At 42.5% G+C, this 52054-nt stretch carries 49 protein-coding genes, 1 other RNA gene, 5 pseudogenes and 1 other annotated feature; of the genes and pseudogenes, 45 read left to right on the forward strand and 10 right to left on the reverse strand.

The features are described 5' to 3' along the window. Nucleotides 1-110: 110 nt before the first annotated feature. The 14 genes from cysS to mprF all read left to right on the forward strand — a co-directional run bounded on the left by cysS (nucleotide 111) and on the right by mprF (nucleotide 11286). Nucleotides 111-1517, forward strand: a complete 1407-nt coding sequence (gene cysS, locus JCM14108_RS06245; RefSeq protein WP_035179426.1) for a cysteine--tRNA ligase — start codon at nucleotides 111-113, stop codon at nucleotides 1515-1517. 8 nt (nucleotides 1518-1525) lie between these two features. Continuing rightward, nucleotides 1526-1936, forward strand: coding sequence for a Mini-ribonuclease 3 (locus JCM14108_RS06250; RefSeq protein ID WP_035179320.1), 411 nt, complete (start codon nucleotides 1526-1528; stop codon nucleotides 1934-1936). Beyond that, nucleotides 1926-2693 (forward strand): 23S rRNA (guanosine(2251)-2'-O)-methyltransferase RlmB, encoded by a 768-nt coding sequence (gene rlmB, locus JCM14108_RS06255; protein ID WP_035179322.1) that lies wholly within the window; start codon nucleotides 1926-1928, stop codon nucleotides 2691-2693. The genes JCM14108_RS06250 and rlmB overlap by 11 nt, the downstream gene beginning before the upstream one ends. A gap of 15 nt (nucleotides 2694-2708) precedes the next feature. Beyond that, nucleotides 2709-3242, forward strand: coding sequence for an NYN domain-containing protein (locus JCM14108_RS06260; RefSeq protein ID WP_035179326.1), 534 nt, complete (start codon nucleotides 2709-2711; stop codon nucleotides 3240-3242). Nucleotides 3243-3377: 135 nt separating this feature from the next. Beyond that, entirely contained in the window at nucleotides 3378-3944 is a 567-nt protein-coding gene (locus JCM14108_RS06265; RefSeq protein WP_235807067.1) for a sigma-70 family RNA polymerase sigma factor, read from the forward strand. Nucleotides 3945-3981: 37 nt separating this feature from the next. Then, nucleotides 3982-4131, forward strand: coding sequence for a 50S ribosomal protein L33 (gene rpmG / locus JCM14108_RS06270; protein WP_003561067.1), 150 nt, complete (start codon nucleotides 3982-3984; stop codon nucleotides 4129-4131). Nucleotides 4132-4156: 25 nt separating this feature from the next. After that, nucleotides 4157-4333, forward strand: coding sequence for a preprotein translocase subunit SecE (gene secE / locus JCM14108_RS06275; protein ID WP_035179331.1), 177 nt, complete (start codon nucleotides 4157-4159; stop codon nucleotides 4331-4333). A gap of 111 nt (nucleotides 4334-4444) precedes the next feature. Next, entirely contained in the window at nucleotides 4445-4996 is a 552-nt protein-coding gene (gene nusG, locus JCM14108_RS06280) for a transcription termination/antitermination protein NusG (RefSeq protein ID WP_035179333.1), read from the forward strand. Nucleotides 4997-5144: 148 nt separating this feature from the next. Continuing rightward, nucleotides 5145-5900 carry an alpha/beta hydrolase gene (locus JCM14108_RS06285; RefSeq protein ID WP_235807066.1) on the forward strand — a complete coding sequence of 252 codons (756 nt, stop codon included), beginning with the start codon at nucleotides 5145-5147 and terminating at the stop codon, nucleotides 5898-5900. A gap of 130 nt (nucleotides 5901-6030) precedes the next feature. Then, on the forward strand, nucleotides 6031-6456 hold the full coding sequence (rplK, locus tag JCM14108_RS06290; RefSeq protein ID WP_035179338.1) for a 50S ribosomal protein L11: 426 nt from the start codon (nucleotides 6031-6033) through the stop codon (nucleotides 6454-6456). Nucleotides 6457-6557: 101 nt separating this feature from the next. Continuing rightward, complete coding sequence (rplA, locus tag JCM14108_RS06295; protein ID WP_035179341.1) at nucleotides 6558-7256, forward strand: 50S ribosomal protein L1; 699 nt, start codon at nucleotides 6558-6560, stop codon at nucleotides 7254-7256. A 57-nt stretch (nucleotides 7257-7313) separates the two neighbouring features. Further along, nucleotides 7314-7429: a sequence feature (ribosomal protein L10 leader region), on the forward strand. A 28-nt stretch (nucleotides 7430-7457) separates the two neighbouring features. Further along, nucleotides 7458-7970: a 50S ribosomal protein L10 gene (gene rplJ, locus JCM14108_RS06300; RefSeq protein WP_051996061.1), complete on the forward strand. Its 513-nt coding sequence runs from the start codon at nucleotides 7458-7460 to the stop codon at nucleotides 7968-7970. A 40-nt stretch (nucleotides 7971-8010) separates the two neighbouring features. Next, nucleotides 8011-8379 carry a 50S ribosomal protein L7/L12 gene (gene rplL, locus JCM14108_RS06305; protein WP_035179346.1) on the forward strand — a complete coding sequence of 123 codons (369 nt, stop codon included), beginning with the start codon at nucleotides 8011-8013 and terminating at the stop codon, nucleotides 8377-8379. Nucleotides 8380-8751: 372 nt separating this feature from the next. Then, nucleotides 8752-11286 (forward strand): bifunctional lysylphosphatidylglycerol flippase/synthetase MprF, encoded by a 2535-nt coding sequence (gene mprF, locus JCM14108_RS06310; protein ID WP_420805515.1) that lies wholly within the window; start codon nucleotides 8752-8754, stop codon nucleotides 11284-11286. A gap of 224 nt (nucleotides 11287-11510) precedes the next feature. Here mprF and JCM14108_RS06315 read toward each other — a convergent pair whose 3' ends face one another. From JCM14108_RS06315 to JCM14108_RS15205, 3 genes are all read right to left on the reverse strand, one after another. After that, entirely contained in the window at nucleotides 11511-12032 is a 522-nt protein-coding gene (locus JCM14108_RS06315; RefSeq protein WP_051996062.1) for a hypothetical protein, read from the reverse strand. A 133-nt stretch (nucleotides 12033-12165) separates the two neighbouring features. After that, nucleotides 12166-12723 carry a LysR substrate-binding domain-containing protein gene (locus tag JCM14108_RS15200; protein WP_369385528.1) on the reverse strand — a complete coding sequence of 186 codons (558 nt, stop codon included), beginning with the start codon at nucleotides 12721-12723 and terminating at the stop codon, nucleotides 12166-12168. After that, the gene (locus JCM14108_RS15205; protein ID WP_237745735.1) at nucleotides 12720-13052 is read right to left on the reverse strand and encodes a LysR family transcriptional regulator; all 333 of its coding nucleotides are present in this window, start codon (nucleotides 13050-13052) and stop codon (nucleotides 12720-12722) included. Before JCM14108_RS15205 ends, JCM14108_RS15200 begins: the two co-directional genes overlap by 4 nt. Before the next feature lie 115 nt (nucleotides 13053-13167). Between JCM14108_RS15205 and JCM14108_RS06325 the strand changes: the two genes are divergently transcribed. The 5 genes and pseudogenes from JCM14108_RS06325 to JCM14108_RS06345 all read left to right on the forward strand — a co-directional run bounded on the left by JCM14108_RS06325 (nucleotide 13168) and on the right by JCM14108_RS06345 (nucleotide 19473). Further along, complete coding sequence (locus JCM14108_RS06325) at nucleotides 13168-14196, forward strand: YeiH family protein (RefSeq protein ID WP_035179351.1); 1029 nt, start codon at nucleotides 13168-13170, stop codon at nucleotides 14194-14196. Between the two features lie 326 nt (nucleotides 14197-14522). Then, nucleotides 14523-15688: pseudogene (locus JCM14108_RS06330) on the forward strand (galactokinase). Nucleotides 15689-15719: 31 nt separating this feature from the next. After that, the gene (gene galE, locus JCM14108_RS06335) at nucleotides 15720-16724 is read left to right on the forward strand and encodes a UDP-glucose 4-epimerase GalE (RefSeq protein WP_035179354.1); all 1005 of its coding nucleotides are present in this window, start codon (nucleotides 15720-15722) and stop codon (nucleotides 16722-16724) included. Nucleotides 16725-16726: 2 nt separating this feature from the next. Beyond that, nucleotides 16727-18192: pseudogene (locus JCM14108_RS06340) on the forward strand (UDP-glucose--hexose-1-phosphate uridylyltransferase). A gap of 285 nt (nucleotides 18193-18477) precedes the next feature. After that, on the forward strand, nucleotides 18478-19473 hold the full coding sequence (locus JCM14108_RS06345; RefSeq protein WP_035179357.1) for a D-2-hydroxyacid dehydrogenase: 996 nt from the start codon (nucleotides 18478-18480) through the stop codon (nucleotides 19471-19473). Nucleotides 19474-19583: 110 nt separating this feature from the next. Here the strand turns inward: JCM14108_RS06345 and nrdF are convergent, their stop codons facing one another. The 3 genes and pseudogenes from nrdF to nrdH form a co-directional block, all read right to left on the reverse strand. Beyond that, a complete protein-coding gene (gene nrdF, locus JCM14108_RS06350; RefSeq protein WP_035179359.1) occupies nucleotides 19584-20540 on the reverse strand; it encodes a class 1b ribonucleoside-diphosphate reductase subunit beta in 957 nt (318 codons plus the stop codon). A 38-nt stretch (nucleotides 20541-20578) separates the two neighbouring features. Further along, a pseudogene (gene nrdE, locus JCM14108_RS06355) lies at nucleotides 20579-22743 on the reverse strand (class 1b ribonucleoside-diphosphate reductase subunit alpha). Between the two features lie 99 nt (nucleotides 22744-22842). After that, nucleotides 22843-23073, reverse strand: coding sequence for a glutaredoxin-like protein NrdH (gene nrdH, locus JCM14108_RS06360; protein WP_035179362.1), 231 nt, complete (start codon nucleotides 23071-23073; stop codon nucleotides 22843-22845). 162 nt (nucleotides 23074-23235) lie between these two features. On the opposite strand from nrdH, the gene JCM14108_RS06365 reads away from it, so the two are divergent. The 16 genes and pseudogenes from JCM14108_RS06365 (at nucleotide 23236) to tsaD (ending at nucleotide 34456) form a co-directional block, all read left to right on the forward strand. Next, on the forward strand, nucleotides 23236-23844 hold the full coding sequence (locus JCM14108_RS06365) for a class I SAM-dependent methyltransferase (protein ID WP_035179364.1): 609 nt from the start codon (nucleotides 23236-23238) through the stop codon (nucleotides 23842-23844). A 24-nt stretch (nucleotides 23845-23868) separates the two neighbouring features. After that, entirely contained in the window at nucleotides 23869-24342 is a 474-nt protein-coding gene (gene tadA, locus JCM14108_RS06370) for a tRNA adenosine(34) deaminase TadA (RefSeq protein WP_035179366.1), read from the forward strand. A gap of 45 nt (nucleotides 24343-24387) precedes the next feature. Then, an RNA gene (ffs, locus tag JCM14108_RS14310) (signal recognition particle sRNA small type) lies at nucleotides 24388-24474 on the forward strand. A gap of 377 nt (nucleotides 24475-24851) precedes the next feature. Further along, nucleotides 24852-26620 (forward strand): annotated as a pseudogene (gene dnaX, locus JCM14108_RS06375) (DNA polymerase III subunit gamma/tau). Between the two features lie 27 nt (nucleotides 26621-26647). Further along, on the forward strand, nucleotides 26648-26959 hold the full coding sequence (locus tag JCM14108_RS06380) for a YbaB/EbfC family nucleoid-associated protein (protein ID WP_035179369.1): 312 nt from the start codon (nucleotides 26648-26650) through the stop codon (nucleotides 26957-26959). A 24-nt stretch (nucleotides 26960-26983) separates the two neighbouring features. Further along, entirely contained in the window at nucleotides 26984-27583 is a 600-nt protein-coding gene (recR, locus tag JCM14108_RS06385; protein WP_035179371.1) for a recombination mediator RecR, read from the forward strand. 11 nt (nucleotides 27584-27594) lie between these two features. Next, a complete protein-coding gene (locus tag JCM14108_RS06390) occupies nucleotides 27595-27864 on the forward strand; it encodes a YaaL family protein (RefSeq protein ID WP_051996063.1) in 270 nt (89 codons plus the stop codon). A gap of 175 nt (nucleotides 27865-28039) precedes the next feature. Continuing rightward, nucleotides 28040-28693 (forward strand): dTMP kinase, encoded by a 654-nt coding sequence (tmk, locus tag JCM14108_RS06395; protein ID WP_035179377.1) that lies wholly within the window; start codon nucleotides 28040-28042, stop codon nucleotides 28691-28693. 2 nt (nucleotides 28694-28695) lie between these two features. Further along, on the forward strand, nucleotides 28696-29022 hold the full coding sequence (gene darA / locus JCM14108_RS06400; RefSeq protein WP_035179379.1) for a cyclic di-AMP receptor DarA: 327 nt from the start codon (nucleotides 28696-28698) through the stop codon (nucleotides 29020-29022). A 15-nt stretch (nucleotides 29023-29037) separates the two neighbouring features. Further along, complete coding sequence (holB, locus tag JCM14108_RS06405) at nucleotides 29038-30048, forward strand: DNA polymerase III subunit delta' (protein ID WP_035179381.1); 1011 nt, start codon at nucleotides 29038-29040, stop codon at nucleotides 30046-30048. 22 nt (nucleotides 30049-30070) lie between these two features. Then, nucleotides 30071-30403, forward strand: a complete 333-nt coding sequence (locus JCM14108_RS06410) for a DNA replication initiation control protein YabA (RefSeq protein WP_035179383.1) — start codon at nucleotides 30071-30073, stop codon at nucleotides 30401-30403. A gap of 7 nt (nucleotides 30404-30410) precedes the next feature. After that, a complete protein-coding gene (gene rsmI / locus JCM14108_RS06415) occupies nucleotides 30411-31292 on the forward strand; it encodes a 16S rRNA (cytidine(1402)-2'-O)-methyltransferase (protein ID WP_035179386.1) in 882 nt (293 codons plus the stop codon). 48 nt (nucleotides 31293-31340) lie between these two features. Beyond that, the gene (locus tag JCM14108_RS06420) at nucleotides 31341-32120 is read left to right on the forward strand and encodes an acyl-[acyl-carrier-protein] thioesterase (protein ID WP_035179388.1); all 780 of its coding nucleotides are present in this window, start codon (nucleotides 31341-31343) and stop codon (nucleotides 32118-32120) included. Then, the gene (gene tsaB / locus JCM14108_RS06425) at nucleotides 32117-32839 is read left to right on the forward strand and encodes a tRNA (adenosine(37)-N6)-threonylcarbamoyltransferase complex dimerization subunit type 1 TsaB (protein WP_035179391.1); all 723 of its coding nucleotides are present in this window, start codon (nucleotides 32117-32119) and stop codon (nucleotides 32837-32839) included. Before JCM14108_RS06420 ends, tsaB begins: the two co-directional genes overlap by 4 nt. Beyond that, the gene (rimI, locus tag JCM14108_RS06430) at nucleotides 32823-33398 is read left to right on the forward strand and encodes a ribosomal protein S18-alanine N-acetyltransferase (protein WP_035179394.1); all 576 of its coding nucleotides are present in this window, start codon (nucleotides 32823-32825) and stop codon (nucleotides 33396-33398) included. The genes tsaB and rimI overlap by 17 nt, the downstream gene beginning before the upstream one ends. A 23-nt stretch (nucleotides 33399-33421) precedes the next feature. Then, entirely contained in the window at nucleotides 33422-34456 is a 1035-nt protein-coding gene (tsaD, locus tag JCM14108_RS06435) for a tRNA (adenosine(37)-N6)-threonylcarbamoyltransferase complex transferase subunit TsaD (protein WP_191978535.1), read from the forward strand. Nucleotides 34457-34605: 149 nt separating this feature from the next. Here the strand turns inward: tsaD and JCM14108_RS06440 are convergent. Then, nucleotides 34606-36547: pseudogene (locus JCM14108_RS06440) on the reverse strand (ABC-F family ATP-binding cassette domain-containing protein). A 216-nt stretch (nucleotides 36548-36763) separates the two neighbouring features. Here JCM14108_RS06440 and JCM14108_RS06445 point away from each other — a divergent pair. The 4 genes from JCM14108_RS06445 to kimA all read left to right on the forward strand — a co-directional run bounded on the left by JCM14108_RS06445 (nucleotide 36764) and on the right by kimA (nucleotide 41833). Further along, nucleotides 36764-37420, forward strand: a complete 657-nt coding sequence (locus JCM14108_RS06445) for a redox-sensing transcriptional repressor Rex (protein WP_191978536.1) — start codon at nucleotides 36764-36766, stop codon at nucleotides 37418-37420. Between the two features lie 416 nt (nucleotides 37421-37836). Continuing rightward, nucleotides 37837-38121 (forward strand): co-chaperone GroES, encoded by a 285-nt coding sequence (gene groES / locus JCM14108_RS06450; RefSeq protein WP_191978537.1) that lies wholly within the window; start codon nucleotides 37837-37839, stop codon nucleotides 38119-38121. A 70-nt stretch (nucleotides 38122-38191) separates the two neighbouring features. Next, the gene (gene groL / locus JCM14108_RS06455) at nucleotides 38192-39808 is read left to right on the forward strand and encodes a chaperonin GroEL (protein WP_035179405.1); all 1617 of its coding nucleotides are present in this window, start codon (nucleotides 38192-38194) and stop codon (nucleotides 39806-39808) included. A gap of 183 nt (nucleotides 39809-39991) precedes the next feature. Beyond that, complete coding sequence (gene kimA, locus JCM14108_RS06460; protein WP_035179408.1) at nucleotides 39992-41833, forward strand: potassium transporter KimA; 1842 nt, start codon at nucleotides 39992-39994, stop codon at nucleotides 41831-41833. 189 nt (nucleotides 41834-42022) lie between these two features. On the opposite strand, the gene lrgB is transcribed toward kimA, so the two are convergent. Then, complete coding sequence (gene lrgB, locus JCM14108_RS06465) at nucleotides 42023-42775, reverse strand: antiholin-like protein LrgB (protein ID WP_035179411.1); 753 nt, start codon at nucleotides 42773-42775, stop codon at nucleotides 42023-42025. A gap of 21 nt (nucleotides 42776-42796) precedes the next feature. Further along, nucleotides 42797-43246 carry a CidA/LrgA family protein gene (locus tag JCM14108_RS06470; RefSeq protein WP_035179413.1) on the reverse strand — a complete coding sequence of 150 codons (450 nt, stop codon included), beginning with the start codon at nucleotides 43244-43246 and terminating at the stop codon, nucleotides 42797-42799. A gap of 269 nt (nucleotides 43247-43515) precedes the next feature. Between JCM14108_RS06470 and JCM14108_RS06475 the strand changes: the two genes are divergently transcribed. Beyond that, a complete protein-coding gene (locus tag JCM14108_RS06475; RefSeq protein ID WP_035179414.1) occupies nucleotides 43516-44622 on the forward strand; it encodes a glycosyltransferase family 4 protein in 1107 nt (368 codons plus the stop codon). A gap of 105 nt (nucleotides 44623-44727) precedes the next feature. Here the strand turns inward: JCM14108_RS06475 and JCM14108_RS06480 are convergent, their stop codons facing one another. Further along, nucleotides 44728-45396, reverse strand: coding sequence for a YigZ family protein (locus tag JCM14108_RS06480; RefSeq protein ID WP_035179416.1), 669 nt, complete (start codon nucleotides 45394-45396; stop codon nucleotides 44728-44730). A gap of 116 nt (nucleotides 45397-45512) precedes the next feature. Here JCM14108_RS06480 and JCM14108_RS06485 point away from each other — a divergent pair, with 116 nt between their 5' ends. From JCM14108_RS06485 to prfB, 5 genes are all read left to right on the forward strand, one after another. After that, nucleotides 45513-46769: an ATP-dependent helicase ComFA gene (locus JCM14108_RS06485; RefSeq protein WP_152536913.1), complete on the forward strand. Its 1257-nt coding sequence runs from the start codon at nucleotides 45513-45515 to the stop codon at nucleotides 46767-46769. 163 nt (nucleotides 46770-46932) lie between these two features. Further along, complete coding sequence (locus JCM14108_RS06490; protein WP_235807064.1) at nucleotides 46933-47454, forward strand: ComF family protein; 522 nt, start codon at nucleotides 46933-46935, stop codon at nucleotides 47452-47454. Between the two features lie 122 nt (nucleotides 47455-47576). Next, a complete protein-coding gene (hpf, locus tag JCM14108_RS06495; protein WP_035179420.1) occupies nucleotides 47577-48140 on the forward strand; it encodes a ribosome hibernation-promoting factor, HPF/YfiA family in 564 nt (187 codons plus the stop codon). A gap of 267 nt (nucleotides 48141-48407) precedes the next feature. Then, on the forward strand, nucleotides 48408-50771 hold the full coding sequence (gene secA, locus JCM14108_RS06500) for a preprotein translocase subunit SecA (protein ID WP_035179421.1): 2364 nt from the start codon (nucleotides 48408-48410) through the stop codon (nucleotides 50769-50771). A gap of 104 nt (nucleotides 50772-50875) precedes the next feature. After that, nucleotides 50876-51998 (forward strand): peptide chain release factor 2 gene (prfB, locus tag JCM14108_RS06505; protein WP_191978538.1). Its coding sequence is split into 2 segments (ribosomal slippage): nucleotides 50876-50953 and nucleotides 50955-51998, totalling 1122 coding nucleotides; the frame shifts between segments, so codons are not numbered across the junction. The last annotated feature ends 56 nt before the right edge of the window (nucleotides 51999-52054 follow it).

Below are 52054 nucleotides of genomic sequence, written 5' to 3' on the forward strand. Positions count from 1 at the left end.
CGAAAATTCGACGAGACCTTTTAATATAGTTATTGGGCAATAGTGAAAAATATTTTAAAAACTATGCTATCATTTCTTATATAACCTATGAACAAAGAAAGGAATCAGACATGTTGCAGATTTTTAATACGCTCACTCGTAAAAAAGAAAAATTTGAACCTGTTACCCCAGGCGTTGTTAACATGTATGTCTGTGGTCCCACCGTTTACAATTATATTCATATTGGGAATGCCAGGAGTGCCATTGCTTTTGATACTATCAGACGATATTTGGAGTATCGCGGCTATCGGGTTAATTATGTTTCCAACTTTACGGATGTTGATGACAAAATGATTAACGCTGCCAGAGAAAATCAAACGACTGTTGGTGCAATTGCGGAAAAGTACATTCATGCATTTATGCAGGATACGGCAGCACTTAATATTTCACGGGATGTCAAGCATCCCCGGGCAACTCAAAATATCCCGGAAATTATTGATTTTGTTAAGAATTTGGAAGATCAGGGATATGCTTACAACGTTGACGGCAACGTTTATTTTCGGGCACGAAAATTTCCAACCTACGGTGAGCTGCCCCACATTGATGTGAACCAATTGGAAGTCGGCGCCAGCCAACACGTGGAAAAGGGCGAGTTCGAACAAAAAGAAGATCCGATTGATTTTGCGCTTTGGAAGAAATCCAAGGGTGATGAAATTTCATGGGATTCTCCTTGGGGCAAGGGGCGTCCCGGCTGGCATATTGAGTGCTCCGTCATGTCGATGAAGTATCTTGGCAAAACATTGGATATTCATGGTGGCGGTGAAGATTTGATTTTCCCGCACCATGAAAACGAACGGGCTCAAAGTGAAGCAAGAACCCATCAACAATTTGTTAAATACTGGATGCATAACGGTTTTGTGACGATTGGTGAAGATAACGAAAAAATGAGTAAATCTTTGGGGAATTTTATCACTGTCCATGATTTACTAAAGAAGATCAATGGGCAGGTTATTCGGCTGCTCATGTCAACGACGCATTATCGCCGCCCAATTCAGTATAGTGACGCCAGCGTTCAAGAAGCTAAAAGCAATTTAAAGAAATTGCAGACGGCCTTTAATAATCTTACTTACCGGCTGCATAATGCTGAAAGTGGCAGTGATCCCAAGGTTGAGCAGGAAGTTCGTCAAATTGTAGCGGATTTTATTGACGCCATGGATGATGATTTTAATGTTCAAAACGGCATTGCGGCGGTTTATGAACTGGCTAAGTTCGCGAACATGTACAGTGAACGTCCGGTTGTTTTCCAAAACAGTCTGCAATTTGTTATTAATACGTTAAAACAACTTGCGTCAATTTTTGGCATTAAGCTGGAACAAAGTGAGCTCAAGGATGATGAAATTTGGGCTTTGATTCATGAACGTCAGCAGGCCAGAGCAAATAAAGACTTTATTCGCAGTGATGAAATTCGTGAAGAATTAAAGGCTCGCGGCATCGTGCTTGAAGATACCCCTCAGGGAACCCGATTTAGAAAGGAATAACCAATTTTATGACAGATGATTTTTCGCAGCTTAATGGCATCGCTTTGGCCTACATGGGAGATGCTGCTTATGAGGTCTTTATTCGGCGACACCTGATTGAAGCGGGGATTGCCAAACCGACGCGACTGCAGCATGTTGCGACCAAGTATGTTTCGGCGAAGGCCCAGGCGGCCCTCATTGACCTAATGAAAGCTGAACGGCTATTAACTGAACGGGAATGGGATTATTTTAAGCGGGGTCGAAATGCCAAAAGTCATACGCATGCCAAGAACACCGATGTCATTACCTATCGCATTTCGACAGGTTTTGAAGCGGTTTTCGGCTACCTCTGTTTGAGTGATCAAACCGAAAGAATGGCTCAGATTGCAAAGTGGTGTATCAAACAGGTAGAAAGCGGGAATTTAAAACATGAAGCATGATCAGGAAAACGAAGAATTCATTATTGGCAGGCACCCCGTCGTTGCAGCCTTAAAAAGCGGCAGTCCCATTAATAAGCTGTTTATTCAAACTGGGGTAAAGAAAGATGAAAATATTATCGCTGATATTTTAAAATTGGCCAGAAAAAAGCATTTGGTCATTTCTGAAGTTCCCAAACAGAAGCTGGATCGGCTTTCCGGCGGCCAAAATCACCAAGGGGTTCTTTTGGCAGTTGCGGCATTTGAATACGCGACGATCGATGACCTATTTGAGAACGCTAAGAAACAAGCTGTCGAACCATTTTTTGTTATTTTAGATAACATCGAAGATCCCCATAATTTGGGCTCTATTATCCGAACGGCCGACGCAGCCGGCGTTTCCGGCGTCATTATTCCAAAGCATCGAGCGGTTGGGTTAACGTCGGTGGTTGCCAAAACTTCAGCTGGTGCGATTGAACGGGTGCCGGTTGCCCGGGTGACTAATTTGTCAGCAACGGTTAAAGAATTAAAAGCGCGGGGAATGTGGATATTCGGTACGGATATTTCCGGAACGGACTACCGCCGATGGGATGCCAAAGGATCGGTAGCCGTTATTATTGGCAATGAAGGCAAAGGCATTTCACCACTTTTGAAGAAACAGGTTGATGAAATGCTGACAATTCCAATGATCGGTAATATTCAAAGCTTGAATGCCAGTGTGGCAGCCAGTGTTTTAATCTATCAGGGATTTAATTCCCGACATCCGCTAAAGCACAAGTAGAGCTGGTGGCTAACGATGAAAGAAGATTTATTAATTGTTGACGCATATAACATGATCGGCAACTGGCCGCATTTAAACAAATTAAAGCAGGCTGATCGGCTGGCGGATGCTCGTGATCAGCTGTTAGCTGAGTTATCGGAATACAAAAAATATCGGGATATTAATATGATTGTGGTTTTTGATGCCATGTATGTTCCAGGAAATTCAAAGAGTTTTCGAAAATTTGATATGGAAATTGTCTGGACCAGTAAAGATCAAACTGCTGACAGCTATATTGAAGCGCTGGCTAGAAAGAAGCAAAACCGCTTTACGCAGGTCATTGTCGCTACGAGTGACCAGGCGGAACAGTGGACCATTTTTGCGGCGGGGGCGCTGAGAATTCCAGCCAGGGAGTTGTTGCGTGATATTAAGCGGGCAAAGCAGGAAGTTGACCTGGAAGCCCGAAAAATGACTGATAAATCGCACGCGCTGCGGCAAACGCCCTGGAGCCCCAAACAATTATTGGAATTGGAAAAGCTTCGGGATCATCTAACTGACGAAGATAAATAATAATATTAACGTTTTAATATTGTTTAATTGGTATAGTTTGCCTAACCGTCTTATGAATAATCGTTCTCTTGAGGTCATTTAAATCCTTCTGTAATGTAATCTGCGTTCATAGATGATACAGAAGGAGAAATTTATATGATGATTAGTAAAATGGAATTCAAGGTGATCAGATTGGCGGCTGAAGGGGACGAACAGTCCTTTACGATTCTTTTTCATAAATATTATCCAATTGTGCGTAAACTGGGCCGATCCTGTTTTATCGAAGGGATGGAAGCCGACGATTTGGATCAGGAAGCCGGCCTGGTCCTGCTCAAGTCGGCTAAATGTTATCGTTGGGAGCGCAGCGTCAGCTTTGGCAGTTATTATCGCCGTAATCTGCGAAATCGGATTTATGATTTGATTCGCTTGAATAAAGCCAAAAAGCGGGACCCCCAGGAACGGGTCCAGCGTATCGATGAGAACAAGTCTTTTTATTCGGCGACGTTGATTGATACTTCCGCGACCGATCCGGAACGGCTGACGTTGCTGAAAGAACGGCTGACGAAATTATATACAAAGTGTTCACCGCTTGAAAGAGAAGTACTTCACGTTATTTTGAATTTGGATGCGGATCAGCGGATTGATGATCGGAAGTTTATCAATGCGTATGAACGCTGCAAATATAAATATATATCGCTGGATAAATTGACTGAATTGATTTAGAATGCTAGAATTACTATGCTTGTTAGGAGGTGCCGTGATGGCTCAAAAGAAAGTTGCACTGGCATGTTCTGTTTGTGGGTCGAGAAACTACACGATTCCCGCAAACCCTAATCGGACAAAACGGTTAGAGCTTAATAAATTTTGTAAGTACTGCGGCAAGTATACACTGCATAAAGAAACTCGCTAGACAGATGATGTAAGGGGATACGAATTTGAGACTCTGGAACTTTTGTAAAAATGTTGTTAAAGAAATGAAGATTGTTACCTGGCCAAATGTTAGGCAAACCAGAACCGATACGACAACTGTTATCGGAACGTCAATTATTATGGCAATTTTCTTGGGCTTGGTAGATTGGATTGTTCAATGGGGACTTTCATTTCTTGCATAGCCTTTTTGGCGAAATTTTGATATAGTTATGTTGTTAAAACCTGCAGAATGTGTCAGGTTTTTTTGTTTGAATTAATTTTTGTCGATTAATTGAAAAGAGGAGCTAATAATAATGGTGGAGTCAGCAGAGAAAAAGTGGTATGTGCTGCATACCTATTCCGGATATGAAAATAAAGTTAAAATGAATTTGGACAGTCGAAAGCAATCGATGGGGATGTCGGATCTGATTTTTCGGATTGTCGTTCCGGAAACTGAAGAACACGAAGTTGATAAAAAAGGTAAGGACAAAGTCAAAATGGATAAGACCTTTCCCGGCTATGTTCTAGTTGAAATGATCATGACCGACCAGGCTTGGTATGTGGTTCGAAACACGCCCGGGGTTACCGGCTTCGTTGGTTCTCACGGTCAGGGAAGTAAGCCGACACCATTACTGCCTGACGAAGTTGATCTGGTCTTAAAACGAATCGGTATGAGCTCGCGGCACGAAGACTTGGACGTCAACGTTGGCGATACGGTGAAAATTGTCGATGGTGCCTTTACCGGGTTGAACGGTAAAGTAACCGAGATCGATAATGAAAAAATGCGCCTGAAAGTAAATATTGAAATGTTCGGCCGGGAAACCAGCACGGAATTGGAATTTAATCAGGTGGATACAGAAATTTAAGCTGATTTTTAATTGGAATCGGTAACGGTCCCCAAAGTTGGTGATTGTGTTGATAAAGCCGAATGTTATAACTGTTATAATCGTCATAGCAATGATTTTCGCCTGTTTGGGCAGCTTGCTTTTAGGGGCCTGGCATTTAGGCCGGCCAGTGAGTGGTTCAGCCAATGAGCAGGCAGATCAAGACTCGGTTACACTATTTCTGCCGGGTTATTTGGGCAGTCGGTTTTCCTTTGGTTTCCTGCTGAAACGGCTGGTTAAAAACTATCATGCCGACAAAGCACTGGTCGTTATTGTAAAACGGGATGGTCGTTTAAAACTGTATGGTAGCATTAAGCGGGGGCGCTGTGTTGTTCAGGTCTTGTTTGAAGATAAAACGTCTAGGCCAAGTCAACAGGCCGAATGGCTGGACCATCTGTGCCAAACACTTCAGAAACGCTACCGGGTGGCCAGTCTTAATCTGGTTGGCCATTCAATGGGATGTATCACCATTTTTTGGTATTTGACGCATCAGCATCGAAACGCCACGGTTTCTATTGATAAGGTTGTCGCGATTGCCGGTCCTTTTAATGATTCGGAGATTGCGCGAAATACCGTTGCAATTGATTCCATTCCACTGACCGCTGCCGGACCAATCCATAAGCGGCCGATTTATTCAGCGTTAGCGGCCAATATTTCACAGCTGCCGCCGACAATAAAAGTTTTAAATATTGCCGGCAGAATCAGTGATTCTCAAAAAAATGACGGCCAGGTTTCGGTTAACAGTGCGTTCTCACTGCGATTTTTGTTAAAGCGGCCACTGGGTTATTATCACGAAATGATTGTCAGGGGACGCCGGGCGAGTCATCGGCTGCTGCATGAAAATCGGCTGGTGGATAATAGTATCGCAGAATTTTTATGGCACTGATAATTAGTATTGTTTCCCACGTGGGTTTGTGGTATATTATGATGGTATGTTTATTCTGGTAAGCATACTGACGTGGGAGGAGAAATTCTGATCTCCAATTACCACACACGGACTTAAGGAGGTATGTCTCGTGGCTAAAAAAGTAGCTAACATTGTTAAATTGCAAATTCCTGCGGGCAAAGCAACACCTGCCCCGCCGGTTGGTCCTGCTTTAGGTCAAGCAGGGATCAACATTATGGGCTTCACAAAGGAATTTAATGCCCGTACCGCTGATCAGGCAGGGATGATTATTCCTGTTGTTATTACTGTGTATGAAGATCGTTCATTCGACTTTATCACAAAGACTCCACCTGCTGCTGTGTTACTCAAGAAAGCTGCTGGTGTTCAAAAGGGTTCCGGTGAACCAAACACTAACAAGGTTGCTAAAGTTACCAAAGACCAAGTTAAGCAAATTGCCGAAACAAAGATGAAAGACTTAAACGCAGCTGACGTTGAAGCAGCAATGCGAATGGTTGAAGGAACTGCACGTAGTATGGGCTTTACTGTCGAAGGTTAATGCCGACAGACATACGAAGTAGGACTAACACCGTTTAAAGCGTTGTTTGAACGTTGCGTGGGAGGTTAATCCGTTAGAACCACAAACAAGGAGGAAAACACATGGCTCGTAAAAGAGGTAAACAATATAAAGCAGCTCTTGAACAGGTAGAAGCCGGCAAGGCATACCCGGTTCAAGATGCCGTTAAACTTGTAAAGAAAATTGATTATGCAAAATTCGACGCAACTGTTGAAATTGTATTTAACTTAAACGTTGATACCAAGCAGGCTGACCAACAATTACGTGGGGCGGTTGTTTTACCTAATGGTACTGGTAAAGAACAAACCGTTATCGTATTTGCAAAGGGCGACAAGGCAAAGGATGCGCAAGCTGCCGGTGCAGATTTTGTTGGTGATGCAGACTTGGTTGAAAAAATTCAAGATGGCTGGTTGGACTTCGATGTTGCCATTGCCACACCGGATATGATGGCTCAAGTTGGTCGTTTAGGCCGGGTTCTTGGACCTAAAGGTTTAATGCCAAACCCTAAGACCGGTACCGTAACGATGGACGTTGCCAAGGCTGTTAAAGAATCAAAAGCCGGCAAAGTTACTTATCGGACCGATCGTGACGGCAACGTTGCTGTGCCGGTTGGTAAGGTTTCATTTGACGATGAACAGCTTATCGGTAATTTGAAGACCATTGAAGACGTTATTGTAAAGGCCCGTCCAGCTTCTGTACGTGGCACATACGTTAAGAACGTTTCAATTTCTTCAACCTTTGGCCCTGGCGTCAAAGTTGATCTTGAATCATTCGCTGAATGATTTTCGATTTAAATTAAATCCCTAATTGACGAGTACTCACATTTTGTGATATGCTGTTAAATGCTGATATATATGCCTAAGACTCAGGTGGCGAAAAAGCCTTAATATCCTGCCGAGGAAACGATTCCTTTTTCCTATGTCTAGGTTTGGCATAGGGATTTTTTATTAAATCCCATCAAAAAATTTTGGGAGGTGAAACTTGTGAGTGAACAAACTGTTGCAATTAAAGCAAAAAAGGTTGAAGAAGCCGTTGAAAGTATGAAGGCTGCTTCTTCAATCGTGGTTGTTGACTACCGTGGCTTAACGGTCGCTGAAGTAACGGATTTGCGTAAGCAACTTCGTGACGAAGGCGTAAAAATGCAAGTTATTAAGAACAAGGTATTGGTTCGGGCTGCCGAAAAAGTCGGCTTTGATGATTTAAAAGATACATTTGCTGGTCCAACGGCGGTTGTCTTTTCATCAGAAGATCCTGTTGCCGGTCCTAAGATCGTTCATAACTTTGCTAAAAAGAACGACGCACTTGAACTTAAGGGCGGCGTGATTGATGGTAAAGTCGCAACACTTGATAAGATTAACGAGTACGCTGCATTGCCTAGTCGTGATGAATTGTTATCAACGCTTGCTAACATTCTTCAAGCACCTGTTCGTAACTTTGCATATGGCGTTAAAGCAATTGCTGATAAAGAACAGGAAGACGGCGGCGACGCTGCTTAATGACTAAAAATTAATTCCAATTAAACTGGAGGAAAATAAAATGGCTTTCGATAAAGACAATATTATTGATCAATTAAAAGACGCTTCAATTAGTGATCTTAACGACTTAGTTAAGTCAATTGAAGATGAATTTGGTGTTTCAGCAGCTGCTCCTGTAGCAGCTGCCGGTGGCGCTGCTGGTGGTGACGAAGGTAAGAAGGATTCATACGATGTTGAATTAACTGAATCCGGTGACCAAAAAGTTAAAGCTATCAAGGCTGTTCGTGAAATCACTGGTCTTGGTTTGAAGGATGCTAAGGGTCTTGTTGACAAGGTTCCTTCAACTATCAAGGAAGGCGTTTCTGAAGAAGAAGCTAACAAAATCAAGGAAACTCTTGAAGCAGTTGGCGGCGTAGTAACTCTTAAGTAAGCTATGCATAATTAGTTCAAATTAAATCCCCCTGTATCGGTGTCAAATACTGGTACGAGGGGATTTTTTAGTTTTTACTTATCGATTTAAACCGATATGAATTGATGATTATGTGGCACTTTTGGAAAGTGCCACAGTTTTAGAATTACTTGTCGTTGTAATCTTTAAGTAAGGGCTGTTCATTTATTATTTCGTCGATAACTTTGGTTTAAAGGGCATAAGAATTGCTCATTTTTAAGGGTTCAGTTATTAACCTTCCAATAAATCCAGTGGTCTACTCTTGTTATCCAAGGTATTAGTTGGCATAATAAAGCAAGATATCTATTTGGGGTGAGTTATTTGGCAAAATTAAAAGCCTTTCTTGATAAACGAATGACATTGATTAAATTACTGTTTGTTTTTTCAGTATTGATTTTTGTAGTTCGTCAGTTGGCAAAAATTATTCGGCAAGTAAATGGGGAAGCGTTTAAACAGGTCTTGGAAAGCCAATCCAACGGCTCGTTGTTACTTATGTTGGTAGTTGGCTTCGTTTCAATTTTACCAATGTTAATTTACGACTTTTCAATTGTTAGATTTTTACCAACCCATTTTTCACCGTGGTACATTGTTCGAAGTGGTTGGGTTGTGAACACGTTTACCAATCTGCTGGGCTTTGGCGGCCTGCTGGGAGCTAGTCTGCGAGCGCATTTTTATGGCAAGGGTGCTTCCCGTAAGCAAATTGTTTATGCAATCTCTAAAGTAGCATTATTTTTGATTTCCGGCTTATCGTTGTTATGCTTGGCTGCACTGGTTATGATTTTTGGCTTTGGAATTGGTCAGACGTTTTCACACTATTGGATCTGGCTGTTGGGTGGCGCCAGCTATTTTCCAGCTGTCTTTCTTTTTACTAAGTTGAATCGGTCTGATTTTTTTGATGATTTGTCAACTAACCAGGAGTTGATTATGGCGACCGGTTCATTACTGGAATGGTCGAGTGCCCTTGGCTTTTTCATTTTAGTTGGCTATTTAATGGATTTGCCGATTGACTTCGCGGCTGTTATTCCGATTTTTGTGGTTGCCAACGTTGCCGGAGTTGTTTCGATGATTCCGGGTGGCCTAGGTTCATTCGATATTTTTATTATTATCGGTTTGGGATTCATTGGTGTTAATCGAAGTGACGCGTTAGTTTGGATTCTATTGTATCGGACTTTCTATTATCTGGTGCCATTTATCGTTGGTACGGCGCTGTTTGTTCATGATACCGGCCATAAGATCAATACTTTTTTGGATGGCTTGCCAAAAATCTTGGTGCGGCGGTTTGCACAGGTACTGCTTACTATTTTTATGTACTTTTCCGGTATTATGATGCTGCTTTTCGCGACGGTTCCCAACGTGGTAATTGTGAATCGGTTGTACATTCGACTATTTCCGTATTCCATCTTTTTCGTCAGCCATGTAATGAATATTATTGTGGCCTTTTTACTGATTGGTTTGGCAAGCGGTATCTGGGCCAAAACGAAGCGGGCTTTTTGGCCAACGGTGATTGTTTTAATTATTTCAATTTTAAATACGTGGCTCAATGAGGCTTTTACCTGGCGGATGATTACGTTATTTGTGATTATTTTAGTAATCCTTTGGTTATCAAGAAGCGTGCTTTATCGTGATCGAATGGCCAATTCATGGGGGGTCCTGTTGTTTAATGGATCACTGTTTATTGTAACGTTTATCGGCTATACCCTCGTTGGGATTGCGGCTAATCCGCACACGCCGTTGCACTTTGATAAAGCCTATCTGTTTCCTTCCCAGGCGGCTTGGCTGGTGGGCTTTGTCGGCCTGGTAATTGCTTTGCTGGTCTTATTTGCAGTCAACCGTTATCTGACCGCTAATCGGCCGTCATGGCTGTACCAGCCGTTTGACGCGCAAAGAGTTCGGCAGGTTATTCGAACATTTGGCGGTAATGAGAATAGTCACCTGGCATTTTTACGGGATAAAAAACTGTATTTTTATCAGGAAAACGGTCAGGATCAAGTATTCTTTATGTTTCGAAAAACGGCGGATAAAATCCTGATTATGGGCGAACCGGTTGGCAATCGGGAGAAGTTTGCAATTGCCATCGACAGCTTTATGACCGAAGCGGATCAGCAAGGTTACAAATTATTGTTTTACGAGATTAACGAGGCGTTAACGATGCGGCTTCACGAAATTGGTTTTGATTTTATTAAAACCGGTGAAGATGGGCTGGTTGATGTGACAAAGTTCACGCTTAGCGGTAAGCGGCATCGCGGCGAGCGGGCATTGATTAATAAATTTAATCGGGAAGGCTATCAGTTTGAACTACTTCAGCCACCTTTCAGCAGCTCGTTAATGGCGGAATTAAAACAAGTTTCTGATGACTGGCTGGATAAACGACCTGAAAAGGGGTTCTCACTTGGCTTTTTTGATGAAGCGTATTTAAATGAATCACCAATTGCGGTAATGAAAAACCCGGAAGGCGCCATTGTCGCTTTTGCAAATTTAATGCCGGATGGGAATCACGAAGTAACGTCAATTGATTTGATGCGATCTTCGTCCAAAGCACCTTCGGGCGTTATGGACGGTATTTTGGTTAATCTGTACTTCCAAGCTCGCGATGCCGGCTATCATTATTTTGATTTGGGCATGTCGCCATTGTCCAACGTTGGGACTTCCCGCTTTAGCTTTACCCAGGAACGAATTGTCCATTTGATCTATGAATACGGCTATAAGCTATACAGCTTTGAAGGATTGCGGTCTTACAAGAATAAATACGTGGACGAGTGGGAGCCTAAGTACATTGCATATTATCGGGGGAATGCCTTGGTATTTGCGGTTCTCCAGATTTTACCAATTATCAATCGACCTCAAAGAAGAATTCGGATTGGCTGGTTAAAATGGCTGATTGCCGATTAGCTAATAAACGTAAAAAGAATGGGAAAAAAGGCGGTTAACTTCCAGAGCATAATCGAATTATCCGAATACTTCGGATTTGAATGTTTGGATAATTCGATTATGTGGCAGGAAGTTGCCTCTCGGCGCACGTTCTCATTCGGTAATAATCGTGATTACCCAAAAGAGACTGGACAAAATTACTTTTGTCTCAGTCTCTTGTTTTGTGAAAATCTAACTGGGTAGGTTTAACTGTTGAACTGAACACTAACTTTTTCGTTGGGACTTGTGAAGGCATAGAAAATTCGGTTTCCCCGATGACTAATCAATGATATTTTTTTGCCCTTTATTCGAGGAGCCGGCTGACCGGCTTTTAAAACACCGTAAGTAAAGTTATTGATATGCTTTTGATTAATTCGGTTCTTAAGTTGGTAGGGCCGATTAGCATTGGCTTGACTGACTGAACTAATGTGGTACCCCGCCGCTGAATAACCACCCAAAACACGTTGACGGAGTTGAACAATCAATCGATTATCCCGTGTAAAGCCGAGAACAACCTGATCACCATGACTATCGGCGGAAAGCGCAATAACACTTTTTTTATCAACTGAACGACCACTTTTCTCCCGAGCAATCTGATTCATCATAATCTGTGGGTCGCGGTTATGGATCAATAGGTAAAGTGACCCACTCAGGCTTAGCAATAGACATATCAAAATAAAAGTCGGAAACTTCCAATGAATGGGAGCCCGGGGGACTGATTGTTCCAAAAAAGACGCCTCCTAAAATAAGCAATTATAGAATAATTGTATTATAAAAAATAGTTGTGACTTTTTTGTGAACGAATTGTGAACAGAGTGTGACGATTCTATAAAAATAATCAATAGATTTTCATGAAAAAACTTATTGATGGGCTAAAATCTGCTTAATAACAGCAGCGAGTTGCTGATACTGCTTTTCGTAATAACTTTGCTTCTGAAAGACCATACTTAATGTTCTGGTAATGGTAAAATCAGCGAGGTGAAGTTCTTTTAAGCGGTGCTGTTCAAGCTGTTGCGGCAGCAAAGCATGGTACATGAAACTAATACCCAAATTTGATTCCAATAGCCCCATGATCGTTGCCATATCACCAACCGTAATTACTTTGGCAAAGTCGTCAACCGAACGATTCATGGTGCCCAACCAGTTTTCCAGGATTGAGCGGGTGCCTGAGCCGGCTTCTCGAAGCAGTAATGGGGATTGCAGGCAATCTTGAAGGGTTACGGTGTCCAGCTCTGCCAGTGGATTCTTCGAATTGCAGATGGCAACAAAGCGATCTTTAAAAATTGGAATGTAATCATAATCAGCCAGATTAAAGTTACCTTCAACCAAGCCAAACTCGATTTGGCCATTATCAATTTGGCTTAAAATTCGGTCGGTATTGGCAACCAGGCAATTTAAGTCTGTAAAACGATCGTTTATTTTTTAATAAATTGTGGCTCGACAATTGTGTTGAAGGAAAGGGTGGCACCGAATTTCAACGGTCGTTTAGCCTGTGGCTGTTGTAGATGTGCCAAAATTTGTTGACTCTTAATGGTGACACTTTCAATAAACTTTGCCAGTTGCTTACCGGCTGGTGTAATAACTAAATGGGGGCGCTCATATTTTACCAGTTCAAGTTGCAGCTCCTTTTGTAGGCTGGCAATTTGTTGAGTAACAGCAGGCTGGGTAATAAATAATTTTTGTGCCGTTTTTGTGTAGGAAGTTGTTTTGGCAAGCATTAAAAAAGTTTCGTATCGTCGATCAAGCATTAAATCATCACCACCATAATTAGGATTATTTATATAGTTATTATACATTATAATTTTCATTAATCACCAATCTCTGGTAATATTTTAAAAGTAAATCAGAGACGGAGGGAATTAGATGAAAAATTATGGTGTGTTACGGACGACCGGGTTCTTTATTGCATTAATTTTAACCTTGATCTGTGCACTGATTGGGAATTTTCTGGGCAGCCAACCGTATTTAAGCTTAATTGGCGCGCTGGTAATTTCTCTAATATTGGGGATGCTGTTTCAGGTATTTCGTCAGCCGGTAGCAGCTTCAAGAGAGGGAATTGGCTTTATTTCCAATAAATTTCTAAGATTAGGCATTATTTTACTGGGCTTTAAATTAAATTTAATCGACTTGGCTTCTGCCGGCGTTAAAACGATTTTGTTGGCAGTCGTTGTTGTTTCCGGGACGGTTTCATTAACCTATTTTATTGCCCGTAAGTTCGGCGTTGAAAAAGAATTAGCTATTTTATCCGCGGGTGGAACCGGTATTTGTGGTGCGGCTGCGGTAATGGGAATTTCACCTCAAATTAAAGTTGAGAAGCATATGCTGACTCGTCAGCGGGAAAATGAAGTAATGGCAGTGGCAGTCGTTGCGATTTTGGGAACTGTCTTTACATTGATTGAGATCGGTCTGAAGCCACTGCTGCATTTGACACCGACGCAATTTGGCGTGATGACGGGTGCTTCACTGCACGAAATTGCCCATGCGGTTGCGGCTGGTAGTTCTGGTGGCCCGATTAGTTTGGATACGGCGATTATCACCAAGTTGTCGAGAGTGTTAATGCTGGCACCGGCGGCCTTAATTATTGGCGGTTGGTATCAACGGACAACACCGCAGCCGGCAAACCAGGAAAAGCGCCGACTGCCGATTCCGTGGTTTATGGCCGGTTTTATCCTGGCCAGCATTTTGGGAACCTTTTTACCACTGGGTGCTTCGACACTGGCATTTTTGGTAAAAGCTGCTTATCTGTTCTTGGGAATGGCAATGGCTGCTTTGGGAATGAGCGTTAATTTCCGAGTGATTTTCCAAAGAGGCCGTAACGTTTTTCTGGCAGCCTTTCTTTCTTCGGTAATTTTAATGACATTTACAATTATTGTCAGCAAAACATTTTTCTAAAGATACAAATAAAAGATGATTGACAGTCAAATAGGCTGGTCAATCATTTTTATTTTGGCCAGTTTTAGAATTTAAAAATCTTCATTAATGGATTTACCTAATTTTTACCAAGCTTAAATAAAAATATCCGCAAAAAATTAAGCGCTTCCATCGGCTTGTGAAATTAGCCGATAGTAGCACTTTAAATTCTATTGTATCAACCATCATAGTACCTAATAAATTGAGCAAATGATTAAAAAATAAAACGGCGGTGGTTGACAACGTTACCAAAATGCGGTAACTTGTATTTGAGTAAAGTTTACTAAAATATAAAGGGATGACAAATAATGCTTTCTGATGATGTAAAGAAGATTTTCAATGATAAATTTGGATATGATTCAGGTCGGACTTTTTTCTCACCCGGTCGAATTAATTTGATTGGTGAGTATACTGATTTTAACGGCGGTCACGTTTTTCCATGTGCAATCAGTATGGGAATTTATGGGGCTTACGGTGCCCGGGACGATAATAAAGTCCGGGTCTTTTCCCAAAACGTGGCTGATCAGGGAATTATTGAATTTTCCTTAGATGACTTGGCTTACAGCAAAGCTGATGGTTGGGCAAGTTATCCTAAAGGCATGATCGCTCAGATTATTGACCATGGTCATCAATTAACCCACGGGTTTGACTTGGCGGTTGATGGTAATCTGCCTGATGCGGCTGGTCTTTCATCGTCGGCTTGTATTGAGTTGTTAACTGCTGAAATTGTTAATGATGTTTTTGACTTTGACATTGATGAAGTTGATTTGGTTAAGTACGGTCAATTGGTTGAAAATAAGTATTTAGGCCTGCAAACAGGTATCATGGACCAGTTTGCAATCGGAATGGGCAAAGCCAACCAGGCAATTCTGCTTGATACGAACACATTGGATTATGACTATGTGCCGGTTGAAATGGGTGATCGGGTTGTCGTAATCATGAATACCAAGAAGCACCGAGAGCTGCAAGACTCCAAGTATAATGAACGACGGGCGGAATGTGAAGAAGCTTGAAACGTCTGCAAACTAAACTGCCAATTAAGACACTTGGTGATTTAAGCGAATCTGAATTTGATGAAAACAGTTATTTGATTAACGATGATACTTTGATTCGCCGGGCTCGTCACGCGGTCTTTGAAAATCAACGGACACTAAAGGCCAAAGATGCCTTGGTTAACAACAACTTGGAGGAATTCGGCAAGTTGATAAACGCTTCTCATATTTCGTTACATTATGATTTTGAAGTAACCGGTAAGGAACTGGATACCTTGGCAGAAACTGCTTGGCGCCAACCGGGTGTTATTGGTGCCCGAATGACCGGTGCCGGTTTTGGCGGTTGTGCAATTGCAATCGTTGATCGTGACCAGGTAGATGCTTTCAAGAAGAATGTTGGTGAGGTTTACGAAAAGGAAATTGGCCATCCGGCAGAATTCTACATTGCTGAAATTTCAGATGGTCCAAAAGAGATTGAGTAATCAGTTTTATTGAGAAGGAGAGGATTATAAGATGGCAATTTTAGTATTAGGTGGTGCCGGTTACATCGGATCACACACGGTTGATCGATTAATTGAAAAGGGTTATGACGTTGCAGTGGTCGATAATTTAGTAACCGGTCACCGGGCTGCGGTTAATCCAAAAGCGCGGTTCTATGAAGGCGATGTCCGTGACAAAACCTTTTTGAGCGGTGTCTTTGATAAAGAAGATGTTGAAGGTGTGATCCATTTCGCTGCCTTTTCCGTTGTTCCGGAGTCCATGGCAAAACCACTTAAGTATTTTGACAACAATACCTATGGCATGATTAGTTTATTGGAAGTTATGAACGCGCATCACGTTAACAAAATTGTCTTTTCTTCAACGGCGGCCACTTATGGTGAGCCAAAGCATATTCCAATTAGGGAAACGGATCCCCAAGTACCGACCAACCCCTATGGCGAAAGCAAATTGGCCATGGAAAAAATTATGCACTGGAGTGACGTTGCATACGGCATTAAATTTGTCGCACTACGTTACTTCAACGTTGCCGGTGCTAAACCAGATGGTTCAATCGGTGAAGATCACCACCCGGAAACCCACTTGGTTCCGATTATTTTGCAGGTTGCTGCGGGTGAACGCGACGAGCTGACGATTTTTGGTGATGATTATGACACTAAAGATGGGACCAATGTTCGGGATTATGTTCACGTGCTTGATTTGGCAGATGCCCATATTCTGGCTTTGAAATATTTACAGGCCGGTCATGATAGCGATGCCTTTAACCTGGGTTCATCAACTGGTTTTTCCAACAAGGAAATATTGGAAGCTGCCCGGGATGTTACCGGCAAGCCGATTCCCGCAAAAATGGGTCCCCGACGTGCCGGCGATCCAAGCACATTAATTGCTGCCAGTGATAAAGCACGAAAAGTTCTTGGATGGGATCCGCAATTCGATGATGTTCACGAAATTATCAAAACCGCTTGGAACTGGAAAGAAACCCACCCTAAGGGCTACGATGATCGGAAAGGAAATAAGTGAAGATGAGTCAATCAGCAGTTGAAAAATTTGTCAATTTAATTATTGAATCAGATTCGCCTTACAAGGATGTTGATCGAATTTACGTTACCAATTTGGTCTTTCGGTTAATTGGTGACGGGTTTGGCGAAACGGTTGATCATAACGCACCGGTAGATTTGGCCAATGATCTGGTTGAGCTGGCGATCAAGCACGGCAAAATTGAAGATTCAATTACCGAACGTGAAATCCTTGAGGATCAGTTGATGGACCTGCTGACACCGATTCCTTCCAAAGTAAATGAGCTGTTTTGGAATAAGTATCAGCAGTCACCTGAAAAAGCAACTGATTACTTTTATCAACTTAGTCAAAATAATGATTATATTAAGACACGGGCCATTGCTAAAAATATTTCCTACAAGGCTGAAACAGACTATGGCGATCTGGAAATTACCATTAATTTATCGAAACCGGAAAAGGACCCTAAGGCAATCGCGGCAGCCGGCAAAAAGAAGGCCTCTGGATATCCGGTCGGACCACTGGCAATTGAAAATGAAGGTTACCTGGGCCGGTTAGGTTATCCCGCCAGAAGTAATCATCGGGTCATTCGAATGATGATCGGTGGTCAGCCATGGGGCTTTCAATATTCGCCATACGCCTACTTTGGTGAACACGCTATTTTCTTGAACCAAAAGCATGTCCCGATGAAGATTAATCAACAGACCTTTGTTAATTTGATGGATATTATCAAACAGCTGCCACACTACTTTGTTGGCAGTAACGCAGACCTGCCAATTGTCGGCGGTTCGCTATTGGCTCAGGACCACTATCAGGCGGCCGCCATACTTTCCCAATGATGAAAGCCGGAATTGATCGAAGCATTGATTTGGGCATTGACGGCTTAAAAGCCGGGATTGTGAAATGGCCAATGGCAACGATTCGGTTTCAAAGCGAAGACGTCAATCAGGTAATTGTCGCGGCAACCAAGATTGCGGATACTTGGAAAGATTACTCGGATGAATCAGTTGATATTCGGGCTTATACCGATGGTACTCGGCACCATACCGTTACCCCGATTGCTTACAAGCAGGGTGATTTATACACGTTGGACGTCGTTCTTCGGGATAATCAGACCTCTAAGCAATATCCCGATGGTATTTTCCATCCACATAAAGATGTGCAACATATCAAGAAAGAAAATATCGGGCTGATCGAAGTGATGGGGCGAGCAATCCTGCCGGCGCGTCTCAAGACCGAAATGAAAGAAGTCGAGAAGTATCTGTTGGGCCAGGCTAATGAAATGGCTGATTATCACAAAGCCTGGGCAGATGAGTTGAAAACGCGTTACGATTTTACACAAAACAATGTTGAAAAAATTGTTGATAAAGAAATCGGTTTGGTATTTGCCAGGGTGCTGGAAGATGCCGGCGTATATAAATGGAACGAAACGGGACAGGCTGCATTTGACCGGTTTGTTCAAAAGTTAAAATAAGAATGGGCCGAAAGCCGGTTAACTGCCAGAGCATAATCGAATTAGCCGAATAATCTGGGCTTGGATGTTTGGGCAATTTGATATGTGGCGGGAAGTTGCCGTTCAGCTTTTTACTCGGTAATAGTTGTGATTAAACAAACGGAACGTGGGTGAACCCAAAGATGGTTTGCCGGCGTTCTTTTTGGTATAGTAGCGTTAAAAGCAGGGATGGGAAAAGCAGGCTTAATGACTGGTCTTAGCAATCGTTATTGAGCTAAAAGGGCCCCCATCCGGGAGGAACTTCCAGTGAAATTAATTGTTTATAATGTTCGGGATGATGAAATTCCGTTTGTTGAAAAATGGGGTCGGGATCATCAAATTGAAGTGACTACGACGACCACAACGTTAAATACCGAAACGGCTGCTGAAGCCGCCGGATTTGATGGGGTTTCCTGTTTACAGACGATTCCGTATTCAAAGGAATTATTCGCGGCATTGCAGCGATTGGGAATTCACTATCTGGCGTTGAGAAATGTTGGCACTGACAACATTGATATTCAGGCAGCCAAGGCGAATAATGTCCAAATAACCAACGTACCGGCTTATAGTCCGGAAAGTATCGCTGAATTTGCCGTTATGATGGCCCTTTATCTCTCCAGAAAGGTTGGCTACATGCAGCAGCAGCTCCAAGAACAGCACGAGTTTCATTTTTCGCCGGCTTTTATGGGTCGTTTAATTAGTGAACAAACCGTTGGTGTGATTGGCACTGGTCGGATTGGTCGCCATGCAATCCAATTGTTTCGGGGTTTGGGCGCAAATGTGATTGCCTATGACAAATATCCGCAAAAGGTTGCGGGCGGCGCTTTTAAATACGTCGACCACTTGGAAGACATTTTTAAACAAAGCGATATTATCAGTCTGCATATGCCCGCCACAGCCGACAACTTTCATTTATTTGATCACGAAGTCTTCGAGGAAATGAAGCCCAATGCAATATTAATTAATACTGCTCGGGGAACAATTGTTAACACCAATGACCTGATTTTTGCGTTGGAAAGCGGCGAGATTGCAGCTGCCGGGATTGATACGCTGGAAGACGAATCAATTGATTTGCAGGATTCACGATCGACCAAAAAGATAACCGATGCTGATTTGATCAAATTGTCAATGATGCCAAACGTGATTTTGACACCCCATTCGGCTTTTCACACGACTGAATCGGTTAAAAACATGGTTAACATTTCATTGAACAACTTAAAGACGATGGCTGAAGGCGGTAAGCCAGCCGATCTAGTTGACTAATGTCTTTTAATATCTGTTTTTGCTCAGTAATAATCGTGATGACGTAAAACGATAGGGTCAAAAACAATTTTGACCCTATCCCGTTTCAGCAGTTCTGCTATTAATTTATTTTAAATGTCGTAATCGCTGTCAGACATTGATTCAACGTTTCCAAGCAGGTAGCCGTTACCAACCTGTGAAAAGAAGTCGTGGTTGGCCGTTGAAGTTGAGATACCATTCATGACCACCGGATTAACATCTTCCGCGGTATCCGGGAAGAGGGGATCCTGCCCCAGATTCATTAAAGCCTTGTTAGCGTTGTAACGGATAAAGACCAGAACATCATCTGTCCAGCCGGTTTGATCGTAAAGTAGATGGGTATACTTTTCTTCATTGGCGTATAACTTGTAGAGCAGGTCGTATAACCAACTTTTTAGATCTTCCTGTTTGGTCTTGGAAAGCTGATTAAAGCCGATCTGGAATTTATAGCCGATATAGGTGCCGTGAACAGATTCATCCCGCAAAATTAACTTAATGATTTCTGCGACGTTGGGAATCTTATTATGACCCAGGTACCAAAGCGGTGTGTAGAAGCCAGAATAAAAGAGGAAAGTTTCCAGAAAGACGCTGGCAATTTTTTTCTTTAGGGGATCCGGATTGTTTTCATAAATGTCGCGAATCTTGAGTGCTTTGTTTTGAAGAAATTCTTCGGTGTCGCTCCAGTCAAAGATTTCGTCGATTTCTTCAGGTGTGTTAAGGGTTGAGAAAATTGATGAGTAACTTTTAGCATGAACGGACTCCATGAATTGAATGTTGTTGAGAACCGCTGTTTCGTGCGGCGTCTGCACGTCTTTTCGAAGTGAGGCCATTCCTTCCTGTGATTGAAGGGTATCCAATAGCGTCAAGCCGCCAAAAACGTGACCAACCACCCATTGATGATCCTGGTCAAGTGTCCGCCAGTCGGAAAGGTCGTTTGAAAGCGGGATTCTTGTATCCAGCCAAAACTGCTCCGTTAATTTTTCCCAAGTTGCTTTATCGATTTGATCGTCGATTGCGTTCCAATTGATTGCTTTGTAATTTTCAGTCATAGCTAACTTCCTTTGTCTTACTTATCTTAAACGGTTTGTTAAATGACACAGCTTTCACATTGATTTGAGCCGACTTCCTGCTGGTCATCCGTGAAGGTTCGAATATAGTAAATTGATTTGATGCCTTTGCGGTGCGCGTAATTTCTTAAGATATTCAAATCACGGGTCGTCATCTTGTCTGTGCGGCCCTTTTTCCACTCATATAGGCCTTCTGGAATGGTTGAGCGCATGAAGAGGGTGAGGGCCATTCCCTGATCAACATGGACCTGAGCGGCTGCGTAGATGTCGATTACTTTCCGCATATCCATGTCGTAAGCTGACGTGTAATATGGAATCGTATCATTTGACAAGTAAGGCGCCGGATAGTAGATCTTTCCAATCTTGGATTCTTGGCGCTCCTCAATCCGATTGATAATCGGGTGAAGACTGGCAGTTGTGTCGTTAATATAGGAAATGGAGCCGTTTGGGGCGACCGCCAGCCGGTTTTGGTGGTAAAGGCCATCCTTCATAACGGCCTGTTTTAAATTAGCCCAGTCAGCCGCGGTTGGAATCGAAATACCATCAAAAAGCTGTTTGACTTTTTCGGATTTTGGCGCATAGGAATGATTGAGGTACTTATCAAAGTAAGTACCGTCGGCATATTTGCTCTTTTCGAAGTTGTCGAAAGTTTGCCGGCGTTCCTTGGCGATTTTGTTGGAAGCAACCAGACTCCAGTAGTTTAACAACATAAAGTAAACACTGGTAAATTCGATTGATTCCGGTGAACCGTAATGCATATGGCTCTTGGCAAAGTAGCTGTGAAGTCCCATCGCCCCCAAGCCGATTGAATGAGACTCCCGGTTACCTTTTTGAATTGAAGGCACGACGTCGATGTTTGAATGATCGGTCACAAACGTCAGGGCACGGACCATTGATTCGACCGAATGGCCAAAATCTTTGGCATTCATCATATTGGCAATATTGGTTGAGCCCAGATTACAGGAAATGTCTTTTCCCAGTTTAATGTAATGCTGTTCGTTATCAACCGTGGATGGGGTTTGCACCTGGAGAATTTCCGAGCAGAGGTTGCTCATAACAATCCGACCGTCAATTGGATTTTCCCGGTTAGCCGTATCGATATTAATGATATAGGGGTATCCGGATTCCTGCTGGAGTTTACTAATTTCGGTTTCCAGGTCCCGTGCTTTAAGCTTTGATTTTTTATATTATCGTTAGCAACCAGGTTATCATATTCCTTTGTAATATCAACATAGGAAAATGGGACACCGTACTCACGTTCAACGTCGTAAGGGCTGAACAGGTACATATCGGCGTTTTCTTTAACCAGTTCATAATATTTGTCCGGTACAGTTACGCCAAGTGACAGTGTTTTTAACCGGATTTTTTCATCAGCATTTTCTTTCTTGGCGCCCAGAAACGAAATGATATCGGGATGAAAGACTGACAGGTAAACCACGCCGGCACCCTGCCGCTGTCCCAACTGATTGGAATAAGAAAAGCTGTCTTCCAGTAATTTCATGACTGGGACAACGCCGGAAGCGGCCCCTTCAATGTGTTTGATTGGATCACCGGCTGCCCGCAGATTGGACAGATTAATACCGACCCCACCGCCGATTCTTGACAATTGGAGTGCGGAATTAATTGTCCGGCCAATGGTATTCATATCATCGGTTGTCTGAATCAGAAAACAGGAAACAAACTCACCACGGTTTTGGCGCCCGGCGTTTAAAAAGCTGGGAGTAGCCGGTTGGTAACGCTGGTGAATAATTTCATCGGCCAAATCCATTGCCAGTTGTTCATTACCATCGGCAAAGAACAGGGCGTTGGCGGCAACTCGGTCCAGGAAGGATTCCAAATATTGATCGTTGTCATTAGTCTTTAAAGCATATTGGGCATAAAATTTGTAGGCTGCCATGAATGATTTGAAGTGAAAGTCTTGATCCTTCAAATATTGATAAAGCTTTTCAATGAAAGCCATCGAATATTTTTTAATAAAATCGGCTTCGTAGTAGTGGTTGTTGATCAAATAATCAAATCGTTCCTGCAGACTGTTAAAAGTCATTAGATTTGGGGCAACATTTTCCTTTAGAAATGCCTGGAGGGCCTGTTGGTCTTTTTGCAACGGGATTTGATTATTTACCGGGATGTTAATTTCATTGTTGAGATCGAAGTATGTAACATCCTTAAGGTTATGAAGAGACATAGTAAAATCACGCTTTCTATATTTTTGGGAATAAAATAAGCGAAGCCAAATTTGGTTCCGCCAGTTTAAGACTGATCAATATGTTAAAATGGACAAGGATTAACCAGCGATTTTTTGAAGTTCATCAGGCCGAAAGCCACTAAATGCTTGTTGACCATCAACATCAACTACCGGTACGGCATAGAAGCCTTTATTTTTAAGATAATCAACGTACTCCGGTTGCTCGTTAATGTTGTGTTCTTCAAACTTAACATTATGTTCTGTTAAGTAACGCTTTGTCATCTTGCACTGCATGCAGTTGTTTTTGGAATAAACAGTTATTTTTGCCATTTGTGGTCCCCCGTTTTTAAAAAATACTTTTTTAATTTATGTTTCTAGTTTACACTAAACTTACAAAAAATCAACGGATTAACACAATATATTGTGATGAAATTGCTTGCAACTACCAAATATAGTTAAGAGCACATAACTACTAGAGTTAAGGAGTTTTCTATGGATAAAGATCATTTTTACTATTCAACGCATCCGGATGTTGAATCGGCACCGATTACTTGGGAGTACACCCTTTTGGGACACAACTTTGTGTTTACTTCAGACAACGGTGTGTTTTCTAAACACCGGGTTGATTATGGCAGCCGGGTCCTGCTTGATAATTTTGACTTTACAGCTGTCCCGGACGGCAAATTTTTGGACATGGGGACCGGCTATGGGCCGATTGGCCTGGCGCTTGCCAAGCTTCAGCCGAACAGGACGGTTGATATGGTCGACGTAAATGAAATTGCGCTGGCGTTGGCAAAGCAAAATGCAGCTGCCAATCAAATTTCGAATGTTCAAATTTTTGCGAGCAACGTTTATTCTAACATTAAAGACAGCTACGCGGCAATCGTGACCAATCCACCGGTCAGGGCCGGTAAAAAAGTTGTTGATGCCATGATTAGTGGTGCTTTGGCCCATTTAAAACCGGCGGGCACCTTAACGGTGGTATTACAAAAAAAGCAGGGGGCTCCATCTGCCAAAAAGCTGATGACCAACTTGTTTGGCAATTGTGAGATTGTCAAACGTGATAAAGGCTATTATATTTTACGCAGCGTTAAGGAATAAATCTGAGGCAGTTGAGAGGTTTAAATGACTCAAAGAAGAGACGAAATGTTTATGAATGCGGCCCTGGTTGAAGCTCAAAAAGCTTATTTGATTGGTGAAGTGCCGATAGGTGCCGTTGTTGTTAAAGATAATCAAATTATCGGCCGTGGTCATAATTTAAGGGAGCATTTAAATGATGGCATTGCCCACGCCGAAGTGATGGCCATTGAGGAAGCCTGCCGTTATTTGGAAAGCTGGCGGTTGATTGACTGTGAACTTTACGTCACGATTGAACCATGTTTAATGTGTGCCGGTGCGATTGTTAATTCCAGAATTGACAGGGTGGTGTTTGGCGCTCGGGATTCGAAAGCCGGTGCGGTTAGAAGCCTATATCGGGCTTTGGAAGATTCCCGGCTGAATCATCAAGTTGCGGTTTTTGAAGGAGTCCGGCAATCGGCGTGTTCGCAGATCATGAAGGACTTTTTTAAGGCGGCCCGAAAAAGAAAACGGCAAAAGTGACTGGCTTTTTTCCTCAAAATACGATATGATAGTTATTGCCGCAAGGCCCTGAGGCAAGGGTCGGGTTACGAACCGTGTCAGGTCCGGAAGGAAGCAGCACTAAGTATCATCGACACTGTGCCTCTTGATTATGATAATTAAACTTTCAGTGTGAAAAAACGACTGAGAGACTTTAACCGATAAGAAACGAAAAGTATGGACAAGCTGGTAACCAGTTGGTCCATATTTTTTTATTTGCCGGCTGATACGCTGGAGGGAGCGGCTTTTAAAGTGGCGGTTTGATGATAACTGAAACAATTAAGGTTTCTTATAACCTGGAAATTCAGTGCTAAATTGGTTGGCATTTCTGGTTGATTCAGCATATAATTGTTAGAGTGTTTTAATCAGTAAATTTGCGTGTGTTAGAGCTGAATTTGGGGCTAACCAGTGGTCTGACGCCACTTTGAAATCGTCTTATAATGATGGCGGTCGCGATTGGTGGATCAGTCATTACAAAGGGAGGATCGGAAATGAGTTATCAAGCACTATACCGGGTTTGGCGCCCACAGCGATTTGATGAAATTGTTGGCCAGTCGATTATTACGCAAACGTTGAAAAATGCCATTTTAACAAAGCAGATCAGTCACGCCTATCTGTTTACCGGTCCTCGAGGAACCGGGAAGACTTCAGCCGCCAAAATTTTTGCCAAGCGGTTAACTGCCATTATCTTGAAGACGGTGAACCTTGTAACAAGTGTGAAACCTGTCAGGCAATTAATGAGGGCAGTTTAAGTGATGTTATTGAAATCGATGCTGCTTCAAATAACGGCGTTGAAGAAATCCGCGATATCAGGGATAAGGTTAAGTATGCACCGACCAAAGCCGATTACAAAGTTTATATTATTGACGAAGTGCATATGCTTTCAACCGGGGCTTTCAACGCACTTTTAAAAACGTTGGAGGAGCCGCCGGCTAACGTTATTTTTATTCTCGCAACGACTGAACCCCATAAGATTCCGGCAACCATCATTTCAAGAACCCAAAAATTCGATTTTAAACGGATCCGGCCGGCAGACATTTTGGAACGAATGGCGTATATTCTTAAGCAAAAAAATATTGTTTACGATGACCAGGCGTTAAAATTGATTGCTAAAGCAGCCGAAGGCGGGATGCGGGATGCTTTAAGTATTTTGGACCAGGCGATGTCCTATGGTGATGATAAGGTTACGTATGAAAATGCGCTTCAGGTTACCGGCAGTGTCACCAATGAACTTTTGACTGCCTACATTGATCAGGTTATTCAAAAAGATACCAAACAGGCACTGGTTACCGTTCAAAAAATTCTTGAGAACGGCAAGGATGCCAGTCGATTTGTTGAAGATTTAACCAGTTATTGTCAGGATATTCTTTTGTATCAGCAGGATCCTCAGATTATTGAACAAATGGAATTAGGCATCGTTGATGATAAATTCAAACAACTAAGTGATCAAATCAGTGATAACGAAATTTATCAGATGATTAATGAGCTAAACGAGATTGCTAATTCGCTTCGGTATACTGCTCATCCGGATGTTTACCTGCAGGTCTTGACAGTTAAATTAACACATCTTCAAGCTAAGCCTGCCGCACCGACAAGTTCGACCGCTTCCAGTGATGAAGATGGTAAAATAAAGGCATTAAGCAAGAAGGTTGACGAACTTCAAGCGGAGATTACCCAGCTAAAAGCAGCCGGCCCGGTTGAAAAGCCGGTGGCCGCCCACACTGCTGTTCCACCTAAATCAATTGAAGCCAAATCGACGGCCCGGGTTGAATTAACCAAAATCTATCCGATCCTTGGCAAAGCAACTCGTAAGAGCCTAAATGAGTTCCAGCAGGTTTGGCCGGACTTGATGAATACTTTATCCGTTACACAGCGGGCAGTCATGCACGTTTCAAAGCCGGTGGCGGCCAGTTCCGATGGCGTAATCGTGTCATTTGAGTACCCCATCTTTTTTCAAAAGGCGCAAAGTAATCGAGAGTTGACTGATGCACTTGAAAATAATCTGGATCGCCTTACCGGCCGAGCCCCTCAAATCGTATTTGTGCCAGATAACCAGTGGCCGAAGATTCGAAAAGATTATTTGGCAAGTCATCAAGATGAGTTGAAAAATCGTCAGCACAGTGGGGATGCAGCGGCTGATACCCCGGATACGGGCAGCGAAGCGACACCGCCCCAAGATGATACGCCGGCAGCCAAGCCGATTGTAAAAAAAGCAGCGGAATTATTTGGAAAAGATATTCTTGATATTAAAAATGATTAAAAAATATGATAATGGAGGCAGATTAAAATGATGAATGGTATGAACATGAACAAAATGATGAAACAAATGCAGAAAATGCAAAAACAATTAAAAGAAGAGCAGGATAATCTCAATAAGCAGGAATTTACCGGCAGCGCGCCTGACGAAATGGTTGTTGTAACCTTTAATGGTGAACGGGTGATGACCGATATTAAAATCAAGCCGGAAGCCATTGATCCGGATGATCCGGAAATGCTTTCCGATTTAATTATCGCGGCCGTTAATGATGCAATGAATAAGATTAAAGAAACTACGCAAAACACAATGGGCAAGTATGCCAAGGGAATTCCGGGGATGTAGTTTGTTTTTTAGGAAGGAAACATTATGCAATATCCTGAACCAATTGCGAAACTAATTGATAGTTATATGAAATTACCGGGAATCGGTAACAAAACCGCTACCAGGCTTGCTTTCTACACGGTAGATATGAATGAGGACGATGTTAAGGCCTTTTCACAAGCGCTGCTGGCAACGAAGGATAAACTTCATTATTGTTCAATTTGTGGTAATTTAACTGATGAGGATCCTTGTGAGATTTGTCGTGATAAAACGCGCGATCAAACTAAAATTCTGGTTGTTGAGCAGCCAAAAGATATTATGGTAATGGAAAAGGTTCAGGAGTATCGGGGTCTCTACCACGTTTTACATGGTGTTTTATCGCCGATTGAGGGCAAAGGACCTGAAGATTTAAATATTAGTTCGTTGATTAAGCGGCTTCAAAAAAATAATGACGTTCAAGAAGTAATTGTTGCGACGAACGCGACCCCTGAAGGCGAAGCCACCGCGATGTATCTGAGCAAGCTGATTAAACCCGCTGGTATTCGGGTAACGCGTTTGGCGCACGGCTTGTCAGTTGGTACCGACATTGAATACGCAGATGAAATGACATTGTTTAAGGCAGTCCAGGGTCGAACCGAAATGTAAGTGGAGGCGTAATCGTGTGGTTTGGTGGATTTAAAAGAGCAGATACAAAATCTGAATATGATCAGCGCTTATTGGATTTGATTAACCGCCTTAAAGAGGAATGGGATCACGCTGCCCAAACGCAAAATGCTGTGGCTGACAGTGACATTGAAATGGCGCAGGAAACAGCTTTGGCAAAACAAAAATTCTTCTTTATTTACAAAGAGGCCCGACTTAGGCACATTAAAAATGATCATATTCAAGCATCGGTGATCAGTTATGATCACGATGATTTTCAATGATGAAAATGAGTGATCCAGTTTGAGTGATTCTTGATAAATGTTCGTCGTTTCTGAGACCGGGGTGTTTAAGATTCCAAGCGACATTTAAAAATGAATCACTCTTTTATTTTGGTGTCATGGACAGGGTAAATAACATACAGTACAATTAACCTAAATATAGAATTGAGGGAAAATTTTGGTTGGTAAATTGATAACTTTTGAAGGCTCTGACGGTGCTGGTAAAACTTCGGTCATGAATGAAGTTGTGCGCGATTTCCAACAACAACTGGGTGATCAAATGCTGGTAACCAGGGAGCCGGGTGGTAATAAGATTTCTGAGCAGATTCGACGGATTATTTTGGATCGGGCAAATACTGAAATGGATTATCGAACGGAAGCTTTATTGTACGCGGCCGCCCGACGTCAGCACTTGGTAGAAACCATCTTACCCGCTTTGACGGCCGGTAAATTAATCCTTTGTGATCGATACGTTGACAGTTCGGTTGCCTACCAAGGCGCCGGCCGGCAGATTGGGATGCAGGAAGTAGCTAAAATGAACGAATTTGCGACGGAAAAGTTGTTACCGGATAGAACGATTTATTTTGATATCCCAGTTGAAGTCGGCTTGAAGCGGATTGCTCAGCATCGGGACGCAAATCAAATCGATCGATTAGATGTTGAGACAACTGCTTTTCATCGCCGGGTCCATCAGGGCTATATGAAATTGATAGCGGCAAATCGGGATCGGTTCATCCGGATTGATGCCACGCAGCCGATTGAGACAGTAGTTGAAAATACAAAAAAAGTTATCCGGCAAATAGCAGGCGAATTTTTTAACGAGGAGTCCTAGATATGAAATTAGTAATCGCAATTGTCCAAGATAAAGATGCAAATAAACTGCGTTCGGTTTTTGTTGCCCACGATATTGTGGCAACCCGTTTTTCAACGACTGGGAGTTTTTTAAGGGCCGGCAACACAACTTATCTGGTAGCGGTCGATGATGAGAAGGTGGACTTGACCCTTCAATTAATCAAAGAAACCTGCTCCGCACGTCAGCAGTTTATGACGCCACCGGTAAGCTTGAACGGTGATACGGCCGAACATACTTTTCCAATTGAAGTCCAAGTTGGCGGCGCAACGGTGATGGTTCTGCCAATCGAACAATTTCATCAGTTTTAGAGGGTTAAATAAGAGATGGTTGAAAATGTTTTGAATGACGCGAAAACAAAACAGCCCAAGTTATTCACACAATTTATGCATGTTGTTGATCGAAACGAATTATCGCATGCCTATTTGTTTACTGGTGAGGACGGTGCGGGTCAGTTTGCAGTTGCAATGGGGATTGCGATGCGGCTCTTTTGTACAAACGTCCAGGATGGGATGCCGTGTGGTCAGTGTGCCGAATGTACCCGGATAATGAATCATGATCATCCGGATGTTGTTATCACGAAGCCGGATGGTCTGAGCATTAAAGTTGATCAAATTCGACACGTTAAAAGTGAGTTTACCAAAAGTGCTATGGAAGGCTCCAAAAAGATTTTTATAATTTCGGCTGCCGATAAAATGACGACCGGTGCCGCCAACAGCTTATTAAAATTCATTGAGGAGCCTACCGGAAATGTGGTCAGCTTCTTGATTAGCCAAAATCGGAATCTGCTTTTACCAACCATCGTTTCACGAACACAGGTAGTGGAATTTCCTAGTCTGGACAAACACCAGATGATGGCGGAGCTGCGTCAATCCGGTGCGCTGCCTAGTCAGGTTAATTTGTTGATGGCCATGACAAACAGTTTGACTGAAGTTAAAAAGTGGTTGACGGATAATTGGTTTACGTCACTTCAGCAAGCAGTCTGCAAGTGGTTTGGTTATTTGGTGAAAGAAAATCCAATGGCGATGCCTTATATCCAAATGTCACTGATGCCGTTGATAACCAGCCGGGAGCGGCAACGGGTGGCGTTGAGCATGATGATTGATCTTTTTGATGAAGTCTTGGAATTAAAGTTTGATACGTTAACAAAGGATGCGATAAAGTTTCCGGAGATTGAAGCCGAAACTAACCAGGCCGCTCAAAATTGGTCCAGTGATCAGTTGATGGCGATGCTGGATGAGTTGTTGAATACACACGGTAGTATGGCAGTGAATGTTAATTTTCAAAACATTATCGAGGCTGTCACATTGAAAATATTAACAATTATGAAGTCATAGGAATTTAAAGGGTGAGATACGAGTGGATAGTCAAAATTTATATGATGAACTTAAAGAGATGGATAGTCATTTGGGTGCAACGGCAGCAGAATTTTCTCACCTACACGAATCGTTAATTGAATTAATGGAAAAAAACGCAGAATTAGAAATTGAAAATCAGCACCTTAGAGACCGGATTAATCAAATTACTGAAAAGGCCGGTCATAATTCACCCGAGTTGTCCAAATCCCGGAAAAATCTTGAGAAATTGTACAACGAAGGGTTCCACGTTTGCAGTTCATATTATGGTAAGCGGCGTGAGAATGGGGAAGACTGTATATTCTGCACAGAAATTATTTATGGTCGAAGGGATTAATAAATAAGTGATAACACAAAAAAGTTTTGACGAAAAAAATCAAGCTGGAAAGCTATATTTAGTACCAACACCGATAGGCAATTTGGGCGACATGACTTTTCGGGCCGTTAATGTCATGAAGCAGGTGGCCTTAATTGCGGCGGAAGATACGCGCAATACCCAAAAATTATTGAATCATTTTGATATTAAGACAAAACAGATTAGTTTTCACGAGCATAATACGGCCCAACGGATTCCGGAATTGCTGGCAAAACTAAAGGCGGGCTTTTCAATTGCCCAGGTTAGTGATGCGGGAATGCCGTCCATAAGTGATCCCGGTCATGAATTGGTAGTTGCCTGTATTCAAAATAACATTTCGGTTGTGCCGCTGCCGGGAGCTAATGCCGGGATAACGGCTCTGATTGCTTCCGGAGTGACACCACAGCCGTTTTACTTTTATGGTTTTCTATCAAGAAAGCCGAAAGAACAACGCGCTGAATTGGCGCAGTTAAAGAATCGGCCGGAAGCGTTGATTTTTTATGAGGCGCCGCATCGCCTGCTTAAAACCCTGAAGAATCTACAAACTGTTTTGGGTGGAAGCAGGTCTGCCGCGTTGTGCCGTGAATTAACTAAGAAGCATGAAGAATTTATTCGTGGCTCTCTTGATCGGTTGGCTGGTTGGGCAGCTGAAACGCCTATTCGTGGCGAATTTGTAATTATTGTCAGCGGCAATGATCAACCAATGGTGCAAACCGCAACTGCCGATCCAATGGCCGGCCTTTCCCTGACACAGCAGGTTGATCGATATATTCAGGCTGGTTTGGCGGTGAATGACGCGATTAAAAAAGTTGCCAAAGCCCATCAGCTTCGTAAACAGGTTGTCTATAATGAATACCACCATTTGAATTAGTTAAGCAATAAATCAAGTAGAAACTATGATTAGAAAGAAGAAGTGCCAATGCCTGCAAAGCAATATAGTGAGAACCACACCGTCCCCTATTATGAAGGGGATGTTACTTACAGAATGACGATGTCCATGTTAATCAATGTTTTAATGTTGTGTTCCGATCACCAGAATGCCAAATTGGGAGTCGCCCAGCAGGATTTGATCGATCGTTATGGTCTTGGGTGGGTCGTGACCCAATATTCGATTAAAATTAAACGGTTGCCACGGGTTGATGATACTATCAAAGTCACTACCCGGGGAACTTCTTACAATCGTTTTTTCGCTTACCGGGAGTTTTGGATGCATGATGAACAGGGAAATGAATTAGTCAAAGTGGATAGTATTTGGGTGCTGATGGATGAGAAAGCCCGAAAAATCCGTGAAATTCCCGAATCGATTATTGAACCCTACCAATCCGAAAAGGTCAGACGGGTTCCCCGCTTGCCGAGGCCCGATCGAATTGCTGAGGACGCCGAATCGATTTCTAAAAAGTACCAGGTTAGGGCCAGTGACATTGATTTTAACGGTCACGTTAATAATGCCCATTACTTGGAATGGATGACCGATGCCCTATCACTTAAATTTTTAATTTCCCATACGCCTGTTCAAATTGATATTCGCTTCGAAAATGAGGTGAAATACGGTAGTTGGGTGATGAGCACCGTACTTGTTGATTCTGAGGATAATGATAAAATTAAAACTGTTCATGAAATTATTTCTAATGATACACTTTCATGCAGTGCAACATTCTTATGGCAGAAAAATGATGTAAAGGGTAATGAAGATAAATGAAAATTTTAGCAATTGATACATCCAACCAGCCGCTATCCGTTGCCGTAACGGCTGATGACAGTTTACTGGCTGAAACGACCCTAACGACTCATCGGAAACACGCGGAATTCTTAATGCCGGTGATTGAAGACTTGGTCGGCAAAGCTGGTCTAACCCCGAAAGATTTGGATCGGATTGTGGTAGCTTCGGGCCCGGGCTCCTATACCGGCATTCGAATGGCAACTACCGTTGCGAAAACGCTGGCAGCAACGCTGGATATTGAGTTGGTAACAGTTTCAAGTTTATTGGCATTGGCGCTCAATATTACAAAGCCAGCCGGCTTGATCAATCCCATTTTTAATGCTCGAAACCAAAATCTGTTTACTGGTCTTTACCAAATCAAAAATGGTGAACCAACACCGGTTATTGCTGATCAGCACACGAATATCACTGATTGGCTGGCTGATATTGCCGATATTGATCAGCAAATTACAATTGTCGGGGAAACGGCACCATTTGAGGCCGCTTTTTCGCAGCAATTCGGTGATCGTTTAATGGTGGCCGATAAGCTGGCGGCAATTCCTGACGCAGCCAAAATCGGTTTATACGGTGCCAAATTAACACCGGTTCAAGATGTTGATTCGGTTGTTCCTAGATATTTGCGGTTAACCAAAGCTGAAGCAGATTGGAGAAAAGAGCATCCCAATGAGGATACACGTCATTATGTGGAAAAAATTTAAAGAGTGGTTTCGACAAAATTTTTATAATAAACAAGTTCAGCTTCGGGAAAGGTATTTGGACATTAAGAATCATGATGTCAAAATAAATGGCACCAGTTATTTTTTAGCGAAAGCGATGATTCCGGATATTCCCGAGATTTTGGGAATTGAACGGGCCGTATATGGTGGTCAGACACCTTGGGATGAACGGGCCTTTCGAACCGAATTGATGCGCAAGAGCGACCGATTGTATCTGGTTTTAAGACGAAACGATTGGCTGGTTGCCTTTATTGGCTGTTCATTGAACGATCACACGAGAGATTGTCATATTACCAACGTTGCAGTCGCCCCCAATTTTCAAAATCATGGGTTGGGGTATTTTTTAGTGAACACAATTATCAAAAAGGCTCGGCAGCTAAAATATGATAAAGTCACGCTGGAAGTCCGGGTAAGCAATGATCGTGCCCAAAAACTTTATCGGGATATCGGTTTTGTGGACAACGGTTATAAGAAAGATTATTATTTTAATGATCGCGAAGACGCTTTGAATATGGTACTTGATATTACCAAAGTTGGTTAATTAACTTAAGAAGGGTGAATTTTTTGGCAAGAAATCTGATTCTTTCATTTGAAACAAGCTGTGATGAGACATCTGTCGCGGTTATTGAAAACGGAGATACAATTCTTTCGAATATTGTTGCAACCCAAATAAAAAGCCATCAACGGTTTGGCGGCGTGGTGCCTGAAGTTGCCAGTCGTCATCATATTGAACAGATTACTGGTTGTATTGAAGACGCGTTGGCTCGTGCAAACGTTACGTATGATGACTTGTCAGCAGTTGCTGTAACCTATGGACCGGGCTTGGTCGGTGCGCTTTTAATTGGTGTTACGGCGGCCAAGGCAGTTGCTTGGGCGCATCAGCTGCCGCTGATCCCCGTGAATCATTTGGCGGGGCATATTTATGCTGCAAGATTAGTCGAACCAATTGAATTTCCGGCAATGGCACTGGTCGTTTCCGGTGGACATACCGAACTGGTTTATATGCCGGTAGAAAATCGATTTGAAATTATTGGCGAAACCCGCGATGACGCAGCGGGAGAAGCTTATGATAAAATCGGTCGGGTGCTGGGGATTAATTATCCGGCCGGCAAGCAGGTTGATGAGATGGCTCATCAGGGTCGAGACACGTTTCATTTCCCACGGGCAATGGATCAAGACGCCAATTTTGATTTCAGTTTTAGCGGCCTGAAAAGTGCCTTTATTAATACGGTTCATCACGCCGATCAAATTCATGAGACTTTAAATAAAAATGATCTGGCTGCCAGTTTTCAACAGGCAGTGGTTGACGTATTGGCGGATAAGACCGTCCGGGCGTTGCATGAATATCCGGTTAAGCAGTTAATTGTGGGTGGTGGCGTCGCTGCCAACAAGGGGCTTCGAGAACGACTTGGAAAGGAATTACAGGCCTTCCCCCAAACAACTTTGGAGCTGGTGCCATTATCACTGTGTGGTGATAACGCGGCTATGATTGGTGCAGCTGGAGAAATGCTGTATCGCCATCAGGTCTTTACCGATGCAACGTTAAACGCTGATCCGGGATTGGAATTTGATTGGCTTGGCGATTCGCCGGTGAAGTAATTAAGACGACTTCACATACTGATAATAAATGTTTAATAGTAACGGGGCTGGACAAAATTACTTTTGTCCAGCCCCGTTTTACTTAATCATGATTATTACCAAGTGGAAAGGTGTACCGAAAGAAAACTTCCTGCTGCTCTTTACTATCGCTATTCCAGTTCTTCGAGTTCAAGGCTTTTTTCTTCCCACTTATTTTCAAGCTGTTCGATTTTTTGATTAAGTTCTTCGAGTTTACTTTGGAGTTCGGTTGATTTTTTTAAATCGTTAAAAACGTCGGGTTGAGTCATTTGGGTCTCAACTGCCGTTTTAGCATTGGAAAGTTGATCCAACTGGTTTTCTAAATCGTGGACTTCCCGGCTTAATTTACGGGCTTCTTTTTGAGCCTGCTTATTGATCTCGTAATTTTTCTTGTCGGTAGTTGGGCTTGGATGATTACTTGGCTGGTCAAGTCCCATTTTTTCACGTTCGTGTTCCTTAATTGCCAGCTGTTCGGCCTTTTTATCAACGTAATAGTCATAATCACCGAGATAGAGGGTTGTGCCGGCTTTGGAAAGTTCAACAACCGATGAGGCCACCTTATTAATAAAATAACGATCGTGGGAAACAAATAAAATAGTGCCGTCAAAATCATTGAGGGCATTTTCCAAGACTTCCCGGCTGTCAATATCCAAGTGATTGTCGGTTCATCGAGAACTAAGAAATTATTGTGTTGCATGGCCAATTTTGTCAACAGGAGTCGGGCTTTTTCACCCCCGGACAAATCATGGACCATTTTGGCAACGTCATCACCGGAAAATAGGAAGCTGCCCAGAATGCTCCTGATATCGCCTTCAGGAGTTGTGGGATGATCGTCCCATACTTCATTTAGAACTGTCTTGGAAGCATGTAGAGAGGCCTGTTCCTGGTCGTAGTACCCGGTATCAACGCCGGTGCCGAATTGAGCCGTTCCCTTTAAAAAAGGAATGATGCCCAAAATGCTTTTAAGTAGGGTTGATTTACCGACACCGTTTGGACCGACAATGGCAATTGCCTGATTGCGTTTGACATCCAAATTAATAGGTTCGGAAAGCACTTTGGTATAGCCAACCGCCGCATCACTGACTTTTAGAACGTTATTGCCGCTTTTGGATTTTGGAACAAACCTAAAACGAACGTTTTTACCGCCGGTGGTTGGTTTTTCGAGCCGATTCATTTTTTCGAGTTGCTTGCGGCGAGCCTGCGCTTGTTTGGTTGTAGATGCCCGAACGATGTTTTTATCAACAAAGGTTTGCAGTTTAGCAATTTCTGCCTGTTGTTTTTCATAAGCTTTCCAACGCAAAGACAGCTCTTGGTCTCTTTTTTGCGTGTACTGCGTGTAATTACCGGTGTAATGCCGCAAGGTGCCATTAGCCAATTCATATACTTCGTTGACAATTCGATCAAGGAAATATCGATCATGGGAAATAATCAATAAAGCGCCGCTGTAATTTTGGATGTAGCCTTCCAGCCAGGTAATGGTTTCAACATCCAAATGGTTGGTCGGCTCGTCCAGAATCAGCAATTCAGGCTTTTCGAGCAGCAATTTGGCAAGGGCGAGTTGCGTTTTTTGGCCGCCGGACAATTCGTTAATTGGTTTGGCATATTGATCTTTATCAAAACCAAATCCGTGAAGCACACCCCGAATTTCGGCATCATAGCCGTAGCCGTTATGCTGTTCAAAATCGGCCCGAATATGATCGTAAGTTGCTGAAATCTGTTGAAAAGTCTCGGAGTTGGGATCTAAAGTACTCATCTGCATTTCTAATTCGTGAATTTGGTGTTCCTGTTTTTTAAGACCGGCAAAAACCGAGGCCATTTCTTCGTAAATTTCTTTGTCGGAGTTTAGACCGGTATCCTGTGCAAGGTAACCGATTGTGAGATTCTTTTTAGTTGTAATTTGGCCGCCATCAATAGGCTGTTGGCGATAATCATTTTGACGAGGGTTGATTTGCCGGCGCCATTTCTACCCACTAAAGCGATTCGACTTTTTTCCTGGATGGCTAAACTTACTTTTGAAAATATATTAATGCCGTTAAATCTTTTGGTTAAATCTTGGGCTTGTAAAATTATCAATGATTCGGCCACCTTTCTGTTATCATTTTATTTTATCACATCCCAAACGTTCAAATCCTTAACATTAAAACGATTGGTAGATGATTTTGATTGGTTGGCTGTGAAAGTTTTAAATGATTTTAATGCGAATATTTGAAATCCATTTCACAAGGTGCGATGTTATGTTAGAATATAAAGTAAAGAGGGATTCACAAAGTAATCGATTATCAAAAATTAATGAAAACTGGGAGGGAATTTTTCGTGACAGCTGAAAATATTCCACGTGCGACCGCGAAACGGTTGCCAATTTATTATCGATATTTAAATATACTTCATGATACAGGTAAGCGTCGGATCTCTTCGACTGAATTGGCCGAAGCGGTTCAAGTAGATTCCGCTACAATTCGGCGGGACTTTTCATACTTCGGTGCTTTGGGCAAACGGGGGTATGGATATGACGTTGACAGTTTGCTGTCATTTTTCAAACAGATTTTAAATCAGGAACATTTAACTAATGTGGCCCTGATTGGTGTTGGTAATCTGGGACATGCGCTGCTCAATTTTAACTTTCACAAAGATGGCAATGTCAGAATATCAGCGGCTTTCGACACTGATGACGCGATTATCAACAAAATTGAGGATGGTGTTCCGGTTTATCCAATTCAGGAACTGGCTCATCAACTGCAGGAACAACAAATTCAAGTCATTATTTTAACAGTGCCGTCCAGTGCCGCGCAATCGGTTACAGATGACGCGGTTGCCGGGGGCGTGAAAGGAATCTTGAATTTTACGCCGATTCGGCTTTCTGTTCCCGATGATGTGTTGGTTCAAAATGTTGATTTGACAAATGAACTACAAACATTAATCTACTTTATTGAAAATTTTGGTAAATAATTAACCAATCTAAAATTGGTTAAAAGATCCTAAATCTATGGGGAATTTTTGAGTAATTAGGAAAAGGCTGAGACAAGTTATATTGTCCGGCCCTTTTTTATTATAGCGACAACAGTCAAGCTGAAACGTTAATTGAAAGGCAGACTTATCCACGATTTGATAACGAGTAGGTGCTTGTGTAACATTTTTATATTCAAATTCAGGAGCGAACTGAAATGGTCTGTTAATCGCATTATCTAAGTCATATTGTAACAATGATTAGGGGGCTTGAACAAAAAAGAATCGGTTAAAGACTGGTTTAAACTGAAAAATCCTTGCAATTCGAGTCAAAAAATAATATATTATAAGCAGTGATTAGCACTTCTGTCATATGAGTGCTAATGATGCTAAAAATTGTTGCAAATGGAGGGACTAACGTGTTAAAGCCATTAGGAGATCGCGTAATTATCGAAAGAGAAGAAGAAGAGGAAAAAAACGTTGGCGGCATTGTTTTAGCTGACAACGCTAAAAAGAAGCCTCAAACAGGGACGGTTGTTTCTGTTGGAGAAGGCCGCGTTTTGGATAACGGTCAAACTGTTGCCCCAGTTGTTAAAAAGGGTGACAAGGTTATGTTCGATAAGTACGCTGGTACGGAAATTGAAGATAACGACAAATCCTATTTAGTTTTACATGAAAAAGATATCGTCGCAATCGTTGAATAATTGATTTGCGAATAACCGATTCAACAATTTTAAAAATAATCAAAAATAAATTTTTGAGGTGAAAATTGGAATGGCTAAAGAAGTAAAGTTTTCTGAAGATGCTCGAGGCGCAATGCTTAAAGGTGTCGACAAATTAGCAGATACAGTTAAAGCTACGATTGGTCCTAAAGGCCGGAACGTTGTTTTGGAACAAACTGCCGGAACACCAACGATTACAAATGATGGTGTTACGATTGCCAAAGCAATTGAACTACCTGATCATTTTGAAAATATGGGTGCCAAGTTGGTTTCTGAAGTTGCTTCAAAGACCAATGATGTTGCCGGTGATGGTACGACAACCGCAACCGTTTTGACGCAGGCAATTGTTAATGAAGGTATGAAGAACGTAACAGCTGGTGCCAACCCGGTTGGTATCCGCCGCGGAATTGAAAAAGCAACCAAGACAGCTGTTGATGCACTTCACAAAATGTCCCACGATGTTAAAACCAAAGATGATATTGCCCAAATTGCCTCAATTTCATCAGCTAACACGGAAGTTGGTAAGTTAATTGCCGATGCTATGGAAAAAGTTGGCCACGATGGCGTTATCACAATTGAAGAATCCCGTGGGGTTGAAACCAGCTTGGACGTTGTTGAAGGTATGCAGTTCGATCGTGGTTATATGTCTCAGTACATGGTTACTGATAACGAAAAGATGGAAGCTGACTTGGATAATCCTTACATCTTAGTAACTGACAAGAAGATTACCAACATTCAGGATATTCTGCCGTTGCTTCAAAAGATTGTTGAACAAGGCCGTTCACTTTTGATCATTGCCGATGATATTGGCGGTGAAGCTTTGCCAACACTTGTTTTGAACAAGATGCGGGGGACCTTTAACGTTGTTGCTGTTAAAGCACCTGGCTTTGGTGATCGTCGTAAGGATCAACTCCAAGATATCGCAACCTTGACAGGGGCAACGGTTATTACCGACGATCTTGGCTTAAACTTGAAAGATGCAACCATTGAACAATTGGGTCAAGCCAACAAGGTTAATGTTACAAAAGATTCAACAACCATTGTTGATGGTTCCGGTTCAAAGGACCAAATTTCACAACGGGTTTCGGAAATTAAGACCCAAATCGAAAAGACAACTTCAGACTTTGACCGTGACAAGTTAAAGGAACGTTTGGCTAAGTTATCAGGCGGTGTTGCTGTTGTTCGGGTTGGTGCCGCAACTGAAACTGAATTGAAAGAAAAGAAATATCGAATTGAAGATGCTTTAAACGCTACCCGAGCAGCCGTTGAAGAAGGCTTCGTTCCTGGTGGTGGTACGGCATTGATCAATGTAATTCCAGAAATTGCCAAGCTTGAAGCTGATGGCGATGAAGCAACCGGTATTAACATTGTTCGCCGAGCACTTGAAGAACCTGTTCGTCAAATTGCTGAAAATGCAGGTGTCGAAGGTTCTGTTATTGTTGAAAAGCTTAAGGATGAAAAGCCGGGAATCGGCTACAATGCCGCAAATGGTAAATTTGAAGATATGATTGATGATGGTATCGTTGATCCAACCAAAGTTACCCGTTCGGCACTTCAAAATGCTGCTTCAGTATCTGCATTGCTCTTAACAACGGAAGCCGTTGTTGCTGAAGAGCCAAAGCCGGATACACCTGCTGCACCAGCACCACAACCTGGTATGGGTATGTAAAATCAAATAAAATAGTCATTAAGACAAACAAATTTAGCGTCCGAGCTTGTCGGGCGCTTTTTGTTGTTGTATGGTATTAGTGACTATTTTATGTACATAATCAATACTTGTATTTACCGGCAAGATGGACTATTATTTTATGGTTCACCATGAATGGTAAATATGACAAAAGGAGTAACTATTATGTGGCGATATTTAAAGCGGCTCTTAATTGGTAAGCCGTTAAAAACCACTGACGAGGGCGGCCAGGCGTTAACGAAGTTTAAAGCACTGGCATTATTATCATCCGATGCTTTATCGTCAGTTGCTTACGGTACTGAACAAATTACCACGATCCTGATTACCTTATCAGCAGCTGCATTGATGTATCAGATTTGGGTTGCAGCGCTTGTTCTGATCCTGTTAGCTGCGATTACACTATCATATCAACAGATTATTCATGCCTATCCGTCTGGCGGTGGTGCATACGTTGTTGCCAGTACAAACTGGGGTGAACGGGCCGGATTAATTGCTGGTGGTTCACTATTGGTTGATTATATGCTGACGGTGGCGGTATCAACAACCTCGGCTACCGAAGCGATTACTTCGGCAATCCCGAGTTTATATGCCCATCAAGTATTGATTTCATCATTGATTGTTGTGGGAATTATGTTGCTGAACTTGCGGGGGATTCGAGAGTCGGCTTCATTTCTAACATTGCCGGTTTATTTGTTTATCGTTATGATTATGGCGATGATTATTTACGGTGCTTACAACATCGTTACCGGTAACATTCAATATCATGCCGCTGCGCATATCGGCGCGCCGGTTGAGGGAATGACTTTAGTACTCTTCTTTCGGGCATTCTCATCCGGTTCATCTTCATTAACTGGTGTTGAAGCAATCAGTAATGCTGTGCCAAATTTTAAAAAGCCCAAGAGTCACAATGCCTCAGCAACTTTGGCGATTATGGCGACTATTCTGGCCGGCTTCTTTGGCGGCATTACTTTTCTGAGTTACTACCTTGGTATTATGCCGAACAGTCACGAAACGGTTCTTTCACAAATTGGTGTGGCGGTGTTTGGTCACGGCATCATTTATTACTTACTACAGTTGTCAACTGCGATGATTCTGGCAGTTGCCGCCAATACCGGTTTTTCCGCATTTCCAATTCTGGCTTATAACCTGGCGCGGGACAAGTTTTTGCCGCACGCCTATTTGGATAAGGGAGATCGACTGGGGTATTCCAACGGGATCATTTCGTTGGCGGTAGGGGCAATCGTTTTAATCATACTCTTTGGTGGTCGAACCAATTCATTGATTCCATTGTATGCAGTTGGTGTTTTCATTCCATTTACATTGTCCCAGTCAGGTATGATTATTCATTGGCGCCGACACCGGGGTAAAAATTGGCAGTTAAAATCAATTATCAACTTTATTGGTGCGTTCATCTCATTGACGTTGGTGGTTTGTTTATTTCTGCTGAGATTCCCGAATGTTTGGCCATACCTGATTGTAATGCCCATTTTACTGAGAATTTTCTATAAGATTAATCGACACTATAAACGGGTTGCGGAACAATTGCGGGTTGTCGAAGAAGACACTCAGATTACGGCTACGCATCATTATGATGGGTCAACGGTAATTGTACTGGTCGGTGGGGTTACCCGGGTCACCGCCAACGCCATCAGTTACGCCCAGTCAATTGGTGATTATGTCATTGCGATGCACGTTTCGTTTGATTCTAATCCGGAAAAAGAGCATAAAACCTCTGAAGAATTCAAAAAAGAGTTCCCGAATGTCCGGTTTGTTGATATTCATTCATCATATCGTTCCATTGCCCAACCGACGTTGCGGTTTTGCGATGTCATCGCTAAGCGGGCGGCAGATCGAAATTATTCGACAACGGTGTTGGTACCGCAATTTGTGCCAAAGCATCGTTGGGAGAATTTACTGCATAACCAGACCAGCTTGCGATTACGGACGATTTTAAATTCACGTCAAAATATTATTATTTCCAACTACAATTATCATCTAAAAGAGTAGTTGTTTGAAAGATTCCCTTTAGGGTTAGCTGTTTAGCAGCCAGACCTGTTTGGAACTAAAAAATGGCGGTGTCTCAAGGAAACCAGTTCTTGGACACCGCCATTTCACTATTTTCAATTACCAAACCAAAAGAGCAGACCATGTACTTTCGTACCTGATCCGCTCTTTTGGTTTAAGTTCATCAGAAGATTATTTAATTAAGCCCATGAAGTTGGCAAATGTTGGTACAACCAAGTCAACAACAATTGAAATAATAACCACGGCAATGGCGGCCATTGCACCGGATGCCGAACTTAATTGCAATGCTTTGGCAGAACCAACGGTATGTCCGGCAGTTCCTAAACCAAGTCCTTGACCAATTGGCTCAGTTAAGTGGAAGAGTTTAATCAACCAAGTTGCCAATGCGTAGATCAAAACAGCATTTAGGATACATGCCATTGCGGTGATTGCAGGTGTCCCGCCAATCGCGCCGGAAATCGGCATTGCGATCGCTGTCGTAGCAGCTTGAGGTAACATGGAAGCAATCCCATTGTTATCCATGCCAAGCAGCTTGGAAACGCCGTAGATAACAAATAATGAAATAAATAAACCAACGATTAAAGAAATCAAAATTTCCAACCAGAAGCGTTTAACAATATCGTTTCGTTTGTAAAGCGGTACCGCAAAGGCGATGGTAGCCGGATTTAAGAACCAGAAGATAATATCGCCACCCGGTTTATAAGCGTTGGTATAGAACCAGGTTACATCAACGCCGAACGCCTTGGCCATTAACCATAGAACGAAGATACCTAAAACCATGCCGACGAACAGTGGTTGGAAAAGGAAAAAGCCTTTGCCAATTTTAAAGAGCCATTGGCCGAACAGGAACAAAAGAATTGATAAGCAAATCCCAAAAATTGGTGTTCCCAAATACGTGATAATGGTTGTTTGTGTCGCACTCATTTATAACTCACCCTTTCCGCGTTATTTTTTAACTTCATCACTGACACTAACATCACCGTGGAAAACGGTTTTTCGAATCCAGATGAAGAATGATGTTGTGTAGGCAACGACAACCAGTAAGACAACAGTTGAAATAATAATTGCAATAATAATTTGAAGCCCTTGAGCCTTCATAATGTTAAGAGAAGCGGTCAATTGGATTCCTGATGGTACAAACAGAAATGCAATCAAACTGATCATGAAAGTTGCAAACTTATCGACCCACTCTACCTTTACGATATGAAAGGTTAATAATAAATAAAGTAAAACAAGACCAATAACCGGCACTGGAACAGGGAATGTCGGTGGGAATAATGGTGAAATCAAACTTGAAACAAATAAGACAGCCGCAAAAATGCCCATTTGGACTAAAATAGGCGCATCTTTTTTCTCATCTGATGTAGTTTGTGTAACTTTTGCTTTGTCAGCCATGCTGAAAACTCCTTTCGTTTGTGAAATAAAGATTTACATAAATCTTGTTATCTTACAAGTTCAAGTATAATTGTTTTTGTGAAATATGACAATTAAAAAACCCGTTTCAAGCAAAAAATGTGAATAAATGTACAAATAGTAAGTGCAGACAAAAAGCGCTTTCCTATAATCGCTTATTTATCAAGTATTAGCCGTGGGTTGTTTTTATGAAACGGCGTCTGTATAATTGATTTGATAAGAAATGTAAGGAAGTTAGCGAGGTTTCAAATTTGAAATTCGAAATCATTGTGTCTTTATTTGCAACTATGATTATTTCGGCTGTCTTAACGCCATTTATACGGAAGCTGGCGTTTGCCGTCGGGGCCGAAGATCGACCGAATAAACGTCGGGTTAATAAAATTCCAATGCCAACAATTGGTGGGTTGGCCATTTTTATTGCCTACACATTTTGTACAATGGTGTTATTGCGAAATCAATTCCCGACTAAAATACTTTGGGGGATTTATGGTGGCGAAACAATTATTATCTTAACGGGGATTATTGACGATATTTTTGTATTACGGCCACGCCAAAAAGTCTTGGGCATTTCAATTGCTGCCTTATGGGTTTATTTTTTTGCCGGCGTTAAAATGACAACGATTACGCTGCCCTTCTTTACGCTTCACTTGGGCTGGCTGAGTTTACCGGTGACTTGGCTTTGGATTTTGGCGATCACTAATGCTGTTAACTTAATTGATGGTTTGGATGGTTTAGCGACCGGTGTTTCAATTATTGCACTGACAACAATGGGCATTACCGGTATGTTTTTCTTAAATGTCGGAAATATTTTTGTTTCGATTATGATTTTTGCATTAGTTGCCTCCTGTGTCGGTTTTTTGCCATACAATTTTTTTCCGGCGCGAATTTACCTCGGAGATACCGGTGCGCTTTTTATTGGATTCATGATGTCGGTATTTTCGCTGTTTGGTTTGAAAAACGCGACTTTTATTACCCTGTTAATTCCGGTAATGATTTTAGGGGTTCCCATCACGGATACGGTCTATGCAATCTTTCGACGGTTGTTGAACCGTGAACCGATTTCTCATGCGGATAAACGCCATTTACATCATCGATTGATGCAGATTGGGTTAACTCATCGACAAACGGTTTTGGTTATTTATGGGATTGCGTTGATTTTCTCGTTTATTTCGCTGCTATACCCGATTTCAACTTTGTGGGGGTCCATTCTTTTGACAATTGCGGTTTTAATCGGACTGGAGCTGTTTGTTGAAACGATCGGCTTGGTTGGTGAGGATCGACAACCACTTCTGAATGGCATTAAAAAGCTGGTCAAGGACACTACCAGTAAGGAAAATCACGGTAAAGAAGAAAAGTAGCCTTTTCAGGATTACATAATTGCCCTATAAATGATCCTGGCTGAAATAAAACAGGCTTTCTGATTAGATCTCCTTTGTGGGGGAGACTCAGAAAGCCTGTTTTAGTTATTGTCGATGTTCGACATCTTCACGTTTGGCTCGGGAAAACGGCTCTTCAAACAATTGATAATCGCCAATCACAAACGAAACCTTTCCCCCGAGAAGATCCAGGATCCGCTGTTGAAAGTCTTTAAGCTCGGCATCCCTGATTGCGACCGTAACTTGGATGTTAGCGCCATAGACGGTGTCTTGGATTGATATGTTTTCATTATCCAGGTGATATTTTAAGGAATCATACTGACTGTAATCAATCGTTAACGTAACGCTTCTCTTGGATACCAGATTCACAATGCCGACTTTGTCAATCGTTGAAGAAGTTGCGTTACTGTAAGCCCTGATAAGGCCGCCAGCGCCTAGTTTGATGCCGCCAAAGTATCTGGTTACAACAGCCAAAACGTTGTGCAGCTCATTCATCTTGAGTGCTTCGAGAATTGGCACCCCGGCAGTCCCTGAAGGCTCACCGTTGTCACTTTCCCGTTGAATTTGATCTTGATCACCAAGTAAATACGCGTAGCAGTTATGGGTTGCTTTGGCATTTTCCTTACTAACGTCGGCAATTGTTTCTTTTGCCTGCGCTTCATCTTTAATTCGAGCCAGGGTACAAATGAATCGGGATTTTTTAATGATGATTTCGTGCGTGCCGTTTTCTTTGATTGTGAGTGATGGTTTTGTCAAAAAGATACCTCCTAAAAACCGTATTTAAATTCTGTGAGGTGTTAATATGATTAATCATATATCAGAGTTGTTTGGCCGCCAAATAAACGAATTGGAATTGCCGGTAAAGTTTAAAAATGACTGCCGACTGTCATTTCGGCCGGCAGTCATCATCAAGAGTGGGCGCCTGGTGTGCCAGGTGTCATACCAAATTAAATCCGGCCGTAGCCCAACTGCCGGATAATCAGTATTATTGTTACGCGTGTATTCAAATGGGTCGAATGGATACACTGCATCGACTGGTTACGGTTGCCGAGCCAAATCAGTTTGCCAAAATAGTTAAGCCGATGTCTTGGCAGGGGCAATTAACTAATCTGCAGCAACAATGCGCGGATCAGGTTGTAAAAATATTTGATCAACGGCAGCGCCATCTGTTGTGGGCGGTGACGGGAGCTGGTAAAACGGAAATGCTTTTTCCGGCAATTGCGTGGGCAGTGAGTCAAGGGCTGCGAGTTGGCATCGCGTCACCAAGAGTGGATGTCTGCATTGAACTTTTTCCGCGGATTAAAGCAGCTTTCGAACAGGTTTCCTGTATACTGCTTCACGGAAAAGCCGACCAGCCTTATCAGTATTGTCAGATTACTGTTTGTACGACTCATCAGTTACTCAGATTTTATCACGCCTTTGATGTGATGGTAATTGACGAGGTGGATGTCTTTCCCTTTGCCGGCAATCAAATGCTTCATTTTGCCGTTCAAAACGCGATTAAGCCCGGTGGCGGCATTCTTTATTTAACTGCGACACCGGATGAAGCATTGATGCGACAGATCCGGCAAAAAAAGTTATCGGTCAGTTATCTGCCAATCCGCTATCATGGCTTTTTACTGCCGACTGTCAAGATTATCAAAAGTCGGCATTTAAAGCAAAAGATTGATCAAAAGCAACTGCCTCAATCGGTACTGCGAATGATTATTAAATTACTTCAACAGCGGCAGCGGTTTTTATTATTTGTGCCGAGAATCAAAGACCTGACCTTGGTCAGTGAGGCGCTGAACCGGGCTGCAATCACCGGACGTTTTTTAACGGTTTATTCTGCGGACCCTAAAAGAATTGAAAAAGTAGCGGCGATGCGTGATCAAACCGTTGATTTTTTAATAACGACAACGATTTTGGAACGTGGCGTTACGTTTCCCGGTATTGATGTGATTGTGTTGAAAGCGGATGATGAAATCTTTTCAGCTTCGGCACTGGTTCAAATTGCCGGGCGAGTGGGCCGAAACAGTGCTCGGCCAACCGGACGGGTTCTTTTTTATTGCGAACGACGGACGAAAACGATCCGATCGTGTGACAATCAGATCCGGCAAATGAATCGAAAGGCGACCCGTCTAAAATGAATTGCTATTATGTCAGGCCCCGTTAAGCACCGCTCTGACACTGGAAAAAATTTTCTCGTTTCAAAAAGTGCGGCCACCCCGAGCCTGCGCCAAGTGTTTGTCACAGTTTAAGCCGCTTTTGGACTGTCAAACGTGTCGAGTCTGCGGTAGACGGGCTGTCGATTTGTCAGATGATACCTGTTTGGACTGTCATAAGTGGCGTCAACAGTTTCCATACCCGTTTGTCAATCAAGCGCTTTTTGAATATAACGCTGCGATGAAAGATTTTATGAAGCAGTATAAATTTTTGGGTGATTATCGCCTAAGAGCGGTTTTTAACCAGCTGGTAACAGCCAGGCTCAAACAGTCAGGGCGTTTAATTGTGACTGTTCCAATTCACCCAAATACTTTTGAGGAACGGGGGTTTAATCAAGTGTTGGGGTTGTGTGAAGGTGTTCAAACCGTTTCCTGCCTTAAAACCTGCCAGATAACGAAGCACACACGCCAATCGGAAAAGGACCGGGCTGCCCGGCTTCAAACAGCCCAGCCCTTTGAATTTGTCGAGCCGGCCGGTTCACTTATTCGGGGAAAAGCGATTATTATTGTGGATGATGTTTACACGACCGGGACAACCATCCGTCATGCTGCAAGCTTATTATATCAAGCGGGTGCCAATTCTGTGACCGGATTGACACTGGCGCGTTGAATTATTTGAAGCCTGATGATTGTTAAAATGCAAACTTTCATTTATACTAAAGTTGTAGCCGATAATGAAATCACTTTCATTACCGGACCATTAAACCATTAATGGTGAAGGGAGAGAACGTTATGCTAATTTTTAACATTCGTGGAGAAAATATCGAGGTCACTCAAGCGATTCGTGATTACGTTGAAAAGCGAATCAGCAAACTGGAAAAATACTTCGAAAAGGACATGAAGAATACTGCTCATGTCAATTTGAGGGTTTATCCGGATAAACAAGCTAAAGTTGAGGTAACCATTCCTTTGCCATTTCTAACTCTACGGGCTGAAGAACTTTCCAACGATTTGTATGCCAGCGTTGATTTGGTAACCGATAAACTCGAACGTCAGATTCGAAAATATAAAACCAAGGTTAACCGTAAATCTCGCGAAAAAGGCTTCAAGAACTTGGAATTTGTTCCTACTGATGATCAGGCAGCTTCCGATAATGATGATAATCAATCACAATTTGATGTGGTTCGAACAAAGCGCTTAGCCTTGAAACCAATGGATAACGAAGAGGCAATTCTTCAAATGGATATGCTGGGCCATGACTTCTTTATTTATGAAGACGCCGATACATCAAATATTGACATTGTTTACCGTCGTAATGATGGTCGTTATGGCTTGATTGAGACCGGTGAAGAATAGCTTTAAGACTTCCCTTTAAACAGACTGACAATAATCATTCAGTTGTTTAGAGGGAGTCTTTTTGTCCAAAAATGTTAAGAAAAAAATTGTTTTTAGCGTTACGCTTTCCTATTGTGTTGAAATGTATTACGATAAACAAATGCTGTATTTGTTATCAAGGTGTTTTCATTGATGGCCTTGAATGTTACAATAATTAGGTATGTAGTCAATAGTACGACTAAAATATTAAATTAAACTGGATAACTTGATTTAGAAGGGAATTTTCCAATGGCTAATGTTTTAAAAAAATGGGTTGAAAGCGATAAGCATGAACTCAAACGACTAAGCAAAATTGCTGATAAGGTTGGAGCATATGCGGAAGAATATCGTCAACTCAGTGATGAAGAATTACAAGCCAAGACGCCGGAATTTAAAGAGCGTTATCAAAAAGGCGAAACACTCGATGATTTGCTGCCGGAAGCTTTTGCAGTTGCCCGTGAAGGCGCTCGTCGGGTACTTGGCCTTTATCCATTCCATGTGCAAATCATGGGTGGCATTGTTCTTCATGAAGGTAACATCGCGGAAATGAAGACCGGTGAAGGTAAGACTTTAACGGCAACCATGCCGGTTTATTTGAACGCCCTTGCCGGTAAAGGGGTTCATGTTGTTACGGTTAACGAATACTTGTCACAACGTGATGCAACCGAAATGGGTGAACTATATAACTGGTTGGGCTTAACGGTTGGTGCCAACTTGGCTGAAATGACACCTGATCAAAAGCGGGAAGCCTATGCCTGTGATATCACCTACTCAACGAATAGTGAAATCGGATTTGATTATCTGCGGGACAACATGGTTGCCTATAAAGAAGAAATGGTTCAGCGACCGCTTAACTTTGCAATTGTTGATGAGGTTGATTCGATTTTAATTGATGAGGCCCGAACACCATTGATTATTTCTGGACAGTCTACCGGTACTTCGGAACTTTATCAGCGAACAGACCGGTTTGCCAAGACGCTTCATGAAAAAGAAGATTTTAAGATTGATTTGGAGACCAAAACGGTTTCTTTAACCGATAAGGGAATCGAAAAGGCTGAAAAGTATTTTCACTTAAAGAACCTGTATGACACGGACAATACAGCCTTGACCCATCATTTGGATCAGGCTTTGCGAGCCAACTTTATTATGCTCCGGGATAAGGATTATGTGGTTCAGGACGGCGAGGTCTTGATTGTTGATTCATTTACCGGTCGAATTATGCAGGGCCGGCGCTTTTCCGATGGCCTTCATCAGGCGATTGAAGCTAAAGAGGGCGTTGAGATTCAAGAAGAAAGCAAGACAATGGCCACGATTACGTATCAAAATATGTTCCGGATGTACAAAAAACTTGCCGGTATGACTGGTACGGCCAAGACCGAAGCAGAAGAATTCCGAGAAATTTATAACATGGAAGTTATTTCCGTACCGACCAACAAGCCGGTTGTCCGGGTGGATCATCCCGACGTGCTGTATCCGACATTGGAAGCCAAGTTTGATGCGGTTGTTAAAGAAATCAAGCAATTGCACAAAAAAGGTCAGCCAATGCTGATCGGGACGGTTGCAGTTGAAACCTCCGAATATCTTTCGAAGCGGCTGGACGACGAACAGATCCCGCACGTTGTCTTAAACGCGAAAAATCATGCCAAAGAAGCCGACATCGTTATGAATGCCGGTCAAAAGGGTGCGGTAACGATTGCGACCAACATGGCCGGGCGAGGAACCGATATTAAATTAGGCCCCGGGGTTGTTGAATTAGGCGGGTTAGCCGTTATTGGTACTGAACGACACGAATCCCGCCGAATTGATAATCAGCTGCGTGGCCGTTCCGGTCGTCAGGGTGATCCGGGCTTGTCACAGTTTTATCTGTCACTTGAAGATGATTTAATGCGTCGATTTGGGTCTGATAAGATCAAGACTTTCTTGGAGCATTTAAACGTTGAGGGTGAAGATGCTGTTATTCGCTCCAAAATGATTACCAAGCAGGTTGAGTCTGCTCAAAAACGGGTTGAAGGAAACAACTATGATTCCCGAAAGAACGTTTTGCAGTACGATGATGTTATGCGTCAGCAACGTGAAGTTATTTACGGTGAACGTCAAGAAGTTATCGAAGAAGACAAGGACCTGAAGTGGGTCATTTTGCCAATGATCGAACGAACGGTTAACCGAATCGTTGATTTGCATACCCAGGGTGAAAAAGAAGATTGGGATCTGCAAACAATCCTTGATTTCGCTATCAGTGCAATGGTTAGTCCTGATCGTATTTCACTTGAAGACTTCCAGGACAAGACACCGGATGAAATCAAGAAGATGCTGATGGGGCTTGCTGATTCGGTCTACAAAGAAAAGCAAAAACAACTTTACGATCAATCTCAAATGCTTGAATTTGAAAAAGTTGTTATCTTGCGGGTGGTTGATTCCCACTGGACGGATCATATTGATATGATGGATCAACTTCGTCAGTCAATCGGTCTTCGAGGTTACGGTCAATTGAATCCATTGGTTGAATACCAACGGGAAGGTTACAAGATGTTTGAAGAAATGATTGCGGATATTGATTATGATGCAACTCGGCTCTTTATGAAGGCCGAAATTCGTCAAAATATGCAACGGTAATATCGTGATTAAACAAACGGGACTGGACAAAATCACTTTTGTCTCGGTCCCTTTGTTTGTTGATTTTGATTAATAAAATAATTTGTTTGAAATGGGGAATAAATATGGCATTTGAATTAAGTGAAGCCAAAAAACAACTTGCAGATATGCAAAAAGCCATCGATGGTTTTAGGGGGTCGCTTTGACTTCGATGCCCTAAGTGAAAGCATTAGTATCAATGAAGCCAAAATGGCAGAACCTGGTTTTTGGGATGACCAGCAAAGTGCTCAGAAATTAATTGATGAGACAAATCAGCTCAAGACCAAGCGGGATAATTTTAAGACGCTAACCGGTGAATTAGACGATCTAAAAGTAACTTTAGAATTAATTGCCGAGGATCCGGCTGCCGGGATGCAGGATGAATTTACGGCCAAGGCTGAAAAGCTTAAAAAACAGCTTGATCGTTACCAACTTGGCTTGCTGTTAAACGGCAAATACGATCATAACAATGCTATTTTGGAAATTCATCCAGGTGCCGGTGGCACTGAAGCTCAGGATTGGGGAGCGATGCTGCTTCGAATGTACACGCGTTGGGCAGAAGCACATGATTTTAAGGTTGACGTTTTGGATTATCAAGTTGGTGAAGTTGCCGGAATTAATAGTGTTTCTATCCTAATCAGCGGCGAAAATGCTTACGGGTATCTCCGCTCTGAAAAGGGGGTTCACCGACTAGTCCGGATTTCACCGTTTGACTCTGCCGGCCGGCGGCATACGTCGTTTGCTTCGGTTGATGTTATGCCCGAATTAAATGATGATGTTTCCATTAAGATTAATCCGGAAGATTTAAAAGTGGATGTTTACCGGGCAAGTGGTGCTGGCGGTCAACATGTCAATAAGACATCGTCAGCCGTGCGAATTACGCATTTGCCAACCGGAATTGTTGTTGCCAGTCAGGCGCAACGTTCACAGCTTCAAAACCGGCAAACGGCGTTAAATATGTTGAAGTCCAAACTTTATGAGCTGGAAGAACAAAAGAAAGCCGAAGAGAAGGCTAAAATTGAGGGTGAACAACTGGATATCGGCTGGGGTTCTCAAATCCGGTCCTACGTATTTCATCCATATTCAATGGTGAAAGATCACCGAACCAATTATGAAACAGCCAATGTAAATGGCGTGATGGATGGCGATTTAGATCCATTTATTAACGCGTATCTGCAGTGGCAATTGAGTCGGGAAAATCCTGATTAACCCCTGCATGATAAAAAGTGGCGTGAAACCAAATCGGTTTTCACGCCACTTTTTAT

The organism is Lentilactobacillus farraginis DSM 18382 = JCM 14108, from assembly GCF_000583655.1.
Classification (GTDB): Bacteria; Bacillota; Bacilli; order Lactobacillales; family Lactobacillaceae; genus Lentilactobacillus; species Lentilactobacillus farraginis.

Bases quoted from the DNA above. Each gene is read 5' to 3' on its own strand.
- cysS (WP_035179426.1), top strand. From the start codon at position 111: ATGTTGCAGATTTTTAATACGCTCACTCGTAAAAAAGAAAAATTTGAA.
- JCM14108_RS06250 (WP_035179320.1), top strand. From the start codon at position 1,526: ATGACAGATGATTTTTCGCAGCTTAATGGCATCGCTTTGGCCTACATG.
- rlmB (WP_035179322.1), top strand. From the start codon at position 1,926: ATGAAGCATGATCAGGAAAACGAAGAATTCATTATTGGCAGGCACCCC.
- JCM14108_RS06260 (WP_035179326.1), top strand. From the start codon at position 2,709: ATGAAAGAAGATTTATTAATTGTTGACGCATATAACATGATCGGCAAC.
- JCM14108_RS06265 (WP_235807067.1), top strand. From the start codon at position 3,378: ATGATGATTAGTAAAATGGAATTCAAGGTGATCAGATTGGCGGCTGAA.
- rpmG (WP_003561067.1), top strand. From the start codon at position 3,982: ATGGCTCAAAAGAAAGTTGCACTGGCATGTTCTGTTTGTGGGTCGAGA.
- nusG (WP_035179333.1), top strand. From the start codon at position 4,445: ATGGTGGAGTCAGCAGAGAAAAAGTGGTATGTGCTGCATACCTATTCC.
- rplA (WP_035179341.1), top strand. From the start codon at position 6,558: ATGGCTCGTAAAAGAGGTAAACAATATAAAGCAGCTCTTGAACAGGTA.
- rplL (WP_035179346.1), top strand. From the start codon at position 8,011: ATGGCTTTCGATAAAGACAATATTATTGATCAATTAAAAGACGCTTCA.
- mprF (WP_420805515.1), top strand. From the start codon at position 8,752: ATGACATTGATTAAATTACTGTTTGTTTTTTCAGTATTGATTTTTGTA.
- JCM14108_RS15205 (WP_237745735.1), bottom strand. From the start codon at position 13,052: ATGCTTGATCGACGATACGAAACTTTTTTAATGCTTGCCAAAACAACT.
- JCM14108_RS06325 (WP_035179351.1), top strand. From the start codon at position 13,168: ATGAAAAATTATGGTGTGTTACGGACGACCGGGTTCTTTATTGCATTA.
- galE (WP_035179354.1), top strand. From the start codon at position 15,720: ATGGCAATTTTAGTATTAGGTGGTGCCGGTTACATCGGATCACACACG.
- nrdF (WP_035179359.1), bottom strand. From the start codon at position 20,540: ATGACTGAAAATTACAAAGCAATCAATTGGAACGCAATCGACGATCAA.
- nrdH (WP_035179362.1), bottom strand. From the start codon at position 23,073: ATGGCAAAAATAACTGTTTATTCCAAAAACAACTGCATGCAGTGCAAG.
- JCM14108_RS06365 (WP_035179364.1), top strand. From the start codon at position 23,236: ATGGATAAAGATCATTTTTACTATTCAACGCATCCGGATGTTGAATCG.
- tadA (WP_035179366.1), top strand. From the start codon at position 23,869: ATGACTCAAAGAAGAGACGAAATGTTTATGAATGCGGCCCTGGTTGAA.
- JCM14108_RS06380 (WP_035179369.1), top strand. From the start codon at position 26,648: ATGATGAATGGTATGAACATGAACAAAATGATGAAACAAATGCAGAAA.
- recR (WP_035179371.1), top strand. From the start codon at position 26,984: ATGCAATATCCTGAACCAATTGCGAAACTAATTGATAGTTATATGAAA.
- darA (WP_035179379.1), top strand. From the start codon at position 28,696: ATGAAATTAGTAATCGCAATTGTCCAAGATAAAGATGCAAATAAACTG.
- holB (WP_035179381.1), top strand. From the start codon at position 29,038: ATGGTTGAAAATGTTTTGAATGACGCGAAAACAAAACAGCCCAAGTTA.
- JCM14108_RS06420 (WP_035179388.1), top strand. From the start codon at position 31,341: ATGCCTGCAAAGCAATATAGTGAGAACCACACCGTCCCCTATTATGAA.
- tsaB (WP_035179391.1), top strand. From the start codon at position 32,117: ATGAAAATTTTAGCAATTGATACATCCAACCAGCCGCTATCCGTTGCC.
- rimI (WP_035179394.1), top strand. From the start codon at position 32,823: ATGTGGAAAAAATTTAAAGAGTGGTTTCGACAAAATTTTTATAATAAA.
- JCM14108_RS06445 (WP_191978536.1), top strand. From the start codon at position 36,764: ATGAAAACTGGGAGGGAATTTTTCGTGACAGCTGAAAATATTCCACGT.
- groL (WP_035179405.1), top strand. From the start codon at position 38,192: ATGGCTAAAGAAGTAAAGTTTTCTGAAGATGCTCGAGGCGCAATGCTT.
- kimA (WP_035179408.1), top strand. From the start codon at position 39,992: ATGTGGCGATATTTAAAGCGGCTCTTAATTGGTAAGCCGTTAAAAACC.
- lrgB (WP_035179411.1), bottom strand. From the start codon at position 42,775: ATGAGTGCGACACAAACAACCATTATCACGTATTTGGGAACACCAATT.
- JCM14108_RS06470 (WP_035179413.1), bottom strand. From the start codon at position 43,246: ATGGCTGACAAAGCAAAAGTTACACAAACTACATCAGATGAGAAAAAA.
- JCM14108_RS06485 (WP_152536913.1), top strand. From the start codon at position 45,513: ATGACTGCCGACTGTCATTTCGGCCGGCAGTCATCATCAAGAGTGGGC.
- hpf (WP_035179420.1), top strand. From the start codon at position 47,577: ATGCTAATTTTTAACATTCGTGGAGAAAATATCGAGGTCACTCAAGCG.
- secA (WP_035179421.1), top strand. From the start codon at position 48,408: ATGGCTAATGTTTTAAAAAAATGGGTTGAAAGCGATAAGCATGAACTC.